General features: G+C 64.3%; 55 protein-coding genes and 1 tRNA gene (2 of these 56 only partly in view). 23 read left to right on the top strand and 33 right to left on the bottom strand.

Going from position 1 to position 56619, the window contains the following annotated elements:
- From A8V01_RS03160 to A8V01_RS03125, 8 genes are all read left to right on the top strand, one after another.
- Window positions 1–860 carry the 3' portion of a metal-dependent hydrolase family protein gene (locus tag A8V01_RS03160; protein ID WP_103094493.1) on the top strand. It extends 424 nt beyond the left edge of the window, so the window shows 860 of its 1284 coding nt (coding positions 425–1284); its start codon lies off the left edge, out of view; its stop codon occupies window positions 858–860.
- Window positions 861–870: 10 nt separating this feature from the next.
- Entirely contained in the window at window positions 871–2301 is a 1431-nt protein-coding gene (locus A8V01_RS03155) for an aromatic ring-hydroxylating oxygenase subunit alpha (protein ID WP_103094492.1), read from the top strand.
- On the top strand, window positions 2298–3068 hold the full coding sequence (locus tag A8V01_RS03150) for an SDR family NAD(P)-dependent oxidoreductase (RefSeq protein WP_103094491.1): 771 nt from the start codon (window positions 2298–2300) through the stop codon (window positions 3066–3068). Before A8V01_RS03155 ends, A8V01_RS03150 begins: the two co-directional genes overlap by 4 nt.
- Complete coding sequence (locus A8V01_RS03145) at window positions 3065–4225, top strand: CaiB/BaiF CoA transferase family protein (RefSeq protein ID WP_103094490.1); 1161 nt, start codon at window positions 3065–3067, stop codon at window positions 4223–4225. Before A8V01_RS03150 ends, A8V01_RS03145 begins: the two co-directional genes overlap by 4 nt.
- The gene (locus tag A8V01_RS03140; RefSeq protein WP_103094489.1) at window positions 4218–5420 is read left to right on the top strand and encodes a CaiB/BaiF CoA transferase family protein; all 1203 of its coding nucleotides are present in this window, start codon (window positions 4218–4220) and stop codon (window positions 5418–5420) included. The genes A8V01_RS03145 and A8V01_RS03140 overlap by 8 nt, the downstream gene beginning before the upstream one ends.
- A 22-nt stretch (window positions 5421–5442) precedes the next feature.
- Window positions 5443–6363, top strand: coding sequence for a TIGR03619 family F420-dependent LLM class oxidoreductase (locus A8V01_RS03135; protein ID WP_103094488.1), 921 nt, complete (start codon window positions 5443–5445; stop codon window positions 6361–6363).
- Window positions 6364–6474: 111 nt separating this feature from the next.
- Window positions 6475–6879, top strand: coding sequence for a Zn-ribbon domain-containing OB-fold protein (locus A8V01_RS03130; protein WP_103094487.1), 405 nt, complete (start codon window positions 6475–6477; stop codon window positions 6877–6879).
- Entirely contained in the window at window positions 6879–8042 is a 1164-nt protein-coding gene (locus A8V01_RS03125) for a thiolase family protein (RefSeq protein ID WP_103094486.1), read from the top strand. Before A8V01_RS03130 ends, A8V01_RS03125 begins: the two co-directional genes overlap by 1 nt.
- Before the next feature lie 92 nt (window positions 8043–8134).
- On the opposite strand, the gene A8V01_RS03120 is transcribed toward A8V01_RS03125, so the two are convergent.
- Complete coding sequence (locus tag A8V01_RS03120) at window positions 8135–9322, bottom strand: acyltransferase family protein (RefSeq protein ID WP_103094485.1); 1188 nt, start codon at window positions 9320–9322, stop codon at window positions 8135–8137.
- A gap of 209 nt (window positions 9323–9531) precedes the next feature.
- Here A8V01_RS03120 and A8V01_RS03115 point away from each other — a divergent pair, with 209 nt between their 5' ends.
- Window positions 9532–10470 (top strand): substrate-binding domain-containing protein, encoded by a 939-nt coding sequence (locus tag A8V01_RS03115; RefSeq protein WP_103094484.1) that lies wholly within the window; start codon window positions 9532–9534, stop codon window positions 10468–10470.
- On the opposite strand, the gene A8V01_RS03110 is transcribed toward A8V01_RS03115, so the two are convergent.
- Entirely contained in the window at window positions 10453–11712 is a 1260-nt protein-coding gene (locus A8V01_RS03110) for an MFS transporter (protein WP_146037165.1), read from the bottom strand. The two genes, A8V01_RS03115 and A8V01_RS03110, sit on opposite strands and share 18 nt — an antisense overlap.
- A 109-nt stretch (window positions 11713–11821) precedes the next feature.
- Complete coding sequence (locus A8V01_RS03105; RefSeq protein WP_103094482.1) at window positions 11822–12307, bottom strand: VOC family protein; 486 nt, start codon at window positions 12305–12307, stop codon at window positions 11822–11824.
- A gap of 183 nt (window positions 12308–12490) precedes the next feature.
- Between A8V01_RS03105 and A8V01_RS03100 the strand changes: the two genes are divergently transcribed.
- On the top strand, window positions 12491–13402 hold the full coding sequence (locus A8V01_RS03100; protein ID WP_103094556.1) for a GGDEF domain-containing protein: 912 nt from the start codon (window positions 12491–12493) through the stop codon (window positions 13400–13402).
- A 16-nt stretch (window positions 13403–13418) separates the two neighbouring features.
- Here A8V01_RS03100 and A8V01_RS03095 read toward each other — a convergent pair whose 3' ends face one another.
- Complete coding sequence (locus A8V01_RS03095) at window positions 13419–14195, bottom strand: SDR family NAD(P)-dependent oxidoreductase (protein WP_103094481.1); 777 nt, start codon at window positions 14193–14195, stop codon at window positions 13419–13421.
- 145 nt (window positions 14196–14340) lie between these two features.
- On the opposite strand from A8V01_RS03095, the gene A8V01_RS03090 reads away from it, so the two are divergent.
- Both A8V01_RS03090 and A8V01_RS03085 read left to right on the top strand, forming a co-directional pair.
- On the top strand, window positions 14341–15594 hold the full coding sequence (locus A8V01_RS03090) for a CaiB/BaiF CoA transferase family protein (RefSeq protein ID WP_103094480.1): 1254 nt from the start codon (window positions 14341–14343) through the stop codon (window positions 15592–15594).
- 312 nt (window positions 15595–15906) lie between these two features.
- Window positions 15907–18435 carry a TonB-dependent receptor gene (locus A8V01_RS03085; RefSeq protein ID WP_103094479.1) on the top strand — a complete coding sequence of 843 codons (2529 nt, stop codon included), beginning with the start codon at window positions 15907–15909 and terminating at the stop codon, window positions 18433–18435.
- 52 nt (window positions 18436–18487) lie between these two features.
- On the opposite strand, the gene A8V01_RS03080 is transcribed toward A8V01_RS03085, so the two are convergent.
- Together A8V01_RS03080 and A8V01_RS03075 are read right to left on the bottom strand one after the other, a co-directional pair.
- The gene (locus tag A8V01_RS03080) at window positions 18488–19270 is read right to left on the bottom strand and encodes an enoyl-CoA hydratase-related protein (RefSeq protein WP_103094478.1); all 783 of its coding nucleotides are present in this window, start codon (window positions 19268–19270) and stop codon (window positions 18488–18490) included.
- Window positions 19271–19293: 23 nt separating this feature from the next.
- Window positions 19294–20274: an NAD(P)H-dependent flavin oxidoreductase gene (locus A8V01_RS03075; RefSeq protein ID WP_103094477.1), complete on the bottom strand. Its 981-nt coding sequence runs from the start codon at window positions 20272–20274 to the stop codon at window positions 19294–19296.
- A gap of 181 nt (window positions 20275–20455) precedes the next feature.
- On the opposite strand from A8V01_RS03075, the gene A8V01_RS03070 reads away from it, so the two are divergent.
- A complete protein-coding gene (locus A8V01_RS03070; RefSeq protein ID WP_103094476.1) occupies window positions 20456–21631 on the top strand; it encodes an amidohydrolase family protein in 1176 nt (391 codons plus the stop codon).
- A 34-nt stretch (window positions 21632–21665) separates the two neighbouring features.
- Here the strand turns inward: A8V01_RS03070 and A8V01_RS03065 are convergent, their stop codons facing one another.
- On the bottom strand, window positions 21666–22253 hold the full coding sequence (locus A8V01_RS03065) for a TetR family transcriptional regulator (protein ID WP_245892287.1): 588 nt from the start codon (window positions 22251–22253) through the stop codon (window positions 21666–21668).
- Window positions 22254–22432: 179 nt separating this feature from the next.
- Here A8V01_RS03065 and A8V01_RS03060 point away from each other — a divergent pair, with 179 nt between their 5' ends.
- A complete protein-coding gene (locus A8V01_RS03060; RefSeq protein ID WP_245892285.1) occupies window positions 22433–23344 on the top strand; it encodes a M48 family metalloprotease in 912 nt (303 codons plus the stop codon).
- Between the two features lie 10 nt (window positions 23345–23354).
- Here the strand turns inward: A8V01_RS03060 and A8V01_RS03055 are convergent, their stop codons facing one another.
- A complete protein-coding gene (locus A8V01_RS03055; RefSeq protein WP_103094473.1) occupies window positions 23355–24602 on the bottom strand; it encodes an RsmB/NOP family class I SAM-dependent RNA methyltransferase in 1248 nt (415 codons plus the stop codon).
- A gap of 54 nt (window positions 24603–24656) precedes the next feature.
- Between A8V01_RS03055 and A8V01_RS03050 the strand changes: the two genes are divergently transcribed.
- On the top strand, window positions 24657–24824 hold the full coding sequence (locus A8V01_RS03050) for a DUF1674 domain-containing protein (protein WP_103094555.1): 168 nt from the start codon (window positions 24657–24659) through the stop codon (window positions 24822–24824).
- Between the two features lie 22 nt (window positions 24825–24846).
- Here A8V01_RS03050 and A8V01_RS03045 read toward each other — a convergent pair whose 3' ends face one another.
- The 7 genes from A8V01_RS03045 to A8V01_RS03015 all read right to left on the bottom strand — a co-directional run bounded on the left by A8V01_RS03045 (window position 24847) and on the right by A8V01_RS03015 (window position 31891).
- Window positions 24847–26250, bottom strand: a complete 1404-nt coding sequence (locus tag A8V01_RS03045; RefSeq protein ID WP_103094554.1) for an efflux transporter outer membrane subunit — start codon at window positions 26248–26250, stop codon at window positions 24847–24849.
- 2 nt (window positions 26251–26252) lie between these two features.
- Window positions 26253–27185 carry an efflux RND transporter periplasmic adaptor subunit gene (locus A8V01_RS03040; protein WP_103094472.1) on the bottom strand — a complete coding sequence of 311 codons (933 nt, stop codon included), beginning with the start codon at window positions 27183–27185 and terminating at the stop codon, window positions 26253–26255.
- Window positions 27182–27397 carry a DUF1656 domain-containing protein gene (locus A8V01_RS03035; protein ID WP_103094471.1) on the bottom strand — a complete coding sequence of 72 codons (216 nt, stop codon included), beginning with the start codon at window positions 27395–27397 and terminating at the stop codon, window positions 27182–27184. The genes A8V01_RS03040 and A8V01_RS03035 overlap by 4 nt, the downstream gene beginning before the upstream one ends.
- A complete protein-coding gene (locus tag A8V01_RS03030; RefSeq protein WP_103094470.1) occupies window positions 27394–29448 on the bottom strand; it encodes an FUSC family protein in 2055 nt (684 codons plus the stop codon). The genes A8V01_RS03035 and A8V01_RS03030 overlap by 4 nt, the downstream gene beginning before the upstream one ends.
- Window positions 29445–29897, bottom strand: coding sequence for a MarR family transcriptional regulator (locus A8V01_RS03025; RefSeq protein WP_103094469.1), 453 nt, complete (start codon window positions 29895–29897; stop codon window positions 29445–29447). Before A8V01_RS03025 ends, A8V01_RS03030 begins: the two co-directional genes overlap by 4 nt.
- A gap of 156 nt (window positions 29898–30053) precedes the next feature.
- Window positions 30054–30596: a L,D-transpeptidase family protein gene (locus tag A8V01_RS03020; RefSeq protein ID WP_103094553.1), complete on the bottom strand. Its 543-nt coding sequence runs from the start codon at window positions 30594–30596 to the stop codon at window positions 30054–30056.
- Between the two features lie 5 nt (window positions 30597–30601).
- Complete coding sequence (locus A8V01_RS03015) at window positions 30602–31891, bottom strand: adenylosuccinate synthase (protein ID WP_103094468.1); 1290 nt, start codon at window positions 31889–31891, stop codon at window positions 30602–30604.
- 248 nt (window positions 31892–32139) lie between these two features.
- Between A8V01_RS03015 and A8V01_RS03010 the strand changes: the two genes are divergently transcribed.
- Entirely contained in the window at window positions 32140–33012 is an 873-nt protein-coding gene (locus tag A8V01_RS03010; protein ID WP_103094467.1) for an alpha/beta hydrolase, read from the top strand.
- Here the strand turns inward: A8V01_RS03010 and A8V01_RS03005 are convergent.
- The gene (locus tag A8V01_RS03005; RefSeq protein ID WP_103094466.1) at window positions 33009–34148 is read right to left on the bottom strand and encodes an ATP phosphoribosyltransferase regulatory subunit; all 1140 of its coding nucleotides are present in this window, start codon (window positions 34146–34148) and stop codon (window positions 33009–33011) included. The genes A8V01_RS03010 and A8V01_RS03005 overlap by 4 nt on opposite strands.
- 157 nt (window positions 34149–34305) lie before the next feature.
- Between A8V01_RS03005 and A8V01_RS03000 the strand changes: the two genes are divergently transcribed.
- Complete coding sequence (locus A8V01_RS03000; protein ID WP_103094465.1) at window positions 34306–35067, top strand: EF-hand domain-containing protein; 762 nt, start codon at window positions 34306–34308, stop codon at window positions 35065–35067.
- Here the strand turns inward: A8V01_RS03000 and A8V01_RS02995 are convergent.
- On the bottom strand, window positions 35055–35234 hold the full coding sequence (locus A8V01_RS02995) for a hypothetical protein (RefSeq protein WP_103094464.1): 180 nt from the start codon (window positions 35232–35234) through the stop codon (window positions 35055–35057). The two genes, A8V01_RS03000 and A8V01_RS02995, sit on opposite strands and share 13 nt — an antisense overlap.
- 294 nt (window positions 35235–35528) lie before the next feature.
- Here A8V01_RS02995 and A8V01_RS02990 point away from each other — a divergent pair, with 294 nt between their 5' ends.
- The 4 genes from A8V01_RS02990 (at window position 35529) to A8V01_RS02975 (ending at window position 40160) form a co-directional block, all read left to right on the top strand.
- On the top strand, window positions 35529–36041 hold the full coding sequence (locus A8V01_RS02990) for a Csu type fimbrial protein (RefSeq protein WP_103094463.1): 513 nt from the start codon (window positions 35529–35531) through the stop codon (window positions 36039–36041).
- A gap of 15 nt (window positions 36042–36056) precedes the next feature.
- The gene (locus A8V01_RS02985) at window positions 36057–36788 is read left to right on the top strand and encodes a fimbrial biogenesis chaperone (protein ID WP_103094462.1); all 732 of its coding nucleotides are present in this window, start codon (window positions 36057–36059) and stop codon (window positions 36786–36788) included.
- 61 nt (window positions 36789–36849) lie between these two features.
- The gene (locus A8V01_RS02980) at window positions 36850–39186 is read left to right on the top strand and encodes a fimbria/pilus outer membrane usher protein (protein WP_170065817.1); all 2337 of its coding nucleotides are present in this window, start codon (window positions 36850–36852) and stop codon (window positions 39184–39186) included.
- Complete coding sequence (locus A8V01_RS02975) at window positions 39171–40160, top strand: spore coat protein U domain-containing protein (protein WP_170065816.1); 990 nt, start codon at window positions 39171–39173, stop codon at window positions 40158–40160. The genes A8V01_RS02980 and A8V01_RS02975 overlap by 16 nt, the downstream gene beginning before the upstream one ends.
- 182 nt (window positions 40161–40342) lie before the next feature.
- Here A8V01_RS02975 and serA read toward each other — a convergent pair whose 3' ends face one another.
- Both serA and A8V01_RS02965 read right to left on the bottom strand, forming a co-directional pair.
- On the bottom strand, window positions 40343–41926 hold the full coding sequence (serA, locus tag A8V01_RS02970) for a phosphoglycerate dehydrogenase (RefSeq protein WP_103094459.1): 1584 nt from the start codon (window positions 41924–41926) through the stop codon (window positions 40343–40345).
- 152 nt (window positions 41927–42078) lie between these two features.
- Window positions 42079–43221 carry a phosphoserine transaminase gene (locus tag A8V01_RS02965; RefSeq protein WP_103094458.1) on the bottom strand — a complete coding sequence of 381 codons (1143 nt, stop codon included), beginning with the start codon at window positions 43219–43221 and terminating at the stop codon, window positions 42079–42081.
- Between the two features lie 197 nt (window positions 43222–43418).
- Here A8V01_RS02965 and A8V01_RS02960 point away from each other — a divergent pair, with 197 nt between their 5' ends.
- A complete protein-coding gene (locus A8V01_RS02960; RefSeq protein ID WP_103094457.1) occupies window positions 43419–44084 on the top strand; it encodes an extensin-like domain-containing protein in 666 nt (221 codons plus the stop codon).
- Window positions 44085–44086: 2 nt separating this feature from the next.
- Here the strand turns inward: A8V01_RS02960 and A8V01_RS02955 are convergent, their stop codons facing one another.
- From A8V01_RS02955 to A8V01_RS02915, 9 genes are all read right to left on the bottom strand, one after another.
- Window positions 44087–45184 carry a TonB family protein gene (locus A8V01_RS02955; protein WP_103094456.1) on the bottom strand — a complete coding sequence of 366 codons (1098 nt, stop codon included), beginning with the start codon at window positions 45182–45184 and terminating at the stop codon, window positions 44087–44089.
- 105 nt (window positions 45185–45289) lie between these two features.
- Window positions 45290–47236, bottom strand: a complete 1947-nt coding sequence (locus tag A8V01_RS02950; protein ID WP_103094455.1) for a potassium transporter Kup — start codon at window positions 47234–47236, stop codon at window positions 45290–45292.
- Window positions 47237–47374: 138 nt separating this feature from the next.
- Window positions 47375–48040, bottom strand: a complete 666-nt coding sequence (locus A8V01_RS02945) for a tetratricopeptide repeat protein (RefSeq protein ID WP_103094454.1) — start codon at window positions 48038–48040, stop codon at window positions 47375–47377.
- Window positions 48037–48450, bottom strand: coding sequence for a cytochrome c-type biogenesis protein (locus A8V01_RS02940; protein ID WP_103094453.1), 414 nt, complete (start codon window positions 48448–48450; stop codon window positions 48037–48039). The genes A8V01_RS02945 and A8V01_RS02940 overlap by 4 nt, the downstream gene beginning before the upstream one ends.
- The gene (locus A8V01_RS02935) at window positions 48447–49010 is read right to left on the bottom strand and encodes a DsbE family thiol:disulfide interchange protein (protein WP_103094452.1); all 564 of its coding nucleotides are present in this window, start codon (window positions 49008–49010) and stop codon (window positions 48447–48449) included. Before A8V01_RS02935 ends, A8V01_RS02940 begins: the two co-directional genes overlap by 4 nt.
- Window positions 49007–50974: a heme lyase CcmF/NrfE family subunit gene (locus A8V01_RS02930; RefSeq protein ID WP_103094451.1), complete on the bottom strand. Its 1968-nt coding sequence runs from the start codon at window positions 50972–50974 to the stop codon at window positions 49007–49009. Before A8V01_RS02930 ends, A8V01_RS02935 begins: the two co-directional genes overlap by 4 nt.
- Window positions 50971–51441, bottom strand: coding sequence for a cytochrome c maturation protein CcmE (ccmE, locus tag A8V01_RS02925; RefSeq protein ID WP_103094450.1), 471 nt, complete (start codon window positions 51439–51441; stop codon window positions 50971–50973). The genes A8V01_RS02930 and ccmE overlap by 4 nt, the downstream gene beginning before the upstream one ends.
- 163 nt (window positions 51442–51604) lie before the next feature.
- Window positions 51605–52351: a heme ABC transporter permease CcmC gene (ccmC, locus tag A8V01_RS02920; RefSeq protein WP_103094449.1), complete on the bottom strand. Its 747-nt coding sequence runs from the start codon at window positions 52349–52351 to the stop codon at window positions 51605–51607.
- 134 nt (window positions 52352–52485) lie between these two features.
- Window positions 52486–52562 (bottom strand) — tRNA-His (locus tag A8V01_RS02915).
- A 178-nt stretch (window positions 52563–52740) separates the two neighbouring features.
- On the opposite strand from A8V01_RS02915, the gene A8V01_RS02910 reads away from it, so the two are divergent.
- A complete protein-coding gene (locus tag A8V01_RS02910) occupies window positions 52741–53373 on the top strand; it encodes a prolyl hydroxylase family protein (protein ID WP_103094448.1) in 633 nt (210 codons plus the stop codon).
- Window positions 53374–53394: 21 nt separating this feature from the next.
- Here the strand turns inward: A8V01_RS02910 and A8V01_RS02905 are convergent, their stop codons facing one another.
- The 5 genes from A8V01_RS02905 to bamA all read right to left on the bottom strand — a co-directional run.
- Window positions 53395–53964, bottom strand: coding sequence for a superoxide dismutase family protein (locus A8V01_RS02905; RefSeq protein ID WP_103094447.1), 570 nt, complete (start codon window positions 53962–53964; stop codon window positions 53395–53397).
- Between the two features lie 232 nt (window positions 53965–54196).
- A complete protein-coding gene (gene rpmE / locus A8V01_RS02900; RefSeq protein WP_103094446.1) occupies window positions 54197–54424 on the bottom strand; it encodes a 50S ribosomal protein L31 in 228 nt (75 codons plus the stop codon).
- A gap of 135 nt (window positions 54425–54559) precedes the next feature.
- Window positions 54560–55012, bottom strand: a complete 453-nt coding sequence (fabZ, locus tag A8V01_RS02895) for a 3-hydroxyacyl-ACP dehydratase FabZ (RefSeq protein WP_103094445.1) — start codon at window positions 55010–55012, stop codon at window positions 54560–54562.
- Window positions 55013–55028: 16 nt separating this feature from the next.
- The gene (locus A8V01_RS02890; RefSeq protein WP_103094444.1) at window positions 55029–55739 is read right to left on the bottom strand and encodes an OmpH family outer membrane protein; all 711 of its coding nucleotides are present in this window, start codon (window positions 55737–55739) and stop codon (window positions 55029–55031) included.
- A protein-coding gene (gene bamA / locus A8V01_RS02885; protein ID WP_245892283.1) for an outer membrane protein assembly factor BamA crosses the window boundary here: on the bottom strand, window positions 55739–56619 show its 3' end. It continues 1750 nt past the right edge of the window; the window shows 881 of its 2631 coding nt (coding positions 1751–2631); the start codon falls outside the window, past its right edge — the gene reads right to left on this strand; its stop codon occupies window positions 55739–55741. The genes A8V01_RS02890 and bamA overlap by 1 nt, the downstream gene beginning before the upstream one ends.

The raw sequence follows: 56619 nt of genomic DNA, 5'->3' as shown, positions 1-56619 counted from the left end.
GCGGCATGGGCGACGAAAGCAGGCTGCACAATCCGCGCATCGGCCCGTCCACCATCGTCGACGGCGTGGAGGAGATGCGCCGTGCCGTGCGGCTCCACTGCCGGGAGGGGGTGGACAACGTGAAGCTCGACGTCTCCGGCGACCCGTTCTACCCCAACACGCCAGGCCATACGACGCCGATGACCTTCGAGGAAATCCGCGTCGCCACCGAAACCGCACACGCTTTCGGCCGCAGGATCAACGCACATACCCGCTCTATCGAGGGATCGAAGCATTGCATTCGCGCAGGCGTCGACGCGCTGTTCCATACAGAATACGCGGACGACGAACTGTTCGACATGATGGAAGAAGCCCGCGATCGCATCTTCGTCGTGCCCACCGTGGGCCTCTTTGCGCAGATCATGGCGGGCGAAGCGTCTGCCCATGGCCTGACGCCTGAAGTCGGCGGGTACATGAACATTCCCGAACTGCTCGAAAACTCCATCCGCACCCACTCCGAACTGCGCAAGCGCGGTATCCGGCACCTGATCGGCGGGGATTATGGCTTTGGCTGGAGCCCTCAGGGCACGCAGGGGCGCGACCTGAGGTTCTTCGTCGAGCATTACGGCTACAGCCCAGCCGAGGCGCTGGTCTGCGCCACCCGCAACGGCGGACTGGCTATGGGACATGCCGATCTCGGCACGCTGGAGGTCGGCAAACTGGCCGACCTGATCCTTCTGGACGGCAATCCGCTTGATGACATTTCCGTACTGTCGGGCCCGGAGAAGGTCGTCTTCGTAATGAAGGGCGGCGCGGTCCAGAAATCCACTCTCGGTGCCGGCACGCGCGGTGTTTCGCCCGTCCTGCAGGCTGCGGAATAAGGAAAAGCCCATGAACGTCGAAACCGGCATGTTGCAGCCCGGCCAGGCACGCTGCCCGGCCGAAACCACGCAGGAAATCATCGCCCGCGACAAGGTCTGCGCGCCCCGATGGGCCGCCAGCGAAAGCTACGAATACCTTGGCAGCGAGGACATATCCAGGGACCGCTACATCGACCCTGCCTTCGCGACGGCGGAATTCGAACGCATGTGGACACGCACCTGGCAGATGGCCTGCCGCGAGGATCACATCCCGGAAAGCGGCGACTATTACGTCTACGACATCGGGCCTTACTCCTTCATCGTCGCCCGCGATGACGAAGGCAGCATCCACGCCCATTTCAACGCCTGCCTCCATCGCGGCACCAAGTTGAAACCGTCTGCAACCGCGGGCTATGCGATGGACCTCAAGTGCCCGTTCCACGGCTGGACCTGGAACCTCGACGGATCGCTTCGCCAGATCCCCGAGAAGTGGGATTTCGCGCACACCGCACATCGCAGGAACTGCCTGCCGCAAGCCCGTGTGGAACTGCTGGGCGGCTTCGTGTGGATCAACATGGACCCGGATGCTCCGGGTCTTGCGGACTACCTCGGGCCGGAGATCATGGCGCACATGGCTGCGTGGAAGCTGCAAGACCGCTACATCTACCTCCATGTCCAGAAGAGCTATCCGGCCAACTGGAAGCTGACGATGGAGGCTTTCATGGAAGCCTACCACGTCGGCGACACGCACCCGCAAGTCGCCCCCGCAAACGGCGACGTCAATTCGCAGTACGACGTTTACGGCGCTCACGTGAACCGCTTCATCTCGACCCTGGGCGTTGTCAGTCCCAAGCTGCGGGAAAAATATTCGGAACAGGACATCATCGCCAACTTCACGCTGGGCGACAGTTCCTCGCTGGGCAGTTCGCGTCCCGAACTGAAGGAAGGCGAACGCGCGCGGCAGGTCATGGCGGACATGTTCCGCGACATGTTCGAGGCTGCGACCAACACCGATCTTTCGGCGGTTTCCGACACCGAACTGCTCGACACCTACAGCTACACCTTCTTCCCCAACCTCTTCCTGTTTCCCGGCATCTCGCTGCCCATGATCTATCGCTTCCGTCCGGATGCGAAGGACCATCGGCGCACCATTTACGAAGTCATGTTCATGCGCCCCAAACCGCGCGACGGCAGCCCGGTGGAAACGGCCGAGGTCCAGGTACTGCAGGATCATCAGTCTTTCGCAGAAGCCGAAGGTATGGACCCCGGCTTCGGCGTGATACTCGATCAGGATACGGACAACCTTCATGCGCAGCAGGAAGGGCTGGAAGCCTCCGCCAAGCCGGGCCTGACGCTGGGCGACTATCAGGAAATCCGCATCCGGCACTTCGAACTGGCGATCGACAAATACCTCGCGATGCCACCCAAACTGCCGGACTGGACGGCGCTGCAACGCAAGTGAACTTTCCGCTGCACGGCCGCACCACGCTTATCGCGGGAGCATCGTCGGGGATCGGCGCAGGCTTTGCGCGGACCATCGCAGCTGCGGGCGGCCGTGTAGTGCTGGGTGCCCGCAGGCTCGAACGCTCGCTGGCGCTGGCGACAGAGATCGGAGAACGCGCCCTTGCTGTGCCGCTCGACGTCACCGATGAGGCCAGCGTCATCGCCGCCTTCGACATGGCCGAGGCGCACTTCGGCACGATCCATGGCATCGTCGCCAACGCCGGTGTGGGCACCGGAGGCCGGGCCACGGATGTGCCCACACCGGGCCTGTCGAGCGTGGTCGATACCAATCTGGTCGGCAGCTACCTCGTCGCGCGTGAAGGTGCGCGGCGCCTGATCGCCAGCGGCAGCGGCAGCGGTGAACACAATCAGCAACCCGGCGGCAGGATCGTGCTCATCGGCTCGATCACCGCGCAGCAGAACGGCAGCGGAGACGCGATGTATGCCGCCACGAAGGCGGCGCTCGCTCACCTTGGACGACAGTTCGCACGCGAATGGATACGGCAGGGGATCAATGTCAATACGATCCAGCCCGGCTGGATTCCTTCCGAAATCAACGCCGAATGGTTCGCCGGCGAGCGTGGCCAATCCGACATCGCGGGCCTGCATCGACGCCGCCTGCTGGCGTCCGACGCGCTCGATCCGATGCTGCTCTACCTGCTGTCCGATGCCTCCGCGCAAGTGACCGGCGCCACGTTCACCATCGATGATGGACAATCGCTATGACTACCGACACCCCCCGCGCCCTTGCGGGCATCACCGTCGTCGAAACCGCCGAGCGGGTCAGCGGCGAATATACCGGCAAGCTGCTGGCAGACCTGGGCGCGCAGGTCATCAAGGTAGAGCGCCCCGGCGGAGCCCCCACCCGCGCCATGGGCCCGTTCCACAAGGGTGAAAGCACACTGTTCGCATACCTGAATGCCAACAAGCAGTCGGTCATCCTCGATCTTGGCGATGCAGGAGAACGAGCCTTGCTGGATCGCCTGCTCCAGCGCGCGCACGCCCTTGTCGACGACCACGACGATGGCTGGTTGCAGGCCACCGGGCTAACGCCGGAGAACGTAGCGGAAGATCATCCGGCGCTCGTCCACGCCCTTGTCACCCCGTTCGGTCAGGGCGCCCCTGCGCGGCTGCAGTACATGCGGCCCATCAATGTCATCAACGCAGGCGGCTGGGCCTATCACAGCCCCAGTGAAACCGCACCTGACCGCCCTCCGCTCAAAGGCGCTGGCCGATTCCTTTCCGACTATGAAGCCGGCATCGATGCCGCTCTGTGCACGATGGCCTCGATCCTGCGGCTGCGCCGAACCGGCAACGGCCAGTTCATCGACATCTCGGAGGTCGAAGTGCAGATCAACCGCATCGACGCCGTACTCGGCCGCATGCTGGCCGGAGAAGCCGAACCCAGCGACGCGCGCACTGCCTACGATATGGGCGGCCCCGGCGCATCCTTCGCCTGCGTGGACGGGCATGTCTTCCTGTTCATGACCACGCGCCTGCACTGGAAGGCCCTCTGCACACTGATGGGCAATCCCCCCTGGACCGTCGATTTCCGGGAAGACTGGCTGGAATTCGACTGTACCCCGGACAACGTCGCCCGCTTTCGCAGACACTTTACCGCATGGATCGCGCAGCACCCCAAACTGCCGACAACCGAAGCCGCGCAGAAGGCCGGCGTGGCGATGGTCCCCGTCAACACCGCCGACGACCTTCCTCGCCATCCGCAGTTCGTCGAACGCGGCTTCTTTCAGCAGGCTGAGCATCCAGCGTTCGGCCCGGTAGAGTACCCAGGCGCCTGTTACCGGATGAGCGCCACGCCGGTACGCGTGCGCACGCCCGCACCTTCCCCCGGCGCGGATCAGCAGGAGGTCAGCCATGCGTGACAGGGGCGGTCCGCTCAACGGCATCCGCGTGGTCGAGCTTACCAAAGTCTGGGCCGGGCCTTATGCGGGCAAGCTCCTCGCCCATCTGGGAGCGGAGGTCATCAAGATCGAAAGCCGCTCGAACCTTGACGAGATGCGCGCCTATGGCGGCGTGGACATCGATGCTGCACCGTATTTCCTGTCGATCAATCAGGAAGTCCTCTCCGTTCAGGTCAACATGAAGACCGCAGAGGGGCTGGATCTGGTCAAGCGGATGATCGCTACCGCCGATATCCTGATCGACAATATCCGCCCCGGCGCGATGGAGCGCTCGGGCCTTGATTACGAAAGCCTGCGGGCCATCAAGCCGGATCTCATCCAGTGTTCGATCAAGATGTGGGGCAGTGACGGGCCGCTGGGCTACCAGACCGGCTATGCGCCCTGCTTCGCTGCGCTTTCCGGGCTGACGGCGCTCGTCGGATATGAGGACGAGCCTCCGGGGGGCATGAACATCCGCTACGGCGATTCGACCGCAGGCGCCTGCGCCGCGCTTGCCTGTGTTGCCGCGCTCCATCACCGCGAAAGCACCGGAGAAGGCCAGTTCATCGACCTTTCCGCCGTGGAGACGATGACAAGTCTTGTGGGCGACAGCCTCTTCGCCGCGAACGTTACGGGCGCGGTCCCCACGTCAGACGGCAACTTCCACCCGCAGATGTCTCCGCACGGCGCTTACCCCTGCGCCGGGGGGGGCTGGACAAGCATCGCCGTGGCGAACGAGGCGGAATGGCAGGCCCTTTGCAGCACGCTGGATGCCCCTGCACTGGCCGTCGATCCACGCTTCATCACTCTTGCCGCGCGGCTGACCAACCGCCATGCGCTGGACACTGAAATCGGCATGCTGACGGCTGGTCATGATGCGGCAGAACTGGCTGAAAAGCTTGGAAATGCGGGCGTCCCCGCGTTCAAATCGATGAGTTCCCTGGACCTTGCGACCGATGCCTTCCTCTGGGACCGCGAAGCCTATCGCATGGTCTCGGATCATCGCAACGGCACCCGCCCGATCATCGGTCCGTCATGGCGGATCAGCCCTGACCCGCCCCTCGTAGAGCGCGGCGCTCCGTTGCTGGGCGAGCACAATGCCTGCATCTATCGTGATCTTCTGGGATTGCGGGAAACCGAAATCGACGATCTGATCGCACGCAAGGTGATCGATTAGATAACTGATCGGGGGGAGCATCATGAAACTGGGCTTCGCGATGCCGCACATGCTGCGGCTCAAGGCGACTATGCAGCCGTGGGAAACACAGGTGACCGGCGCCGACCAGACCCGCCTTGCGAAATGGGCGGAAAAGCTGGGTTTCGAGATGATCGCCGTTCCCGAACATCACGTCATTCCCCGAAGCCATGTCGACCTTTCCGGCCCGTTCTACTTCAATGCCTATACCGCCATGGCCTATATCGCGGGCGCCACCGAGCGAGTCCGTGTCAATTCGTGCATCGCGATCCTGCCCGCGCAGCATCCGATCGTCACGGCCAAGGCGCTTTCGACGATGGACTGGCTTTCCAGCGGCCGGGTGACGATCACGTTCGCGGTGGGCTGGCTGGAGGAAGAATTCGCCCTGCTTGGCGTGCCGTTCCATGAACGCGGCGCGATGGCGGAAGAATACATTCAGGCCATCATTGCCCTGTGGACTGAGGAAGAACCTGAATTCGAAGGACAATATGTGTCCTTCCGCGATGTCGCGTTCGAACCCAAGCCGGTCCAGAAACCGCACATTCCGATCTGGTTCGGGGGCGACGCCAATCCCGTCCTCAGGCGCGTGTCCCGCTATGCGCAAGGCTGGTGGCCATTCCTGACCAAGCCCGAGGACATTCCCGCGCGGATCGACTTCATCCGCTCTCAACCCGACTACAACGGCCAGCTGGCAGACGTGTACTATGGCATGTCCACCAGCCGCGTCGGGGAGGGGCATACGGTTATCGACGATCCTACCGCCCGCCCCGGCCAGACGAAGCAGGAGATCATCGATCGCCTCGGCCATCTTAATTCTCTTGGAATTACATGGAGTTCCGTCCCTATCCCGGCGCTCCCCTCGATCGCTGCCTATTACGACTATACCCAGTGGATCGCCGAGGAGATCATGCCCGCCGTGCGCTGAGCAAGCGTCGCCGCGATGCCTTGGACTACTGCCTTGACCTGGCGGCCCTCGACGGCACTTAACGGCACCCAAAGGGTACACAAACATACCAGACCCTGCGGAGAGCGAGTCATGAGCCCACCCAGACCCAAGCCCAAGCTGGATCAGGAGAACACCGCGTTCTGGACCGGCGGCTCCGAAGGCAAGCTGAAGATCGTCCATTGCGCCGACTGCGGGCAATATACCCATCCGCCGCGCGTGCTGTGCCGCCACTGCCAGTCGGAAAACATCACCGCCAAGGCGGTCGCGGGAACGGGCGTGATCGATACCTTCACGATCAACCACCAGCCCTGGGCCAAGGATCTGGAGGTGCCCTTCGTGATCGCCCGCGTCGCGCTCGATGGCGTGCCGGGTGTCTACCTGACCACCAACATCGTCGGCTGTCCGGTGGAGGCGGTGGCGTTCGGCGATCCGGTGCGCGTCGTCTTCGAAGAGCAGGACGGCATTTTCTATCCCTTGTTCGAGAAGGTGGCCTGATGGCGCGCGAAGCCTACATCACCGGCGTCGGCCAGTCCGAAGTGGGCGTGCGCCTGCCGCGCCATCCGCTGCTGCTGACCCTGGACGCCGCGAAGGAGGCGATCGCGGAGGCGGGCCTGACCTTCGGGCAGATCGACGGGGTCTTCTCCTTCCCCGGCAAAAGCCCCGGCTACCTTGCCTTCTCCCCCGTCGGCACCGACGAAGTGATCGAAGCGCTGGGCATAAAGTCGAAATGGCAGATGGGCGGGCTTGAACAGCCTGCGCAGCTTTCCGCGATCGGCATGGCCGCATGGGCGGTGCAGCAGGGCATCTGCCGCCATGTGCTGTGCTTTCGCACCGTCTACGAGGCGGGCGGCATGGCAGACCCCGCCACCTACATGGGCGCGCGGCCCGATACCGTGTCCGGGGCATCGCAGTGGACCAGTCCGTTCTGGGCAACTTCGGCCGCCTGCTGGACCGCACAGTACGCCGCGCGCCACGTCCACAAATACGGCCTTACCCGCGAGCAACTGGGCCAGATCGCCATCAACGGGTCGAAGAACGCCATGCTCAATCCCCGCGCGAAGGCGATCACCAAAGACGAACTGACGCTGGACAAGTACATGTCGGCGCGGATGATCTCGACACCGCTGTGCCTCTATGATTGCGACCGGTTTTCCGATGCCTCTACCGTGGTGATCGTGTCGGCCGGGGACGCGCTTGACGAAGTGAAGTGCGAACCGATCCGCATCGCCGCGATGTCCGGGTCGGTCGATCGCTATTCGTGGGATCAGGTCGAATGGCCCGCCGCCTACGATGCGGGGCCAGACTTGTGGCGGCACACCGACTACACCGTGGACGATGTCGACACCGCGCAGTTCTATGATGGTTTTGCCTTCCTGCCGATCACCTGGCTGGAGGGCCTGGGCTTCTGCGAAAAGGGCGAAGGCGGGCGCTTCATCGAAGGCGGAACGCGGATCGCGCGCGACGGGCAATTGCCGCTCAATACCGCGGGGGGTCAGCTGGGCGCGGGGCGGCTCCACGGTTTCGGCTTCGCCCATGAGGCGGTGACGCAATTGCGCGGCAATGCGGGCGAGCGGCAAATTCCCGGCAACCCGAAAGTGGCCGTAGCGACTTCGGGCGGCGGCCCGCTGGCAGCGGCGCTGCTGCTGGCAAAGGATTAGAAGGCAAACTTATAGAAAGCTCCGGCCTCGCGGGCTCTCCTTCCTGCGGGGCCGGGGATGCGCAAAACGGCGCAGACCTTGCGCGCCGTGCCTTACGCCACCGTCGGCGGTGCCACGCTTGCCTTCACCCGCTTCACCGGTTTGGCGCGCTTCAGGCCGATCAGCGGGCGCAGCGGCCCCACCTCGCGCCCAACGAGGTAGAACAGCCAGGATCCAACCGCCACGGTGATGCACAGGGTCAGGAATTCCGGGAGAGCCGTCAGACCCTTGTCACGCAGCCAGTAGCTGACCAGCACCATGACCGTCTGGTGCGCGATGAACACCGGGAACACCGCTTCTACCAAAGTGCCGCGCCAGCGCCCGTCGCGGTTCCAGAACCGGTCGGCAATGCCGAACAGCGCGATCACCGTGCCCCAGCACTGCACGGCCTTGGCGAAGTCCAGCGGCTCCATCCACGCGCGCGGGGTGCGCACATTGCCGGGGAAGTACCACGCCTCGACCACCACGAAGGCATAGCCAGCCAGCCCGACCAGCAGCGCCCATTTCCACTGCCGCGCGATCGCGCCGCGCACCGCCTCAGAGCCGCGCAGCAGATAGCCGAACAGGAACATGCCGCCGTAATGGAGGTGCGCACAAAGGTCCGTCAGCAGGTTGTGCGTATCGGTCCAGCCGTCTCCGGGCGCGCGCACGGCGTAGATGGCAAAACAGCCGAACGGCAGCATCCACGGCCCTGCCAGCACCTTCTGCGCCGCCCCGGTCAGCCCCGTGCGCCAGCGCGAAGGCATCGCCATCAGCGCCAGACACAACGCAATCGTGTAGGCCAGCAGGTAGATCACGAACCACAAATGCATGATCGCGGGCAGGTTTTCGTACATCACGCGGCGGAAACTGAACGCGTCATGGAACAGGAAATAGCCGTAGCCGTGCGTGTAGCCGGTATTGAGCAGACCCATGTAGGGCTGGGGTGGCACAATCACCGTCAGGCCGAACAGCAGCGGGATGCCCAGCCGCAGCAATCGGCTCTTGAGGAAAGCCCCGGCATTGCGTTCCCGCGAAAACAGCGCCGCGCTGGCATAGCCGGAAATCGCGAAGAGCAGCGCCAGCCGCCATGCGCTCAGCCCCAGAAGCGGAATTTCCGCCCACCACACCACACCGCGCGTCGGGGTCTGATAGCCCCAGGGCGTGAACGAAAAACCGACATGGTAGAATATCAGCATCACGAAAGCGCCGATGCGCAGCCAATCCATTCCATAGTGGCGCTGGCTGGGGGCGGGGTTCATCGCAATCCGTCATGTCTTCGGCCCGCCACGCGGGTCAGGGGCGGCCCAAGCACGGGGGCCTTACAACTTTGAGCGCTCATTAGGCGGGTTGTAACCTCTCTGCAATCGCCCGGTTGTAATAGAGGGTAACCGCAAGCCCGCGCGGTTTTCCATCGATTTCGGAGCCAACTGCGGTTGGTCGCGCGCGCACCAGCACCGATGATCGCGCAATGACATCCCCCGAAGCACCCGTCTCCACGCGCGGGCCGCGCGCGCACAAGGCCACTGCGATCGAACGGGCGGGCTATCTGCCGGAACGGCGCGCCAGACCGCGGCCCGCCGAAACTGCGCCCGGCGCTACGCCTGCTGCAGCCAGCGCCGTCATCCTGCTGGTCCACGATGGCCACGAACAGGGCCTGCGCGAAACCGTGGAACGCGGCATTGCCGCCGCGCTGGCCGATGGAACCCACCTCCCGGCCGCGCTCTTCCTGCCACCCGACGATGCAGTGGCCACGCTGGCCGGGGTGATCGAACGGCATCGTCCCTCGGGCATCGTGCTGATGCCTCCCCTCTCTGCCCGGCAGGACCTTGCCGATTTGTGCCTGCGCATGCGGACCCGCTGTATCCGGCTGGGCACGGAACCCGCATTGTCCTGCGATGAACGCGGCGCGGCGGCGCTGGCAGTCGGCAGGCTTGTAGCGCTGGGCCATGCGCGGATCGGACTTGTCGCCGGGCCGGAAACCTCGGTCAACGCCCGGCAGCGCGAATTGGGCTACCTCGATGCCATGGCCGAACACGGGCTGGACCGTGGACCCGCGCTGATAGTGCCGGGGGACGACAGTTTCGATTCCGGCATCGCGGCCGGCCGCCTGCTGCTGGAAATCAGCCCTCGCCCCACCGCTATCCTTGCCGCGAACGACGCCATGGCCGCCGGCGTGCTTCAGGCCGCCGCGCAAGCCGGAGTGCCAGTGCCCGCGGCGCTGTCCGTGCTGGGCTTCGATGATACCCCGCTCGCCCGCTGTCTGCTGCCCCCGCTCGCTTCGGTACGATTGCCATGGGATCGTATGGCTTTCGAAGGGGCGCGGCGATTGCTGGGCGCAACCGGCCCCTCGCTCGGCCCGTTCGAAGTCGAAGTCGTCGAACGCGGATCGCTAGGCCCCGCCGCCTGAACTTTCGCCGCGCTTCCAGTCCGGATAAGGCGGCAGGCCCAGCAGCAGCCACGCGCTTGCCAGCGTCAGGATTACGCCGGCCCACAGGCCCGGCACGTAGCTGTGCCAGGTATCGAAGATCCAGCCGCCCAACACCGGCCCCAGCCCTGACCCCGCCGCGATCAGGCTGGCCATCAGGCCAAAGATGGTGCCGAACTGGCGCATCCCGGTATAGGCCGCCGTCAGATAACCGACGAGTTGCAGCTTGGTCCCGCTGGCGTAACCGTTGATCACCAGCCCGCCGACCACGACCCACGCCGGGGCTTGCGGCACCAGCAGCGCGATGAACGTCACCACCGACGCCCCGATCGTCAGCCCCCCGACCCAGCGCGCCGGATAGCGATCCAGCAGCGCGCCCGTGATCAGCTTTCCGGCGATTCCCGCCAGCCCCGCCGGTAGCGAGGCGAGCGCCGCCGTCTGCGCGCTGAACCCGGAACCAGTCAGGATACGGAACTGGTGGACTACAAGCCCGATGGTGACGGTCATGACCATGAATGTCGATGCCGCAACGCGCAGGACGGCAGGGTCGCGCAGCGCCTCACGCACGGTCAGCCCCGGTACGTCCAGCAGCGGCCCGCCGGACGATCCCCGCGCCGCACGGCTGATCTCGTAGCCGTCCTTCAGCCACAGCGCGCAGAGCATGATCGCCAGCGTCCCCCAGCCCGCCGCCAGCCACACGAAGGCCATACGCCAGCCGTAAAGGCGGATCAGGTACTCGGTTATGAGCGGCGTAAACGCCTGCGCCAGCGCCGCGCCCGACAGCACAAGCCCCAGCGCCATACCGCGCCCGGCATCGAAAGTGCTGTTGGCCGACGCGGTCCAGACCGTCGACTTGGTCATCAGAGCGGCCACCGAATAGACCGTCCAGACCGCAAACCACTGCCACACCGAGCCATTCAGCAAGCTGAGCGAGGCGATCACCAGCGCCAGCAGCACAAGCCCCGGCAAGGCCATACGGCGCACGCCCCACTTGTCGATGAATATCCCGAAAAGCGGTGAGAACAGGAACGTCAGCAGCGCCACGATCGATACCCCGGACGATGCGAGCGCGATGCTCCAGCCGAATTCGCGGCTGATCGGGCCGATGAACAGGCCGGTGGCAGCAGTGATCACCGAAGTGAACGAAAAGCCGATCCCCGCCGCCAGCACCATGCGCCAGTGGCGGGCGAATTCCTGCCGTGCCGTCAGTGTCTCGGCGCCCAAGGCCCTGTCTCCCCTCGTGCCGGCTTCGCGGCTTTGGCAGGCAGTCTGCCTGCGGTGGATCACGCAGGCAAACGCCTCCGCACCGACGTCGCCGCGGCGATGTTTCCGGTCATGTCACCGCCGACCTCTCATCCAGTTCTTCCAGCGTGAAGCCATTGCGCGCCACACATTGCTGCACCTCGATCACGTTGCCTTCCGGGTCATAGCCGTAAAGCGTCTTCACATGGCCGACGTCGACGAAATCGCGGCCATTAAACGTCATACCGCAGGCTTTTAGGTGCGCGATGTCCGCCTCGATATCGGTCACGTCTATGCACATGTGCGTGTAGCCCCGATCGTTAGGACGCAGCGGACGATCGAGATCGGACGGCGGCGCGGCATATTCGAACATCTCGACGTAACAGGTGCCCGCCCGCAACATGCAGCCTTTCGCCGCCGACCCCGGCAGATCGACGATGTGGTCCATCACCGGCTCCGCCGCCCAGCCGAACCCGTCTTCGTCCACCGGCTCGAAGCCCAGCGCTTCGCAGTAGAAGCGCTTCATCCGCGCAAGATCGCGGCAATTCATGCCGATGTGATGGATGCCGCGGATCATGACGCTCTCCCGTTCCCTGCCGGGCCCGGACTATCCGCAACGCGCACGGCCATGACAACGCCGGATGCTTGACCCTGAAGGAGCAGTGTCCGCAAATATCAGCTTCGTTAGCAAACGATTCACTATAGGTATTTAAACGGTTGTGGGTCCATTGGGCGGATGGATGGCGCAAAGGGGCCAGACTTGCATCTCCAGACCGACCGGCATCGTACTGCCATCCGACCGCTGACCGACGGCCACCTCGTATCGCAGGCGGCAGCGCTCGTGGGTCTTAGCGCGTGGAGCTGTGACCTTGCGAGCGAACAGCTGCAATGGACAGACGGCGTCTTCGACATCTTCGGCCTGGCCCGCGATACCCATTTCGAACGCCGCGACACCGTGGCGCTCTATTGCGAGGAATCGCGCGAGATCATGCTGCGCCTGCGCGCGCAGGCGATCGAGACTTGTTCAGGCTTTTCCATGGAGGCGCAGATCCGCCAGCCGGGCGGCGATATCCGCTGGCTGCGCCTTGCCGCCAATACGCGTATGGAAAACGGTCGCGCGGTGCAGCTTTACGGCATGAAGCAGGATATCACGCAGGAACGCCTGCGCTGGGAGCAGTTGCGTCATCTGGCCGAGAACGACCCGCTAACCGGCCTTGGCAACCGCGCCCGCTTCCAGTCCGAATTCCTTGACCTGCCCACCGGGTCGGACCGGCTTGCCCGGATCGGCGCGCTGGCGATGTTCGACCTCAACGACTTCAAGGGCATCAACGACCGCTGGGGCCATGCGGCCGGGGACGCATGCATCGCGCGTTTCGGCGAACGGCTGGCGGGCGCCTTTCCCGGCGCGCGCCTCATCGCCCGGATCGGCGGCGATGAATTCGCGGCGTTGCTGCCCGCCAGCGTTCCCGCGACGGCGCTGGAGGCCGTCGTGCGCCGCCGCATCAACCGTCTTGTGACACGGGTGGAATGGCAGGGCACGCTGATCCCGATCGGCGTCAGCGCCGGGCTGGCCTTCACCTGCGGATCGCCGGCGGCCACATTTGCTGCAGCCGATGCTGCACTTTATGCTGCAAAGCGCAGCGGCCGCAACGTGCTGCGCGTGGCCGCCTGAGCGCAAGCCGGAAAGGTTATTCCGGCTCGACCCAGGTGGTGCGGGTAACACGCGGAGACAGATACTTTGTCGCCGTCCAGCCGCCATCGACCACGATCGACTGGCCGTTGATCATCTCGCTTCCCGGCAGGCACAGGAAAGCGATGACCGAAGCCACATCCTGCGGCTGGGCAAGGCGCGGGTATGGCGTGGTTTCCACGTTGGCGCGCTTGAAACCTTCGTCCTCGAAGCGGTGGCGGACCATGTCGGTCATCGTTACGCCGGGGGCAACGCAGTTGGACCGGATGCCGCGCGGGCCATATTCGCAGGCCATGTGCTCCGTCAGCGACTTGAGACCGCCTTTGGCCGCTGAATAGGCGCCGCCGCGCCGCCCGCCGATATGAGCGAAAGTGCTGGTCACGTTGACCACGCTGGCACCTTCCTGCAGGTGCGGGATGACATCGCGACACAGGCGGAACGGCGCTACCAGCATGACGTCAAGGAATCCGTCGAGGGTTTCGTCGTCCGTCTCGTCCAGCGGCTTGGGACTGCCCACTCCTGCGTTGTTCACCAGCGCATCGATGCGCCCGAAGCGGGCCAGAGCCTGATCGACGATGGCGCGCGGCGCAGCCGGATCGGTCACGTCCGCGCTGATCGCCAGCACCTGTTCCGGGTTGCCGATCGCCGCTTCCAGCGCCGCCAGCTTTTCCTTCGAGCGCCCCACGCCGACGATCGCGAAACCTTCCGCGTGCAGGATCTTCGCGGTTTCAAGGCCGATGCCGCTGCCTGCACCCGTGATGATCGCTACCTTCACCTCTGACGTCCTCCACCGTTGGAACGCCCTGTTAGCCCTGCCCCCGCCGCCCGTCGAACCGCCGGGGCGGTATTGCCTGCCCCCGCCTTGCCCCGGTGCCGCACGAGGCTAGGCAGAACGCTCATCAAGCGAGCGAACGAATATCATGAGCACTCCCACAGCCGCCCCGAAAGCCGCTCTCGAAGGCATCCGCGTCATCGACATGAGCCGCGTCTTCGCAGCCCCCGTGGGCGCGCAGATCCTGGGCGATCTGGGAGCGGACGTAATCAAGGTGGAGCGGCCCGGCGTGGGTGACGACGGGCGCGGCTACGGCTTTTCGTGGGTGCCCGGCAAGGACGGGATCGAGACGCGCCATTCCAGCTTCTTCACCGTATCCAACCGCAACAAGCGCTCCATCACGCTGAACCATTCCAAGCCTGAAGGACAGGCGATCCTGCGCGATCTGGTGAAGAGCGCCGACGTGCTGATCGAGAATTACAAGGTCGGCGACCTGAAGCGCTTCGGCCTCGATTACGAAAGCCTGCGCGCGATCAATCCCGGCCTGATATACTGCTCTGTCACCGGCTTCGGGCAGACCGGGCCGATGGCGGCGCTGCCGGGCTATGATGGGCTGTTCCAGGCTACCGGCGGAATGATGGCAGTGACCGGCATTCCCGAAGGCCAGCCCGGCAGTGGGCCGCTAAAGACCGGGCCAAGCCTTGTCGACTTCGTCACCGGTCACAACACCGCGCTCGCCATTCTGGGCGCGCTGATGCACCGCAACCGTACCGGCGAAGGGCAGTATATCGACATCGCCCTGCTCGACAGTTCGGTCGCCATGGTCAGCCATATCATGCAGGATTACCTGATCAGCGGAAACGCCCCGCCGCGTCTCGGCAACGGCGGCAATGGCGGCGGCCCCGCAGATCTGATCCATTGCGCGGACGGCATCATCTACCTGACTGCCGGCACCGACGAACACTGGCGCCGCCTGACGGTGCTGATGGAGCAGCCGGAACTCAACGCCGACCCGCGCTTCGACTCCAACCTCAAGCGGGGCAAGACCAACCGGGCGGAACTGATGGACATCATCAACGGCTGGAGCCGCCGCTTCCCCGTGGCCGAAGTGCAGGCCATGCTCGACGGGGCAGGCATCCCGGCCGCGCGCTACAACGAACTGGCCGACGTCTGGGAAGACCCGCAGGTGCAGCATCGCGGGCTGCGCGAAACGACACCGCACGCATGGGCCGAAAGCGGCTCTGTCGATCTTATCGCCAGCCCTCTGGCGAAGATGTCCGCCAGCCCCGCGACGATCCGCATGGCCCCGCCGATGCTGGGCGAACATACCGACGAGATCCTTTCGGAACTCGGCTACGATGAAGCGCAGATGGCGGCGCTGCGCGCAGCAAAGGTCGTCTGACAGGAAGGGCGAGCCGCTTTTTCGGTCCGACCAGCCGGCAGCTGGCGGTCAAAAGACGTCACCATTTGGGGACACGTCCGGCAGAATTCCCCCCTGCGATATGATGACGCGATTCGCGAACGCGCCGTCAAACCGATAAAGTTACGGAAAAACAATCGGATGCCTGAACCGGCCGGACCAGTTCCCACTCCGGTCTAACCGATCAACTCCCCTTGCCGAGCAACGATCGCGCAATACGGTATCGCGAGAACGACGTTTCCAATTCGACTCAGGTCGCAGCGGATCGAAGGCGTCGTCAGGGAGAGAACAATCATGAACACAATGCACCTGCGTGCCGTGCTCTGCGCCTCGACCGCGCTAGGCTTCGCGGCTCCTGCGCTTGCCCAGAGCAATAGCCAGCCCGTGATCGGCGCGAACGACATCGTCGTCACTGCCCGCCGTGCCGAGGAACGTCTGCAGGACGTGCCGATCTCGATCACGGTGTTTAACCAGGAGCAACTCTCCCAGCGCAATGTGGTCAACGCCAATGATCTGGCGACGTATACGCCGTCGCTGTCTTCCAACACCAACTTCGGCACCGAGAACACGACTTTCGCGATCCGCGGCTTTGCGCAGGACATCGGCACATTGCCATCGGTGGGCACGTACTTTGCCGAGGTGGTGACCCCGCGCGGTGCGTCCAACGGCCTGCCCACCGGCGATGGCGTGCTGCCGGGCAGCTTCTTCGACCTGCAGAACGTGCAGGTACTCAAAGGCCCGCAGGGCACGCTTTTCGGGCGCAACACCACGGGCGGTGCGGTGCTGCTGGTGCCGCAGCGGCCAACGGACCTGCTGGAAGGCTATGTCGAAGGGTCTATCGGCAACTACGACATGCGCCGCGTCCAGGCCGCTATCAACCTGCCGCTGTCGGACACCTTCAAGGTGCGCCTTTCGGGCGACCGCATGGTGCGTGACGGCTACCTGAAGAACCAGAGCGGCATCGGCCCCAGGGATTTCAACGATGTGGACTACACGTCGCTGCGCCTCAGCGTCGTCGCCGATCTGACGCCGGATCTCGAAAACTACCTTGTGGCATCGTACATCCATTCGGATACGCACGGTCCGATCACCAAGCTGGTCGCGGTCGACCCGTCTGAAGGACTGGGCGGTCTGTTCGCAGGCCAGATGACGCAGCAGGGCACCGGCTTCTACAACGTCATCAACCCGCTGGCGACGTCGTACAGCAAGATTACCCAGTGGCAGGTGATCAACACCACGACCTGGCGCGCGTCGGACCAGCTTACTGTCAAGAACATCGCCAGCTACGCCGAATACAAGCAGGACATGAACGCACCCGAATTCGGCGTCATGGCGACGATCGATTTCAACGCCCTGACTGGCGGGCAGCTGCCGATCGGTACGTACAACTTGCCCTTCACCCAGATATCACCGCCGCCCGGCCTCAAGACCGCAGACCAGTACACCTTCACGGACGAAATCCAGCTTCAGGGAAAGTCCAGCGACGGCAAGCTGAACTGGCAGATCGGCGGCTATGCCGAGATCAGCCGGCCGCTGGGCACGGCGGGCAGCCAGTCGCCCTTCCTTGCATCCTGCACCGATCAGGGCGCGCAGTTCCAGTGTAACGACCCGATCGGTTTCCTGAGCTATCTGGGTGCGCTCAGCGCCGGCGCCGACCCGGCGACGCTGCCACCGATCCACGTCGGCTCGGTCAACTACACCGTGGGGCGCACCTACTTCCAGGACTTCGGCGTGTATGCGCAGGCGACTTATGCGCTGACCGAAAGGCTCAAACTGACCGGCGGCATCCGCTATACCTGGGACAAGCAGCGCAACACCAGCCTGCGCCAGACCTATACGCTTGCCTATCCCCCCGGCTACGGTCCCTTCCCCAGCCTGCCCGGATCGCCCAATCCACGCTGCACCGATCCGACATCGACCGACGCCGGCTGCGTGGTGACGCTGCGGCAAAGTTCGGACAAGCCGACCTGGCTGATCGATCTCGACTACAACTTCACGCCGGATGCGATGGCCTATGCCAAGTACGCGCGCGGCTACCGCGCCGCCACGATCGCGCCAAACGTGTCGGCACCACTCAACCTCGTCGATGCAGAGCGCGTGGACAGCTACGAAGTCGGCTTCAAGAGCAGCTTCCACGGCGCGATCCCTGCCACGTTCAATCTCGCCGCGTTCTACAACGATTTCCAGAACCAGCAGCTGCAGGTCGGCTTCAACGCCGTGCAGGGCAGCGGGCAGGCGTCCACCGCAGCGCCGGTCAATGCCGGCAAGTCGGAAATCTACGGGTTGGAAGCGGAGGCTTCGATCACCCCCTTCACCGGGCTGTCGCTTTCGGGCAGTTACACCTACCTTCACACCGAGATCAAATCGGTGCCGGAAAGCCTCCTGACTTATACCGACCCCAACTTCACGCTGGCCGCCCCGTTCGAGGTGGGCGACCCCGAAGTGCTGTCACCCAAGCATAAGTTCACGATCTCTGGTCGCTACACGCTGCCGCTGGACGACAGCATCGGGCGCATCTCGTTCGGAGCGGACTATACTTATCGCACCAAGATGCTGGTCAACTACATCGACCGCGAAAACCCCAATCCCGCTATCGCCGCATTCAGCACGCTGCCATCGCTGGGGCTGCTCAACCTCAACTTCGGATGGGAGCGGATCGCCGGATCGCCGGTGGACCTGACCTTGTTCGCAACCAACGTGACCAAGGAAAAGTATTACACCTATGCTGCCGGACTGGGTTCCGAGGAAGTCGGCTTCGAAACCGCATCGGTCGGCGAACCGCGCATGTACGGTATGCGGCTGAAGGTAAACTTCGGCGGATGAACAAGGTGAAGGCATCGCCCCGGACCCGATCCGGGACGATGCCATCGCACCCTCAACACCCCTTGAAGGCCGGCTTGCGCTTTTCGAGGAAGGAATTGACGCCTTCAAGGAAGTCTTCGGTGCGACCGGCTTCGCGCTGACCGCGTCGTTCGGCCTGCAGTGCGGTTTCAAGGCTGGAATCCAGCGCATCCCACGCCATGCGCTTGATCAGGCCGAGCGAGCGCGGGCCGGTGGCCAGCCGCTTTGCCAGCTTCATGGCTTCTGCATCAAGCTCTTCCTCGGGCACCACCTTGGTTGCAAGACCCCAGTCGAGCGCGGTTGCGGCATCGACCTTCTCGCCCAGCAGCATCATCTGCATGGCCCGCACCCGGCCCACCGCCTGCGCCAGCAGATAGGTAGCGCCGCCATCGGGCACGAGGCCAACGTGGCAGAAGGCGCAGAAGAAATACGAGCCTTCCGCCATCAGCACCACGTCACCCGCCGCCGCCAGCCCTGCGCCGAAGCCCGCTGCCGGGCCGCGAATGGCCGTGACGACGGGCTGCTCCATCGTCTTGATCTGCATGATCACGGGGTTGAACGCCCGGTCGAGCTGCCCGCCGATATCGCGCATGGGGTCTGTCAGCATGTCCTGCGCGGCCGAAAGGTTCGCACCGGAACAGAACGCCTTGCCCTCCCCCGTCAGCAGCACCGCGCGGGCATCGCGCGCGGCGATGTCCAGGGCATCGACCATCTCAAGCCCCATCGCCTCGGTCACGCCGTTCATCGTCTTGGGATCGTTAAGGGAAATGCGCGCGACGCCGTCCTCCAGCGTGTAGAGGATGTGCTCGTAACTCATGGAATCTCCCTCTCTCGGTACGATCAGGCGAGCATGCCGCCAAGGCGTTCCTTCACGATTGCCTCGGCATCGCCAACGATCCTTTCGATCAGTTCCTTGCAGGTGGGCACGTCATGGATCAAGCCCTGCACCATCCCGGCCCAGAATATCCCCTTGGTCAGATCGCCACTCTGCAACAGTTCGCGCCCCACCGCACCTGCCACCAGATGACGGATATCGTCGAACGTCGCGTCCGGTCGCTGCGAAATGGTCACCACTTCGTCCGACACGTCGTTCTTGCCGACACGGGCGGTATTCTTGAATTTGCGGAAGATCAGGTTCGTGCCGCGCTCGTCGTTCTCAACGTACTTGGCCTTCACATTGTCGTGGATCGGGGCTTCTTTCGTCGCGCAGAAGCGGGTGCCCATGTTGATACCCTCTGCCCCCAGCGCCAGCGCCGCGACCAACCCGCGTCCGTCACCGATGCCGCCCGACGCCAGCATGGGGATTTTCACCTTGTCCGCCGCCGAAGGGATCAGGATCAGGCCGGGAATATCGTCCTCCCCCGGATGCCCGGCGCATTCGAACCCGTCGATCGAGATGATATCGCAGCCGTGCTTCTCGGCGGAAAGCGCATGGCGCACGGCGGTGCATTTGTGGAGCACGGTGACGCCGTGGGGCTTCACCATTTCCCAGATTTCGCGGACTTGCTGCGTGCCTGCCGTCTCCACGATCTTCACGCCCCCGTCGATCACCGCCTGCGCATAGGCCTTGTAATCGGGCGGCAGGATCGTGGGCAGCACGGTGATGTTCACCGCGAACGGCTTGTCCGTCATCGACCGGCAGCGCTCGATCTCTTCGCGCAGGGCTTCGGGGCTGGGCTGGGTCAGCGCGGTCAGCGTGCCAAGGCCGCCCGCGTTCGACACCGCGCTTGCCAGTTCGGCATAGCCCACGCCCTGCATGCCGCCCTGGACGATCGGATGTTCGATGCCGAGCATCTCGGTAACGCGGGTCTTGAATGGCATGGCGGTCACGACTCCTCTTGCTGGATCGCACCGGGGCTATGGCATGGCGCGCGGCCCTTCAAGCAGGGCGGACTGCCCTGAACGCCAGAGCGCTTGTCCATCGCGGCAGCGAAATAGCAAGCGCTTGCTACATAAATTGAGAGGCGTATGATCGCGGGTAAGCAGACAAGGGAGAATCGCCATGGCCACCGCCGCTCTGGCACGACCGCAGGACCGTATCGAGGAACTGGGCATCAAGCTGATCAGCGCCGACAACCACATCAACGAACCGCGCAATCTCTTCCTCGACCGGTTCCCCGCGCATCTGAAGGACAAGGCCCCGCGCGTGATCGAGGGACGCGACGGCGGCGAAGGGTGGAGCATCGACGGCACCCCGCCCAAACGCACCTACGGCCTTGAATGCATGGCGGGCTTCGACAAAAGCGAATACCGCATGTCGGGCCTGCGCCATGCCGATCTGCGTCGCGGCAACTACGAAGGCGCAGCGCATCTGGCGGATATGGATATCGACGGCGTCTGGGCCTCTGTCACGTATCCGGGTTTCAGCCCCTCGTTCTACACGCACCCGGACAAGGAAGTCGCCGCAGCCGGTTTCGTAGCCTACAACGACTGGATCCTGGACGATTTCCAGTCTGCCGATCCCAGCCGCCTGTGCGGGCTTGCCATCAACCCCACGGAACTGGGCATCGATCACGCCGTCGCCGAGATGCGCCGCTGTGCCAGAAAGGGCGCGCGGGCGATGTACATTCCGGGCAATCCGACCATCCCCTACAACCACCCCACGCACTATCACCCTGTCTGGCAGGCGGCGGACGAACTGGGGCTGACGCTGTGCATGCACCGCAACCACGGCGGTCCGCCCGATGCAACCGACTGGGACCGGCTGCAGGAAGACAAGGTCTCAATCGGCGGGATCGTGACGCGCTATTTCTCTTGTCTGAAGCCCTTCTCGTACCTGATCTTCGCGGGGATCTTCGATCTTTACCCCAACCTCAAGATGGTCGGCGCCGAGGTGGACTGCGGCTGGGCGCCGTTCTGGGTCCAGACCATGGAGCATCACTGGGACATCCAGAAATCGTGGTTCCCCGTAAAGCTCAAGCACTCGCCTACAGAGTTCATCGGCCGCAACGTCTTCACCACCAACGTCGACGATTACTGCGGCTACCAGATGATCCAGACCGGGTTGTGGCCCTGGCTGGCAAACATGACGATGTTCTCGTCCGACTATCCGCACTCCGCCACGATCTGGCCCCACTCACGCGACGTGGCGCTGAAGATGACGGCCGATCTGACCGCGCAGGACACGCGCACGACGCTGTCGGAGAATGCGGCGCGGGTGTTCGGGTTCAGCATCTGATCCCGCCGCCTGAGCAACTTCGGAGAGGAAACGGCTATACCGGGCCGTTGGCCTCGATCCCCTGGATCACGAAGGCGGCGATGGCGTCCCTGATCTGTGTCTCGGACGCCATGCCGGGCGGGAACAGCCAGTCACGGAACATCAGGTTCGCCAGCACCGCCGCGAAAGACACGCGCACCATCAGCTCAGGGGCGATGCGCGAGGCATCGCCAACACGCGCATGGCTCATCGCCTCGCCCTTGCGGAAGTAGGCCTGCAGCCCGTCCAGCGCCTCGATCCCGCCGGTGGCCTCTGGCGAATAGGCATTCGCGACCGCGAGAGAGAGGAACATCTTCGAGTGGCTCGCCATGAAATCGAGAAGTTCGCCGATATAGGCCCGAGCCACGTCTCTTCCCTCGGACACATCCATCCCGGCTCCGGCAGTGCGGGCCTGAAAGTCCGCGAAATGGCGATTGAGCGGAGTGAAGATCGCCGCATGGAACAGCGCCTGCTTGCTTTCGTGAAACCGGAATATCTGCGCTTCCGTCACTTCGGCCCGGCGGGCGATCGCGGCCGTCGTCGCGCCAGCGTAGCCGCAGGCTTCGAACTCCTCGGCGGCGGCTTCAAGGATGCGGTCGGCCACCTCCTCGGAGGAACGGCGACGGCGCCTTTGCGGGACTGCGGGTTTCGGGTCGGAGCTGGCCAATCTTTCCTGCCGGTTTCGTTCGCGTAACGGGATATGTCGGGTACGGCGCACGCCATTGAAACCCTTGCGCCCGACCCTAGATTCGCGGGGAGAAACGCTCAAGGAGACAATTGAAAGTGAACGGAATGAAGACGGCCATGCTGCTGGCGGCGCTGACGGCGCTGTTCATGGGGCTGGGCTACATGTTCGGCGGCACCGGCGGCGCCGTGATCGCGCTGGTCGTGGCGGCGGGCATGAACCTGTTCACCTTCTGGAACGCCGACAGCATCGTGCTTAAAATGCACAACGCTCGCGAAGTCGGCCCGGATAGCGAATTTCACCGGCTCGTCGCCGAACTGGCGCAGCGTGCGCAACTGCCGATGCCGCGTGTCTACGTGATCGACACCGATGCACCCAACGCCTTCGCCACCGGCCGCGACCCCGAACATGCCGCCGTCGCCGCAACCACGGGCCTGCTCAACATGCTCAGCCGTGATGAAGTGGCCGGCGTGATGGCGCATGAACTGGGCCACGTAAAGAACCGCGACACGCTGGTCATGACGATGGTGGCCACGATTGCGGGCGCGATCTCGATGATCGCCAATTTCGGCATGTTCTTCGGCCACATGGGCAATTCGGAGGATCGCCCGAACCCGATGGCCGCCATTGCCGCGATGGTCATGGCCCCGTTCGCCGCGATGATCGTGCAGATGGCCATCAGCCGCACCCGCGAATACGGCGCGGACAAGGCGGGTGCAGAGATCAGCGGCAACCCGCGCGCGTTGGCATCGGCGCTGCAGAAGATCGCCGGGCCTGCCGCCCATCTGCGTAACCCGACGGTAGAGCGCAACCCGGCGGCGGCGCAGCTCTACATCGTGCCCTCTTCGGTGTCGGACCTGTTCTCCACCCATCCAGCCACCGAAAAACGCATCGCCGCGCTGATGGCGATGGACGGCGGCGCGATGCCGCCCCGCGCTCAGCCGCGCCCCGCCATGACGTCAGTGCCGCGCAGCGCCGGACGGTCCGCTCTCGATCCGAACCGGCGTTAAGACCGGAAACCTAGGGCTTCACCCAGCGGGCGATGAAGAAGCCGTCGAGGCCGCCCGCTTCGGCAAGCATCCCCGGATCGGTGCGCAGCCACCCTTCGCCGGTCGGCGCCAGTCCCTCGGGCAGTTCATCGGCAGTGATGGGGGCCAGCGTCAGCCCTTCGACCTCGGCGGCGCGATCTTCACCTTCTTCCTGCTCCAGCGAACAGACGGCGTAGACCAGCGTGCCACCCGGCTTGAGCCACTGCGCGGCACGGGCCAGCATGCGCTGCTGCACTTCGGCCAACTCTGCGATCTGGCGCGGTCCGATGCGGTGAAGCACGTCAGGATGGCGGCGCGACGTGCCGGTGGCCGTGCATGGCGCATCGAGCAGGATCGCATCGAACTCCTCTTCCGGCTCCCACGCAAAGGCATCAGCCAGAACGACTTCGGCCTCCAGCGAGGTACGCGCCAGATTCTCGCGCAGCCGCTCCAGCCGCCGCTTGGCATTGTCGAGCGCGGTCACCTTCCAGCCGGCGGCGGCCAGTTGCATGGTCTTGCCGCCGGGCGCGGCGCACAAATCCAGCACACGCCTGCCCTCACCGCCACTCTTGCCGGCATCCAGCATTCGCGCGGGCAGGCTGGCCGCCAGATCCTGCACCCACCACGCGCCGTCGCGGAACCCTTCAAGATGCTCCACCGCGATCCCGCGTGGCAGGCGCACATGTCCGGGCATGAGCGAGACGCCGCCAAGGCGCTCTGCCCATTCGGCGGTCGCTTCGGCATCTCTCAGCGCCAGATCGAGCGGCGGCGGCACCGCAAGACCGGCCGCGATCGCCTCGGCCCGCGCGCCCCAGCGTTCCATCACCGGTTCGGGAAGGGTCGGGACTTCGGGCAGCGTCACTTCACGCTTGGTCAGCGTAGAGAATACACCGTGCGCCAGACGGCGCGGGCCGCCCATCAGCAGCGGCAACCCGGTGGCGATGACGGCATGTGCAGGCGTTTCCAGCCGCAAAACCTGCGCCAGCATGATCTGCAGCACCGCGCGCGCCTTCGCATCGTCGGCCAGCGGCAGGCGGGTGGCGGAATCGATCAGCGCATCCAGGTCGGTGCGCCAGCGCAGCGCCTCTGCGGCGATGGCGCGGGCAAGCGCGCGGTCGGCGTCGCCCTTGATGCGGGCGAGCGCGGAGCCGCCGGCCTGGTCGAGCGTCTCGCCCCTGCGCAACACGGCATCGATAAGGTTTAGCGCGGCACGGCGCGCGGGCAATCCGGGAATGTCCATGGCCGGCCCCTATACCGGATTGCGTTTTTCCGCCACCCGCACCACATGCACCGCATGACCAAGCGCGCCACTCAACGTCCGGCGGCCTTCACCAAGCCCGCTCACTGGACCAACGACCCCGCTCCCCAGCCCGTCAAGGCCAAGGACGAAAGCGATCCCGACGGCCTTTCACCCACCCGCTACGGCGACTGGGTGCAAAAAGGAATCGCCATCGATTTCTGAGGCTTGCGCGTCAGCCGGGCCCCTATTGCTGCCAGCCGCCGCCCAGCGCCAGGAACACCGCGATCTGGTCGTCTACCAATGCGGTCTGCGCGGAAGCGTGGCTGACTTGCGCTGATGCAAGGCTGGCCTGCGCGCTCAGCAGATCAAGGAAATCGCTGCGGCCGAAACGGAACAGCTTGCCTGCCTGCTGCGCCGAAAGCCCGGCAGCATTCGCCGCACGGCCAAGCGCCGCCTCCCGCTCACGATCGCGCGCGTATGTTTCCATCGCCGTTTCTGCCTGCCGCAGCGCTTCCAGAACGGTGCCGTCGAAGCTGGCAAGATCGGCGCGCACTTGCGCATCTGCCTGATCGATCCGCGCGCGCACCGCAGGGCGATTGGGAAAAGTCCAGCTCAGCAGCGGCCCAAGGCTCATGTTGAAGCTGTCCCCGCTGCCGAATTCGTGCAGCGGCCCTGAAAAGCCCAGCGAACCGCCGATGCTGACCGAAGGATAAAGGTCGGCCGTGGCCACGCCGATGCGGGCCGTGTCGGCCGCAATGGTGCGCTCTGCAGCGCGAATGTCGGCACGGCGACGGATAAGCGCGGCGCCATCCTCCACCGGCATCGCCCCTGCAAGGCGCGGAAGCGTGGCGCATCCGGCCACTTCTGTGGGGAAATCCGCAGGCGGCCGCCCCAGCAGCGTCGCCAGCAGATAGAGCGAATTCTGCCGCGCGGCGGTGAAAGCCGGAAGCGCGGCAGCGCTGCTCTCCACCGCAGCGGCAGCGCGGCTGACATCGAACGCGGTGCCTCGCCCGCCCTTCTGCAGCCGCCGCGTAGCATCCAGGGTCTGGCGCTGCAGTTGGACCACGCGCTGGGTCACCGCCAGTTGGTAGTTGGCCGCGCAGACTTTTGCATAAGCGCTCGTCGTCGCGGCAGCCACGCTCACGCGCACGGCATCGCGGGCCGCCTCGGTCGCTTCGGCGTCCGCGCTGCTGGCCTCTATCGCGCGGCGCAGCTTGCCGCGAAGGTCCAGCGGGTAGCTGAGCGCCAGCCCAAGGTTATCGGTTACCACCCCCGGCAATGCGCGCCCGGTGGACGACTGACGCGACACGTCGACGCCGCCGCTTATCGAAGTCGACAAAGTTCGCGCCGCAGCGGCTTCATTCAGCACCGCGCGGGCACGATCAAGATTGGCCTCAGCCACGCGCAAGTCGGTGTTGGCCGCCAGCGCCTGCTCCACCAGGGCATCGAGCGCGGGGTCTTCGTAAAGCTTCCACCAGCGATCGGGCAGCGGCTCCTGCGAAAATGCCGCGCCCTTGGCCGAAGCGAAGGCGCCTTGCGCAGAGGGCGCGGTGGACACGGCATTTTCCGGCGGATGGTAATCCGGCCCGGCCGTGGCACAGGCCGAAAGAGCCAGCGCCAGCGCCGCCGAGGACAAGCAGCGCGCCAGTTTCACTGCGCTGCTCCCGTAGCCGCGGGCTTCGCTTCATTGCTTCCCTGCTTCTGGCCCTGAGCCTCGCCGTGCTGCTCCACCGTGACTGTCGCCGTGCGGCCAAGGATCAGGCGCACGTCCTTGGGCACATGCGTCAGCTTCACCCGCACCGGGATGCGCTGCGCCAGCCGGACCCACGAGAACGTCGCGTCGACATTGGGCAGCAGGTTGCCCGAATCGCTGCGGGTATCGTCATTGATGCCCGCGGCAATGCTTTCCACGCGGCCCTCGAGTATCTGCTGTTCGCCCATCAGCTTGACGCTGACCGGCGCGCCGATACGGATCAACGGCAGCTTGGTTTCCTCGAAGTAGCCTTCGATGCGGATCGAATCGCCATCGACCAGCGCCATCGCCTGACTGCCCGCCGCCACGTAATCGCCGGGGTGCAGGTCAAGGTTGGTTACGGTGCCGTTGACCGACGCGTGAACCTGCGTGCGCTGAAGGTCCAGCTTTGCACGATCGAGCGCACTCACCGCTTCCTGCACAGCCGCTCGGGCGGTGGCCACCTTGGCGACGTTCTGTTCATGCGATTCGGTGGCGACAAGGTCTCCCAGTGCCAGATCGCGCGATGCCTCGCGCTGGGCCTGTCCCAGCGTTGCCTTGGCGCTGGCCAGACTTGCCTGCGCTTCCTCCACCGCCAGCGAATAGCGCGGCTTGTCGATCACGAAGAGCAGATCACCGGCCTTCACCATCTGATTGTCCCGCACCGCCACCGACGTGACGAGACCGCCGATGTCGGGCGTCACACGCACAACATCGGCGCGGACACGCCCGTCGCGGGTCCACGGGCTGCGCTCGTAATGCATCCACATCCACCACGCGATGAACGCGGCAAGCAGGACGATGACGATGGTGGCGGCGCTGCGGCCGATGGTGGGTAGCAGGTTCTTCATGGGTGGAGACCAAAGTAGGTGGCGAGGAAGGAAAGCGCGCCGAACACCATGACATAAAGGCACAGGTCGACGAGCGCGCGATAGGCGACGATGCGATAGAACCCCACGAAGTCTGCCACGCGCATCAGCAGCATGGTCAGGACTGATGCGATCACCGCGATCAGCAGCAGGGTGGGCAGAAACACGCCCATGATGGAAACTTCGCCGTTCATGGCTGGCCTTTCAGCGCGGCGGCTTCTGGAAAGATGTTGCGACGAAGGGAAACAAGCGCCAGCGCGGCCTTGCGCCGCACCATGCGGTCCTCGTCACGGGTGAATATCCGCAGCGCGGAATCGATGTCCGCCAGCAGTTCGGGTGCGGCAGGCGGACGGTGATCGGGCTCCAGGCGGCGGTAATAGTTCGCCACGTCCGCAAGTACGCTATTCAGCGGAGCACTGCGGGCGGGGGGCAGACCAAGCCGAAGTTCGCGCAGTTCGCCGATCGCAACGCCGGTGCGCAAATCGCGCAGCACATCGTAGAGCGGCGCGCCCGGCTGCTTGCCGGACAGCGCCAGCCGAGGATTGAGCAGCGCAATGCGATCAAGCATCCGGTTGACCCAGCCGCGCACGTCGGGCGGTCCATAGACGTTCGCGCGCTCCGCAATATCGCGCCAGCCTGCCAGCAAGGTGCGGCGGATCGCGCTTTCCAGCCCCGCAGTCTGCAGCAGGCGGGCCATGGTGATCGCGAAAAGCACGCCCAGCAGCTGCGCGATCGAACTGTCGGCAAAGGTCACGAAGTTGTCGTTGTATTTCACCGCGATAATGAAAGGGCTGCCCATGCCGAGCAGAGCCGGAAGCGCCACCCCCGCATAACGCGGTGAATGCATCAGTGAGCCAAGCACCAGCAGCGGCGGTGCAAGGCTCATCGCCAGCATCGGGAACCCGTCGATCCGTGGCAGGATCGCGAAGGCATAGATCATGCCGATGATCGTCGCGATCAGGGTGCCGTTGAAGAACATCCACAAGGGCAGCAGCGGGTTGTCGGATGCCGAAAACAGCGCAAGGAACACGCCCGCCAGCATCACCGCCGTCGCCCCGTCATTCCAGCCGCTGCCGATCCAGAGCGTACAGCCCAGGATGATCGTCAGCGCCGCGCCCATCGCACCGCGCAGTGCGCCGCGATAATCGCGGTGAACTTCGCGGTTGCGGCGCCCTTCGAGCAGCGGTGGAATGCGCGCGGACACCGGCTTGCGATTGCGGGTCCCAAGCTGGGCCGCAAGATCACGGCAGTCCAGATGCGCGTCGATCAGGCTGGAAAGACGCGAGCCGAGGCTGAGCAGCAGCATGTCGTCCCAGTCCGAATCGGGTTCCACCTGTGGCTCCAGCGCGGCGCAGCGCGCTTTCAGCTCCACGGCAACCCGCTCACGCTCGTCACGGCTGCGTTCGATGTTGGCCAGCCATTCACGCGTGTCGGCCAGCAGCGACTGCGCCTCTTCGCTCAACCCGTTGCGCTCGCGCAGCGCTGCGATGCGATCGGCAACGGCGGCGCCCAGAGGCATCAACTGCGAAAGCTGATCCTGCAGCGCACGCACGGTGCGCACGCGCGGAGCAAGCCGGCTGGTTTCGAACGGCAGGTGGATCGACAGCTGGTGAAGTTCGGTGACATCCTGCGCAAGACGCCGCTTTTCCGCCTCGATCGAGGGGTCAGGTTCAAGCTCCAGCGAATCGCGGGTCCATCGTTCGGCATCGCGCAACATCATCGCCACGCGTCCGAGCAGGAACGTGGAGACGGAGCCGGGAAGCACGACCCCGTGGATCAGGCTGCCGCACAGGATGCCCAGCGTGATCTCCTGCACGCGCAGCGCGGCATCCTCGAAGATAAGGTCGGGCGTGCTGACGGTGGGCAGCACGATCAGGCAGGCGGTGTAGCCCGCAAGCACGAACATGTAGCCGCGCGGCGTGCGATCCAGCAGCGAAACGAAAACGCACAGCCCCAGCCACGCCGCCAGCGCCAGCGTCAGAAGTTCGGGCGAATGAGCCAGCGGCGGCACCATCAGCACCGAGGCCGCCGCGCCCACGAACGTACCGACCACGCGGAACAGCGCCTTCGACACTACCGCCCCCGCCAGCGGAGCAGCCACGATATAGGCGGTCAGAAATGCCCAGTAAGGCCGCTCCAGCCCGATCGAGAAGGAGATGTAGGCGGCAAGGATCGCAGCGGCGAAAGCCTTGAGCGAAAAGATTGCGGCCGGAATGCCCCAGCGCGCGGCTACACGGGCGTTCATGGCCGCCCTCGCATGTTTGCGATGCGGTCACCGACTTTCGCGATCAAATGAACCGCCGCTTCAAGGTCCGCATCGGGAATACCGTCCAGCAGTTCACCCCGCAGCGCCACCAGTCGCGCTTCAGCCTTGCGAGCGATGCGCGCGCCGTCATGCGTCAGGTGAAGGCGGTTCGCGCGGCGATCCTCTGCATCGGCAATACGCTCCACCAGCCCTGCGCCTTCCAGCTGGCGCACGGTGGTCGTCAACGATGCTTCGGTGATGCCGATGGCGCGAGCAAGTTCGGCTTGCCGCGCCCCTGCCCCCAGCCGCTCCAGATGGACGAGCGCCCAGCCTGCCGAATTGGAAATCTCCAGCGACGCCAGAATGCGATCGGCAAGCTGACGCCACGCCCGCGCAACGGGCGCGAGTTGAGTGGCCAGGTCATGGGCTAGGCTCGATCGGTCTGTCATGGGTTCCGGGGGGCTTGCTTCGAGCGGGTACTTAGGCTCCTAACTATTAAGCGGCAACCGGGTTGCCCTTGCGTTTTACAATCCAGCAATGCCGGAAATTGCAATTCATGCAAGCGTGACTTTCTGCACGCAAGGTTGCGTGGAAAGGTGTCCGCATCAAGGCTCTATTTCAATCGGTGTTCCGTCGGCAACGCCTTCCCACAGTGCCTCGATCTCATCGTCGGAGACAGCGATGCAGCCATCGGTCCAGTCACCCGGCACGCGGCTGGCGCCTGCCGTTGCGGCCCAGCCGTTGGGCTGGCCGTGGATCATGATCATCCCGCCTGCGGAGCGCCCGCGCGCCTCGGCGAAGGCCCTGTCGGCTGCATTGGGGTACGAGATATGGAGGGAGAGGTGGTACGCGCTGCCCGGGTTGCCCCAGTCGATGACATAGCGCCCTTCCGGCGTCCGCTCGTCGCCCTCGAACCGCTTGGGGCCGACGGGCTCATCGCCCAGTTGTATGTTCTCGATGCGATGAACAAGGCGCAACCCTGCGCCCTCGCTTGCGTAAAGCTCCATGATCCGCGCCGCCTTGCGCACGCGGATCATGGCGATATCGGGCAGTGTCAGCGGCTGGGCCGACCTCGGCGCCAGCATCGGGGCCGCATCGGTCGCGCCCAGCAGCAGGATCAGCGGGGCGAACCGAAGGACGCCCCGCATCGTCATCAGTCCACGAACGGATCGCGCACGAGGATGGTATCCTCACGTTCGGGGCTGGTGGAGACGAGCGCCACCGGCGTCTCGATCAGTTCCTGGACGCGCTGGATGTACTTGATCGCCTGCGCGGGCAGGTCCGCCCACGAACGAGCGCCTGCGGTGGTCCCCTGCCAGCCGTCCATTTCCTCGTAGATCGGCTCGACCGCGGCCTGATCCGCTGCGTGGCTGGGATAATAATCCAGCACCTTGCCGTTGAGACGGTAGCCGGTGCAGATCTTCACCTTCTCGAACCCGTCGAGAACATCGAGCTTGGTCAGCGCAATGCCGGTGACGCCGGAAATTGCGCAGGACTGGCGCGTCAGCACCGCGTCGAACCAGCCGCAGCGGCGCTTGCGGCCGGTGACGGTGCCGAATTCGTGGCCACGCTCACCAAGGCGCTGGCCGGTCTCGTCCTCAAGTTCGGTCGGGAACGGGCCGGAACCGACGCGGGTGGTGTAAGCCTTGACGATGCCCAGCACGAAGCCTGTGGCACAGGGGCCTAGGCCCGAACCGCTGGCGGCCGTGCCCGACACCGTGTTGGAGCTGGTGACGAAGGGATAGGTGCCGTGGTCGACGTCAAGCAGAACACCCTGCGCGCCTTCGAACAGGATGCGGGCGCCGGCCTTGCGGACCTTGTTGAGGCGCTTCCACACCGGCTGCGCGAACTGCAGCACGAAGGGCGCGATCTCGCGCAGTTCGTTCAGCAGCGCTTCGCGATCGATCGGGGGCTGGCCGAAACCGGCACGCAGCGCGTCGTGATGCGCGCACAGGCGGTCCAGCTGCGGCTCCAGCGCGTCCAGGTGCGCAAGGTCGCACACGCGGATCGCGCGGCGACCGACCTTGTCCTCGTAAGCCGGGCCGATGCCGCGACCGGTGGTGCCGATCTTGCCCGCACCCGCGGCCGCTTCGCGCAGGCCATCGAGTTCGCGGTGGACCGGCAGGATCAGCGGGCAGTTGTCGGCAATCGCGAAGTTCTCGGGATTGATCTCGACACCCTGGCCACGCAGCTTCTCGACTTCGGACTTGAGGTGCCACGGGTCAAGCACCACGCCGTTGCCAATAATCGACAGCGTGCCAGTGACAATGCCCGAAGGCAGCAGGCTCAGCTTGTAGACCTGTTCGCCCACGACCAGCGTGTGCCCTGCATTGTGGCCGCCCTGAAAGCGCACCACGGCATCCGCGCGGCTGGCGAGCCAGTCGACGATCTTGCCTTTACCCTCATCGCCCCACTGGGCGCCGATCACGGTTACGTTGGCCATGGATATACTCCTCCACCCTGCCACGGTGGATCCTATAACGCCCTTCGACAGGACTCGGCGATAAGGATTGTCTTTGGGGCAAGAGCGCCCCGGCTTTTCGGTCGGCGCCCTAAGGGCAAGGTGGGCGGCTAGTCAAGGCCCGAAGACGGCGTGGCATTTACCGACGGGTTACCCTTGATTACACTTCGCGACTTGCCCCTGCCCCCTCCGATTGCAACCTTGCAGGCACATCGAGAGAGCTTGCGACCATGAAGAAATCCCCCCTGATCACTACTACCTCCCTGATCGGCGCGCTGCTGATGGCGGCGGCTTCGCCCGCTTTCGCACAGCAGCCCGCTGCGGCACAGGCCCAGAGCCTTTCCTACGGCACAGATGCGCTGCAAAAGCTGGATTTCTGGCGCGCGCCGGGTCAGGTGCCCGCGCCGCTGGTAGTCTTCGTCCACGGCGGCGGCTGGAAGCGCGGCGACAAGGACGGCGCCACCGGCCCCTACAAGGTGGCGCACTACACCGGCAGGGGATACGCCTTCGCCAGCGTGAACTACCGCCTCGTCCCCGATGCAACGGTTGAACAACAGGCGCAGGACATCGCCGATGCGCTGGCCGCATTGCTCCGCCAGTCGGACAGGTTGGGCATCGCGCGCGGGAGGGTGGTGCTGATGGGCCACAGCGCGGGCGCCCATCTGGTGGCGCTGGTCGGCACCGACCCGCGATATCTGCGCAAGGCAGGCCTGTCCTATGCCGATATCCGGGGCGTCATCCCGATCGACGGCGCCGCCTACGACGTGCCCGGTCAGATGCAGGACGCAGGGCGAATGATGGGCGCCACCTACCGGCAGACATTCGGCACCGATGCGGCGCGGCAACGTGCGCTTTCGCCTACCTTCCAGACCGCTGCGCCCAATGCGCCCGAATTCCTGCTCCTCCACGTCCAGCGCGTTGACGGCGTGCGTCAGGCAGAGGAACTGGAGGCGGCACTGCGCAAGGCAGGCACGCATGTGGAGCGCGAAGGTTTCCCCGGCCGCGGATTGCCCGGCCACATGCAGATCAACCGCGAACTGGGCAACCCGACTTACGCGGCGACCGGCATAGTCGACCGCTGGCTGGCCCGCGTGCTCGGTTAGAGCGCCACCGCCTCGCCATTCTCAAGCCGATAGGTGCAGCCCAGCGCGCGCGCATCGTCCGCGTCCGACAGCGCGGCGACGGTCGACCAGCCGATCGCCCGCTGGCGCGCCGCTACATCGCGGTCGTGGCCAAGTGGAAGGAACAGGCGGCGCTCCTCGCCCGATGCGGCTGCCACCATCTCGATCAGCGGATCGGGGTAGAGCGAAAAACCGGTCGCGGGTTCGGGATTGCGGCCGGTCTGACCAAGGATCGCGTAAGTACCGCCACGCCCCATGCTGCCCGGAATACCGTCCGCATAGATCGTGAAGCCGAACCACGACTGGTACTCAAAACCATGCCGCTCCGAGGGATCAAGCGTCAGGCGGGCCTTGCCGCCCACGCGCGCGGCGATCGCCTTCAGCGCTGCGATACGACCGGAAAGCACCCCGCCTCCTTGCGCACCATTGGCATCGAAAGCAGCCAGACGCTCTATCGCGCTGTCGAACGGCCCCACGGCGTAAAGCAGCGGGAGATAGGCCCCGCCCCCTGCATCGACCAGTCCGCCCGCGTCCTTGGCGTCAAGCATCTGGCGCACGGCCTCGATGTTCTGCGCAGGCAGCGGCAGCGCCCCGGCGCTCAGCGTGTCGACGAGGTCGGGCAGCGTGAAGTCCACCGAAACGCCGGTGGCCCCTGCGGCACGCAGCGTCTCGATCGCCAGTTCGACGATCTCTGCCACCGCCTCGGTCGAATCGGCGCCTACAAGTTCAGCCCCAAGCTGCAGGCGTTCGCGCGCAGGGTCGAGGCCGTCGCCCTTGATGGTCACCACCTGCCCCGAATAGGACAGGCGCAACGGGCGCGCGGCTTCGGCAAGGCCGGTCGCCGCAATGCGCGCAACTTGTGCGGTTATATCCGAACGCAACGCCAGCATCCGCATCGACACGGGATCGACGAAGCGGAACATGCGGCGCACCTGTACACCCGCCATGCGGCTGGCCAGGGCCTTCTCAAATTCCAGGACCGGGGTTTCCACGCGCGCATATCCGTGGCTTGCCAGAACATCATGCGCGGCGCGGCGCACCGTCTGCGAGGCCCATGCCTGCTGCACCAGTCGGTCGCCCAGTCCTTCGGGCAGAAGATCGCGGTCGTTTTCCTGCATAATGGCCGCGCCCTTAACCCGAGATCGCGCCATTGTCGAATGTGCAAATCTGCGACGATTGGCGACGAATTTTTCATCGGCGCGGACGCTGCAACCCGCTAAGCGCAGATCGAAGCGTCTGGCGGGACGCTGCCCTTGAAACAACGAAGGCACGACGATGCGCCCTGCCCGCACGATTACCCCGCTTCTTGCCGCCCTGCTCATCACCCTTGCACCTCCCGCGCTTGCCCAGGGCATGCCCGGCGGGATGGATGGAGGCATGGGTGGTGGAGGAATGGGCGGCGGCGATATGGGGGGTGGCGGAGGCCCTCCCGGTGGCGGCGGCGGTGCCGGTCGTCCTCCCCAGCCGCCCAAGCCGATCAAGCGCGCCCGTTTCGACAAGATCGTCACCGACATGTTCCGCGACGCCGACACCAACCACGACGGCACCGTGACGCTGGATGAATTGCACGCACTGGTCGAAGCGCGCCGCGCGGCGATCATCAAGGAGCGCTTCATCACCATAGACACCGACCGCAACGGGTCGATCTCCATGGCCGAATTCACTGCATGGCAGGGCAAGATGGGCTCCGCCGCCTCCAGCGAGGACGCCGCGACCGGCGAGCGCAACGGTCCGATCGCAGAAGCGGTGATGCCCGATGCAGGCGACGACCGCCAGCTCGCCGCCCTGATCGAACCGCTCAGCGGAACGGTCATCGCTCGCGCCAACACCAATTACGATGCGGGCATCTCGCTTGAAGAACTGCTGGCCTACGAAGGAAAGCTGTTCGACGCTGCCGATACGGACCACGACGGCTATCTATCGATGGAAGAACTGCGCCCCAGAGACAAGGACGGACAGCGGATGCGCAGGCCGGGTGGTCCCATGGGGGCTCCTGCCGGCGGGCCTCCGCCCTGCCCACCCGGTCAATCCTGCTGATCCACGACCGTCGGAATGCTGCCTTTGCCCAAGCTTTCCACTGGACTGTAACGCCGTTCCTGCAAGGCTTCCCATAAAGGACGGCGCTGCACGATGATCGGGATCGAACGCCGCGCCCCAAGGCGAAGAAGGGCAATGACGCCCTCTCGCCCGGAGACGTCGATCACGGCCGCGCCATCTGATCGTCCGGCAGCCAGTCCAGTTAGCTCATGCCCAGTCTCCACACTAGGCCCGGACCCCATCGCCGCTTGCGAATCGATGGGCCTTGAGCGTAACGTGCATCAGCCTTAAATACGCGTTAGTATTAGACGCGACGCCAAATAAGGCGCAAAACAATTTCTCGGCATTTCAAACAATAGGGTTTAATACCGATATCCGCGGCGGTTAATCCCAAGATGACCCTATGCTGCGCTTGCGATAGTCTTGACGGGCACACTCCATCCAGCCTCTGGAGAGCCGTCATGCCCGTCTACCGCAAGATTTCCGCTTACATCGCGACAGCTTCCGCGCTTCTCGTTCCCGCAATCGCTAACGCGGCGGAAGTAACCGACACGTTCTCGGTCGAGATCACCATCGTCGACACTTGCACGGTTACCGCAGGTGGTCCCGCCAACATCGATTTCGGTGAGGTCGAGACGACCGAAACCGACCTGCTCGAACAGGGCGTGATCACGGTCAACTGTTCGCTCACGACACCTTACACGATCGGCCTGACGCCTTCCAACGCCGACACCACGGGCGCCGGCGAAATGGAAAGCACCGACGCGGCCATAACCGACGTCGTGCCCTACCAGCTCTACAGCGACGCCGGGACGACCGCGTGGGGCTCTGCCGCTCTTGGCGATCCGCAGAACGGTCTTGCCGGCACCGGAACGGGATTGGACGAGACCTATGACGTCTACGCAGGCGTCGCCAGCACCAACTATACGCCCGGATCGTACATCGACACGGTGACGGTCACTGTATTCTACTGACGGCGAGGCAAACCCTTGTCCCGAACTGCCTTTGCTGCGGCATGTTTCGCCGCAGGCTCGCTGGTCTGCGCTCCGGCGCTGGCCAGCGGCCTTCAGGTTTCTCCGGTCCTCGTCCGCATCATGGAACGGTCGAGCACGGTATGGCTTACCAATTCGGGTGGAACTGCGATGCGCGCGCAAGTGCGGGTGTTTCACTGGACGCAGGACAGCGGCAGAGATGCCTACGCCGCGACCGAGGAGGTGCTGCCGAGCCCGCCCTTCGTGGAGCTTTCCGGCGGAGCAAAACAGCTTGTCCGCCTGGTGCGTCGCTCGATGCCGGGCGGCGCGGGCGCCCCGTGCGAGGATGCCTATCGGATAGCGATAGACGAATTGCCCAATCCCGCCGCGCCGCCCGATGGCAACGGCCTGCGCTACCGGATGAGCTATTCGGTCCCGGTCTTCGTGACTTCGCGCGCCTGCCGCAAGGAGGAGCCGAAGCTATCCTTCGCACTTCCGGCAGCGGGTACGCTGGCGGTGGCGAACACGGGCCTGATCCACGCACAGCTTGCGGATGCCGCGATTGTCACGCCGGACGGTCGCCGGACACCGCTGGCGAAAGGGCTGGTCGGCTACGTGCTGCCGGGATCAACGATCAATTTCACGCTCGGCCCACGAGCGGGACTGCCGCCCCAGGGTTCGGCATTAGAGGTGACGGTGAATGGCAAGAAAGTCGCGCAGCCACTGGCGCGGACTTCTTCTGGTCAGTGAGACAGCTCTTATAGTTGCATTCGGACCATGCGGAAGATCCCTTGCCGACGAAGCGGCGCCGATGGACGCCTCCATGCTCGGCGCGGCGGCGGACGAGCAGGTCTTCTCGCCATCCATTCTCGGCACCACGGCGCCTTCGCAAAGCGCGGACGATGCCACCCCGCTGATCCTGCAGGTGCGCATCAACGGCATGGATGCCGGGCTCCACCAGTTCGCGCTCATCGCGGGCGAGGTCTGCACCCGCCCCGAGACGCTGCGCAGCCTTGGGCTTTCCATCCCGGCCGGGAGCACGGAAGATAGACAAACGCTGGTTTCGCTGAGCAGGATCGCAGGCGTTTCGGCCACGTACAATGCGGGCGAACAGTCGCTGGACCTCATGGTGCAGCCCCAGATGCTGACCTTCGCGCCCACCCGCCGCAGCCTTGGCACACGCGCTGCGGCCGTTGCCCAATCGGCGCAGGGGCTCCTTGTCAACTACGACGCATCGATCGTGTTCGGGCGGGGCAACTACACCATCTCGGGCTTCAATGAACTGCGATACTTCAACGGCAACATGGTCATCAACTCGACCGGGATGCTGCGCGAATCGAGTGGAGCGCGCCAGCGGACCGACGGCTTCACCCGCCTCGACAGCGCGCTCTCGTGGTCCTGGCCGGAAAGCCGCATCACCGCGCGCCTTGGCGATACGCTGACGGTGGCCTCGCGCTGGACGCGCACCACCCGCATGGGCGGCGTGCAGATCGGCACCAACAACCTGCTGCAGCCCTATCTCATCACCGCGCCGCTGCCCTCCTTCCTCGGCAGCGCAACGCTGCCTTCCAAGGTGGACCTCTTCATCAACGGCGCGCGCCGCTACACCGGAGACGTGCCCGCCGGCCCGTTCGTGCTGGAACCCGGCTACTCCCGCATTAACGGCGCGGGCGATGCGCAGGTCCTGCTGACCGACGTGACCGGGCGGACTACCTCGATCGACTTTCGCATCTATGAAACCCCGCTGCTGCTGCGTCAGGGGCTTGTCGAATGGTCGGCAGAGGCAGGCGTCGCGCGCCGCAGGTGGGGCATAAGCTCGTTCGATTACGGCAACGATCCCTTCGGCTCGGCAGACGTGCGCTACGGCCTCACGAACTGGCTGACTCTGGAAGGCCATGCCGAGGGCAGCGACGGCTTCGTCAATGGCGGCGCAGGGGCATCGGCAAGGCTTGGCCTGCTGGGCGTGATCACTGCGTCCGGATCGGCAAGCCGCGCCGATGGCCGCTCGGGCTCGAACTTCACGGTGGGCTACAGCTGGATGGGCCATGGCCTTCGCGTAGGCGGCGAGATCATGCGCGCCTCGCGCCACTACACCGACCTTGCCGGCCGCAACGGCGCCCCCTACCCACGCGAACGCGACCTTGCCTATGCATCGATCTATGGCCGCGTGATCGGCTCCATCGGCATCAATTACGTCAGCCAGCGATACCCTGATTACGAACGCTATCGCTATGTCGAACTGGCCTGGAACAAGCCGATCTCGCGCGAGTGGTGGATCGGCGCACGGGCGCAGAAGGGATTGTCGGGCGACCGTGGCGAGGCGGTGTTCCTCTCGCTCACATGGTCACCCAACCGCCGCGACGACGTGAGCCTGGGCTTCCAGAAGCAGGACGGCCAGACACGGGTGGACCTCAACGTGCGCCGTCCTGCCCCGCTCGAAGGCGGGCTCGGATGGAACCTAAACGTGTGGAATACCCAGGCCGACGGCGACAGTGACCTGCAGGGGACCGGCCGCCTCGAATACCGCACCCGCTATGGCGATGCATCGGCGGGGGCCAACATCTACAACGGCGATCCGACCGGATATGTCGGCTATCGCGGCTCGATCGTGCTGATGGACGGCGGCGTCTACCCGGCTCGCACGATCTACGATTCCTTCGCGGTCGTATCGACCAGCGGCGTTCCCGACGTGCCGGTCCAGCTCTTCAACCGTGAATTCGGGCGCACCAACAAATACGGCAAGCTTCTAGTCACCGGGCTCAATGCCTATCAGCGCAATGACCTTGCGATAGACCCCGACGAGCTGCCGCCCTCAATCGCTATCACGCAGATTCACCAGGAAGCCGTCCCCGCCGATCGCGCTGGCGTGCTGGTGCACTTCCCAGTCGACGAGGTCCGCTCGATGCTCCTCACGCTCGTCGATGCGTCGGGCGGCTTCATTCCAGAAGGTTCGCGCGTCCGCTATGCCGATGGCGCGGGCGGCCCGATGGCGGTCGGTTTCGATGGGCAGTTCTACATGGAAGAGGCGCGACCCGGCGCGCAAGTGATCGTCACGCGCGAAGGCGGCGAATGCCGGGCCACTGTGCCCCCAATGCCGCCGGTAGAACAGGCAGGGCGGGCAGGAGTAGTCATATGCAACGGTACCTGAACATTTCGACGCACAGGATCGCGCTGCTGCTGGCCCTGCTGGCATCGCTGACGCTCTCGATTGCTCTGCTCGTGCCGGAGAAGGCCCACGCCAACGTGACCTGCGGCGTCGTTTCCGGGACCAATCTTTTATTCGGCAGTTCGGAGACTGCGACCGGATCGGTACTCGTCGAGTGCGACAACTACAGCGATACGCCCGTCTCGTTCACGCTCTGCGCGGGGCTTGGCACACCAAGCTATCCGGGCACCGTGGACCAGCCCATGCTGCAGGACGACACCGGAACGCAGCAGATCCCTTTCAACGTCTACCACGACGCCGCGATGAGCGTGGTATGGACGCAGGACAACCCTGTAAGCACCCCGGTGACGATGCCAGCGGGCAATCCATCGCGCTACACTGTCGGCCTCAACTACTACGGACGCATCACGCCCGCCGTGCGCGGCACCTCCGGCGCTTTCACCGCCTATTTCTACGATTCGATCGTCGGCTTCATCCAGGAAGGCAATCCACGCTGTCAGAACGCGATTCTGCCGGATTTCAACGGTGCCGACATGACCCTCGTCGTCAATGCCGAGCGCCCCACCGCCTGCATCGTAGAAGCCGGAAATCCCGCAAATCTCGGCACCGTGCCGACTACTGCGGTGAACACAACGGGATCGACCACGATCAGCGTCACCTGTCCGGCGAACGTGCCTTACTACGTGGGCCTCATGCCCTCGAATGGCAATTCGGACGGGCTGGGCAGCCTCGCCGGCACCAGCGGCAACCCCGACACTCCAAATTACCAGTTACGATCGATTAGCGACACCGGCCCCATCTGGGGCGATACCGCCACCACCACGAGCGTCGGCAACGGCGTCGGTGGCACCGGAACCGGCGCCGCCGACGCGATCCCCGTCTACGTCTCGGTGCCGAGCGCCAATTACCGGCCCGACACCTATACCGATACTGTCACCGTGCACGTGCGGTACTGACGCAGCCCGCATGAACTCGGTATTCGACCCGCCTTAGAAGTTTGTCGTGCGCAGGAGGAAAAAGGGGCCGACGTTTTCACGCCGACCCCTCTTCCGTTGAGAGCCTGTTTAAGCTTTGGTTTGCCACATTTTCCGAGACATCAGGTGACGCCGCCGATCGGAAAATGCTCTAAAACGTCAGCTCAGAAAGCCAGCGCCTTTACGTTCTTCACGCCCGGCAGCGCACGAGCCTGTTCGAGCACGGCAGGCGACAGATCGCCATCGACCGAGAGCAGCAGCACCGCCTCGCCACCGGCTTCGCGGCGGCCCAGGTTGAAGGTGCCGATATTGATCGCGTTCTCGCCCAGCAGGGTGCCAATGCGGCCGATGAAGCCGGGGGCGTCCTCGTTGACGATGTACATCATCTTGCCGGCCAGTTCGGCTTCGACCTTGATGCCAAACATTTCGACCAAACGCGGCTCAACGTTGTTGAACAGCGTACCCGCGACCGAACGTTCGCCCGCTTCGGTCTTCACCGAAACGCGGATCAGGGTGTGGTAGTCACCCTCGCGCTCGGTCTTGACTTCGCGAACCTCAAGGCCACGCTCCTTGGCAAGGAACGGCGCATTGACCATGTTCACGGTGTCCGACTGGACGCGCAGGAAACCGGCGAGCACGGCAGCGGTGATCGGCTTCTGGTTGAGTTCGGCGGCAGCGCCCTCGACGTGGATCGAGATACGCGGAACCGAATCCACCGTCAGCTGGCCAACCATCGAACCCAGCACTTCGGCCAGCTTCATGTAGGGCTTGAGCTTCGGAGCTTCCTCTGCGCTCAGCGAAGGCATGTTGAGCGCGTTGGTGACGCCGCCGTTGACGAGGTAGTCGGCAAGCTGTTCCGCCACCTGCAGCGCCACATTGACCTGCGCTTCGGTGGTCGATGCGCCAAGGTGCGGGGTGCAGATGAAGTTCGGGGTGCCGAACAGCGGCGATTCCTTGGCCGGCTCGGTCTGGAACACGTCGAGGGCGGCGCCCGCGATGTGGCCCGAATCGAGGCCCGCCTTCAGCGCGGCTTCGTCCACCAGACCACCGCGTGCGCAGTTGATGATGCGCACGCCCTTCTTGGTCTTGGCGAGGTTTTCGGCCGAAAGGATGTTGCGGGTCTGGTCGGTCAGCGGCGTGTGCAGCGTGATGAAGTCTGCCTTGGCCAGCAGCGTTTCCAGATCGGCCTTCTCGACGCCCATTTCCACGGCGCGTTCAGGCGTCAGGAACGGGTCGAAAGCGACGACCTTCATGCGCAGGCCCAGGGCGCGGCTGGCGACGATGGAGCCGATGTTGCCCGCGCCGATAAGACCAAGCGTCTTGCCGGTGACTTCAACGCCCATGAAGCCGTTCTTCGGCCACAGGCCCTGCTGGGTCTGTGCGTTGGCTTCGGGCAGCTGGCGGGCCAGCGCGAACATGAGGGCGATGGCGTGTTCGGCAGTCGTGATCGAGTTGCCGAACGGCGTGTTCATCACCACGACGCCCTGCGCCGAGGCTGCCGGAATGTCGACATTGTCGACGCCGATACCGGCGCGGCCGATGACCTTCAGGTTCTTGGCGGCAGCCAGCACTTCCTTGGTCACCTTGGTCGACGAACGGATGGCAAGGCCATCATATTCACCGATGCGGGCAATCAGCTGTTCGGGCGTTTCACCCGTGATGACGTCGACGTCACAGCCCATTTCGGCGAAGATACGGGCGGCATTGGGGTCCATCTTGTCGGAAATGAGGACTTTGGGCTTGGTCATGTTCGGTATCCTTCGCGCGCCGTGCCGAAAGAGATCGTGCGGCGGTCATTAGGAGAGCATTGAGCGGTCGGTCGCCCCGCCATGGCATTCGAGCCGATGATCGGGCGAGGCCCAACCGACGGTCCCGGACACAGGCCCGGGACAACGATCGATCAGGCCGCGGCCAGTTCGGCCTTGACGGTGGCGTAGGCCCAGTCGAGCCAGGGGCCAAGCGCCTCAATATCCGCGGTGTCCACGGTGGCCCCGCACCAGATGCGCAGACCCGCAGGGGCATCGCGATATCCGGCGACGTCGTAGGCAGCATCCTGCTTTTCGAGCAGGCTAGCAAACTTCTTGATGAAGTCCGCGTCGGCGCCTTCGACCGTCAGACAGACCGAAGTCTTCGAACGGCTGGCTTCATCAGTGGCGAGATGGCCCAGCCAGTCACGCTCGGCAACGATCTTGCCCAGCGCTGCGGCGTTGGCGTCCGAACGGGCCTTCAGACCTTCCAGACCGCCCAGCCCCTTGGCCCATTCCAGCGCAAAGATCGCGTCTTCGACGGCAAGCATCGAAGGGGTATTGATCGTCTCGCCCTTGAACACGCCCTCTGCGAGCTTGCCCTTGGAAACGAAGCGGAATACCTTGGGAAGCGGCCATGCCGGGGTGTAGGTTTCCAGACGCTCGACCGCGCGGGGGCCAAGGATCAGGACGCCGTGACCACCCTCGCCGCCCAGAACCTTCTGCCAGGAGAAGGTGGCGACATCGATCTTCGACCAGTCGATATCGTAGGCGAACACCGCCGAGGTCGAGTCGGCAAAGGTCAGGCCTTCGCGATCGTCGGGGATGAAGTCTGCGTTCGGAACGCGCACACCCGAGGTGGTGCCGTTCCAGGTGAAGAGCACATCGGTGCTCCAATCCACCTGGGTCAGATCGGGAAGCTGGCCGTAATCGGCGCGAATCACGGTAGGATCGAGCTTGAGCTGCTTGGCAGCATCCGTCACCCAGCCTTCGCCGAAGCTTTCCCATGCAAGCGTGGTCACGCCGCGCGCGCCGAGCATGGTCCACATGGCCATTTCGAAAGCGCCGGTGTCGGAACCCGGAACGATGCCGATGCGGTGGGTGTCGGGCAACTGCAGCACTTCGCGCATCAAGTCGATGCAATAGGCCAGGCGCGTCTTGCCGATCTTCGCACGATGCGAACGACCAAGCGATTCTATGCTCAGCTTTTCAGGGGAATAGCCCGGCGGCTTGGCGCACGGACCCGAAGAGAAATGCGGACGCGCAGGCTTGCGCGCCGGAACCGTAATATCAGTCATTTCTGACTCTCCTTGCAGAGAGCACGCGCGGCGTTGGGACCGCGTGGCCCGATGCCGCTCCTAATGTCGTGCACCGGGATGTCAATCGTATTGCCCATCAGTTCACTGTGCAAAACGATCGCCCCCCTATGGCGCCCCGTCGCCCGGTAAGGCACGGATAAGCGCAGGTTAAGGCACTCCCCCCAAGAGCTTGAACCATGCGTAGAATTTTATTTACCCTCCCCCTCCTCGCCCTGATGAGCGGGTGTATCGATCGACCGGCGCCTTCTAACCGCCGTCCGAATCAGGCTGCGAGTCGGCCCCGGCCGACGGCGCCCCGGCCCGAACTGCGCCAGTGCCTTTCGACATTGAGCGCGCAGCACGCCGTTTTCACGCCGGTGCAGGATCGCTGGTATGGCAATGCCTGCTCCACCGTCGGCACCGTCAAACTTGCAGCGCTCAACACGGATAATGCCACCGTGACAGTGTCGGGCCTTGGCCCCGTGACGTGCGCAACGTCGACGGCATTCGCTGGCTGGGCGCGCTTCGGCGTGGACCGGGCCGCGCAGCAAATCCTTGGCAGCAGGCTGGTGAAGATCGAGACTTTCGGCAGTTATTCATGCCGTAATGTCGCAGGCACATCACGCAGATCCGGCCATGCGAGCGCCAACGCCATCGACGTTTCGGGTTTCGTGCTGGGCGACGGACGGCGCATCACCGTGCTGCAGGACTGGAACGGCGGCACCGCGGCCGAACGCCGGTTCCTGCGCGTGGTACACGACAGCGCCTGCAAACGCTTCGGCACAACTTTGGGCCCCGCCTATAATGCGGCACATGAAAACCACTTCCACCTGGAAGCGGACGGAGCGGATTTCTGCCGATAAGCTTATTGGAAGGTGATCGGCTCCGCATCTGCTTCACCCGCCGTATCCCGGGGCTCCATCGCGAAACGAATACGCTCCACGCAGCCGCTACGCCCTTCCTGTGATGGCGCAGCCCGGGCGGACTGGATCACCTGCAGCGCCTGTCTGCCAAAATCGTCGGACGGCTGCGCGGCAAGCACCTTTGCATTACCTACTGCCCCCCAGGGTGCGATATCATAGCTGACTACAGCCCAGCCTTCGATCCGACGGCGGCTGTAAGCCTGCGGGAAGCGCAGCACCGGGGCAGACGCCCATTCACCCGCGCTCGGACAGCCCTCGGCGGAACCGAATGCAGACTTTTCCGGCATCAGCGGGGCCGGCACTGTCTCGGGCGAACGCCAGTAAGGATACGTACAGCCCGTGCGCGCACCGCCGGTGAAGCGCGATTTGCGCATCGCGTCCACGCCTGCATTATCCAACGCCTTGTTGCCCGTGCCGGTCTGCACCCGCACGTTCACCGGCTTGCCTGATGCATTGGTATCGTAAGCGATCAACGTCCACTCCCGGACGCCGGGAGTAGCGGGAAGCGCAGCGAAATCCGGGAATACACGGTTCAAAGGCTGCTGGCGCGGCGCATCGGCGCAATTGCCCCCTTCGCGAATACGCTGCCAGCCCTGCTGCGGCAGTCGTCCGCTCAGCGGGCTCACGCTGTAGGATACAAGGTCTGCCACCGGAGCCGAGGCGAACGGTTCAATCCGCGCCGTGTATGTCACCGAACACGCAGACTGCGCCTTCGCAGGGAAGCGGCTGACGGCAAGGGAAGGCGCAATGTCGTCGTTCGAAGGAAAGCGGGTCCCTTCACGCGTGATGGAGATGGGCCGCCCGCTTGCATCTATTTCAAAGCGCAGCGTGATTTCCTGACGGGCGTTCGGCGCGCGCCAGGCAAGAGTGCCAAGCGGGCGCCGGACCTGAGCATCCGCGATCACCACCCCGCCATCGCACCGCACTTCGCCCGGCGTCCATGCGGCAAGAGCCCGCTCTGCTCCACCAGCCGCAACAGGCACAGGAGGTATGGGAGGCGCAGCCGCCAGAACCAGAAATGCCAAAGCGGCCGCCACCATGCCCAATCTCCTGCGTCAAGGTGATCAGGCTAACATCCCGCAAAGACACTACAAGGACGTTTCGGCGCCATATCCGAACCGATCGGGCGCCGAAACCGATCCAGTTCAGATTTCCAGCTGGCTACCCAGTTCGACGACGCGGTTGGTAGGCAGGCGGAAGAACTCCATTGCGCTGGCTGCGTTACGCATCATCCACGCGAACAACTTTTCGCGCCAGATCGCCATGCCGGGCTTCTCCGAAGGCACCAGCGTCTGGCGCGAGAGGAAGAAACTGGTCTTCATCATTTCGAACGGGCCGCCGCACATCGGTGCATGAGCCAGCGCAGCAGGAATATCGGTTTCCTCCATGAACCCGTAGCGCAGGGTCAGACGATAGAACCCCTGCCCCAGATCGACGACGGTGAAGCGGTCCTCCGGCTCAACATAGGGGCCGTCCTGCACTTCGACGGTCAGCACCACCACGCGTTCATGCAGCACCTTGTTATGCTTGATGTTGTGCAGCAGCGCGGAAGGCACGCCCATGTTGCTGGAAGCCATGAAGATCGCCGTGCCCGGCACGCGCGTGGCGCTGCCGTGCGCGCTCTTGGCGAAGACGTTGAGCGGCAATGCGGCCTCGGTCATGCGATCGCGCATGAGGCGGCGGCCTTTGTTCCACGTCGTCAGCAGCGTGAAGGCGATGCCGCCGATCATCAGCGGGAACCAGCCGCCGTCAGGAATCTTGGTGGCGTTGGCAGCAAAATAGGCGCCGTCCACCACAAAGAAGGTCACGATCACCGGCACCGCCAGCCATAGCTTCCACTTCCACAGCACGATCACGAGCACCGCCATCAGGCAAGTGTCGATCAGCATCGCGCCGGTTACCGCGATGCCATAAGCCGAAGCGAGGTTGGACGAGTTCTGGAACACCAGAACCAGCACGATCACACCGGTCATCAACGCCCAGTTGACGAAGGGAATGTAGATCTGCCCCGCTTCGTGCTCACTCGTGTGGCGGGTGGAAAGGCGCGGAATGAAGCCCAGTTGCATCGCCTGATGGGTGATCGAGAAGGCACCGGAAATCACGGCCTGACTGGCGATGAAAGTAGCGCACGTCGCAAGGATCACCAGCGGCAGGCGCAGCGATTCGGGGGCAAGATTGAAGAACGGGTTCTCCATCGCAACCGCGGCCTGTGCATCGTCCAGCCCCAGGATCATCGCGGCCTGCCCGAAATAATTGATCAGCAGGCATGGCATCACGAAGGCGAACCACGAAAGGCGCAGCGGGCCACGGCCGAAATGCCCCATGTCCGCATAGAGCGCCTCTGCCCCCGTCACCGCCAGCACGACAGAGCCGAGCGCAAGAAAGCCGAGGATCTTGTCGGTGAGGAAAAACTGGATCGCGTACCACGGGTTCAGCGCAACCAGCACTTCGGGCATCTGCACCAGATGATAGATGCCCAGCACGGCAAGCACCGTGAAATAGGTGACCATCACCGGCGCGAACAGCGCACCGATCCTTGCCGTGCCGCTTTTCTGGATCACAAACAGCGCAATCAGGAGCATCAGCGCGATCGGCAGCACGAAAGGCGCCAGATCGGACTGGACAACAGTAAGGCCCTCCACCGCCGAAAGCACGGAAACCGCCGGGGTAATCATCGAATCGCCGTAGAACAACGAGGTCGCAAAGACCCCCAGCAGCACCACCAGCGGCGCAAAACCGGACTTGCGGATAGCGCCCGAGATCAGCGCGACAAGCGCAAGGCTACCGCCCTGCCCCTTGTTGTCCGCCCGCATCAGCACGCCCACATACTGGACCGAAACGACAAGCGTCATCGACCAGAAGATCAGGCTGACGACGCCCAGCACATGCAGTTCGTCGATCGCCAGCGGGTGAGGACCGACGAAAGTTTCGCGAAAGGCGTAGAGGGGGCTGGTGCCGATGTCGCCAAAAACGACACCGACGGCACCAAGCGCCAGCTTGGTGATATTGCCCGAGCCGCCATGGCCGCCCGCGCTGTGAGACTCGACCGCCGTGGAAGGCACATAGGTCGTGTCCGCTGGAGAATCACTCATTCATGCGTCCTGTCATGGACTCGCAGAAGCACGAGGCGACTGCGGCAGGCTTGGCCCGTTAGCAGCATGAATAGGGGCTCGCAACGATACTTACAATCTGAGCGCCCGGTGGCCATGTCCCGTTCAGGGAACCAGTAGTCAGTCCTGAACGAGTGGCGATTCGCCTTGGGTTGCGCCCTTCTGCGCAGCGATCGCTGCATCGAGACGCATGAGCTGCTGCGCCAGCGGAAGCCGCCAGGGCGCATCCTCGGGTGCGTTCTTCACAACTTCGATCCACAGCGCACGCGCTTCGGCCAGCTTGCCTTCACGCGCGTAGGCAAGGCCCAGGAAGAATCTTGCGCCCGGCGCACCCGGCTCTGCGTCGATCGCACGATCAAAAGCGTAAAGCGCGGGCGGTGTCAGCATGTTGTCGGCATGGGCAACCAGCGAATTGGCCAGCGCCAGCCAGGCGTCTGCATTCTTCGGGTCATCCTCGATAGCACCGCGCAGGACTTCGGCCGCATCGGCATACTGACCGTTGCGGGCAAGGCCGTCCGCGATGATAACCCAGCGGTTATTAGTGGGAATTCCACTGTTGGTAACCTTGGCGCGCCCCTCCACCAGCGCGGCCGGGTCCGCCGAAACGGATTCCACCGCATCCTTCGGCGCTCCGACAAGGCCCGGCGAGCCCTGCGTGACATAGCCGGCAATGCCCAGCAGCAACGCCGAGGCGACAGCCTCGCGCGCGCCCCGCGGCACCTTCAGCACGAAGAGCAGCACTGCCAATACCGCAACCGCAAGGCCAATGACGAGAACCCAGGTCACTGCCCATTCCCCTTCGTTGTAAAGCGGCGGCGCAACAGGAAGAAGGCGATCAGCACAAACGCCAAAGGCACCGCGAACAGCGGCCATGTCAGGCCGGTCAACTGCGGCTTGTAGCTGACATAGTCGCCATAACGCTCGATCAGCCAGCCGCGAATTTGTTCAGGCGTTTCCCCCGCCCTGATCCGTTCTCGCACCAGCGATCGCATGGAGCCCGCGATCGGTGCATCCGAATCGGCGATCGACTGGCCCTGACACTGGAGACAGCGCAGCGTTTCCATGAGATCCTGCGCCCGGGCTTCCTGCGCGGCATCGTCGAGCTGGCGGTAGGCGTAAGGCGCGGAGGACTGCTCTTCCTGCGCGAATACCGGCGCAGCAAGAGCGAACGCGATCAAAGCGATGAGCCGCTTCACTGTCCTGCCTCCTTCAGCTTCTCAAGCAGCAGGCCAAGGTGTTCCGGGCGGATTTCGCCGATGTGCTGGTAAACGATCCTCCCCTTGCCATCGACCACATAAGTTTCCGGAACACCGGAAGAGCCCAGCGCCAGTTGCACCTTGCCGTCGTCGTCCGCGCCGATGCGCTGGAACGGATCGCCATTTTGCTGAAGGAAGCCTTGCAGGTTCTCGGTCGTATCACGCACCGAAATGCCTTCGATCGGTACGCCCGCCTTGGCCAGCGCCCCTAGTTGCGGAGCCTCGACCCGGCAGGGGATGCACCAGCTGGCGAAAATGTTGACAAGGTGCGGTTTGCCATTGGCAAGCACACGGCTGTCCAGCCCTGGACGCCCGGGCAAGGCGGCGGGCAGATCGAACTGCGGCATCGGCTTGCCGACCAGCGCGGAGGCGACATTGCGGTCCGCCGGGCGATAGAGCCCGACGATGACCAACGCCACGAAACCGAGGAACAGCGCCAGCGGCAGCCAGATCGCCCAGCGCCCGGCAAGCGGGGCGCTCTTGGGAGTATGCTCGCTCATCGTCCCTGCTTCTCGCGACGATAGGCGATCTTGTCCTTGGCAACGATCCGCCGCACATCTGCCGCCACCCGGCCAATCAGCGCAAGCAGGCCGCCCAGCGCGATCAACAGGCCCCCGATCCATATCAGCGGCGCGAAAGGCTTCCACCACAGGCGAAGCTGCCAGCGGGCCTGCTTCTCACCAGCGACCTTGGGCGCTTCCCCGCCGAGCACAGCGTAAAGCTGGCCGTTCCAGCGCGTCAGCAGCGCCGATTCACTGGTCTGCTGCGGCGGCGCCCAGAAGCTGCGCGATTGCGGAAGCATCCGCGTGACCTTTCTGTCAACACCGTAACGCACCAACAGGCGTGCTTCCATCGCCGTCCAGTTTGGCCCGGCCACCGGTTCAACCGTATCAAGCTTGACACCCCACGGCCCAACCTGGGTGACTTCTCCCGCGCGCACGGCAACCAGCTTTTCAATAGAGAACGCGCTTTCGCTGCTCATGCCGAATAGGGAAACGGCGATCCCGAAGTGCGCCACCACCATGCCCCAGATCGGCAGAGGCGTGCGGCGCAGATTGCGCGCCTTGAGCGGCAGGATGCTTGCCCAGCCCAGCCCAGCCGACAGCGCAAGGCCCAGCCATGGCAGCAACGCGATACCACCCGCCACCAGCAGGGCAATTCCAGCGGTAGCGACCAGCATCGCCGGAATCACCAAACTACGCCCAACCCGGGCAAACTTGTCCCGACGCCAGCGCAGCAGCGGGCCGACCATCAGCACCACCAGCATCGGCACAGCAAAGAGCGCGCTCATCGGGTTGAAGTACGGCGGCCCAACCGAGACTTTGGCTCCCATCGCCTCGGCGAACAGCGGATAAAGCGTACCGAATAGGACGATGCCAAGGATTGCCGAGAGCATCACATTGTTCACCACCAGCGCGCCTTCGCGGCTGACGAATGCAAAGCGCTCACCCTCAGTCACGGTCGCGGCACGCAGGCCGAACAACACCAGCGCGCCGCCGATGTAGATCGCCAGCAAGGCCAGAATGAACGTGCCCCGCTGCGGATCGACGGCAAAGGCATGCACGCTCGTCAGGATGCCGGATCGCACCAGGAACGTGCCGATCATCGACATGGAGAACGCAACCACGCCCAGCATGATCGTCCATGCACGCAGCGCGTTGCGCGCCGCCAGAACGCCGCATGAATGAAGCAGCGCGGTCGCCGCCAGCCAGGGCATGAGCGAGGCATTCTCCACCGGGTCCCAGAACCACCAGCCGCCCCAGCCCAGTTCGTAATAGGCCCAGTACGAGCCTGCGGTGATCCCCATAGTCAGGAAGATCCACGCGCCCAGCACCCAGGGGCGCATGGCCTTGGCAAAGGCCGGGCCGACCTCGCGCGTCACCAGCGCGCCGATCGCGAAACTGAACGCGATCGAGAGCCCGACATAACCGAGATAAAGCGTAGGCGGATGGAACGCGAGGCCAAGGTCCTGCAGCAGCGGGTTAAGCCCGTTGCCCTCCACCGGTACGGGAGAAAGCCGCTCGAACGGGTTCGAAGCGACAAGCAGGAATGCATAGAACCCAAGGCTTACGAACGCCTGACCAGCCAGCGTGGCCAGCATGGTGCGTTCCGGCAGCCGTTTCTCGACAAGAGCCACGAAGGCTCCGCCCAGCCCCATCACGGTGACCCACAGCAGCATCGAACCTTCGTGGTTGCCCCAGGCTCCGGCAATCTTGAAGACCAGCGGCTTCATCGAATGCGAATTGAGCGCGACCAGCTTCACCGAAAGGTCGGTAACCGCGAACACGTAAATAAGGCAGGCGAAGGCCAGCAGCGCCAGCCCCCCCTGCACAACCGCGACAGGCCGAACCGCCTCTCCCAGCACTGCTCCGCGGGTGGACAGACCAAGGCTTCCGGCAACAAGTTGCAGACCGGCCAGCGCCGCAGCCAGCCATAAGGCGGCAAGACCCAGTTCAGCGATCATTTGGTTTCTTTGATGACCTTTTCGGCCTGCTCTCTGGTCATGTTCTGCATTTCGCGTGGCACGTAGTTCTCGTCGTGCTTGGCCAGGAGGTTATCGGCGACGAAGGTGCCATCAGCCTGCATCCTGCCTTCTGCCACTACGCCCGAGCCCTCCACGAACAGCGACGGGACGATGCCCTTGAAAGTCACCGGCACTCTTGCCTTGCCATCGCCAACCACGAAATTGACGGTGACGCCGTCGGCCGCCGTCCTGAGCGAGCCGTTCTCCACCATGCCACCAAGGCGCACGGCGCGGGTCGGTTCGGGCGGGGTGGCGACGATCTCGCTCGGCACGTAGAAGTAGCTTGCTTGATTGCGCAGCGCCCAAGCCGCAAGCAACGCGGCGCCAATCAGCACGACAAGCGCTCCGATCAGCAGGACAAGGCGCTGGTGCTTGGCCTTCAGCGGAGTTCGGGCTGCGGTGGCCATCAGGAATTCGCTCCCGCACCACGCCCTGCGCTTCTGGCCGAATCACGACGCTTTTCCGCCCGGCGCATGGCTAGCAAAGACCATGCGACCATCGCAAGCGTCGCCCCAATGCCGATCACGTAGGATGCGATCACGAAAATCCACGGGTCCATTGCCTCACGCATCAGAACGCCTCCACTTCGGCGCGCGCCTTGCGGCGCAACCGCGCTTCGGCCTGCTGTCCTGCCAGGATCGCGCGCATGCGGGCCAGCACCACGCCTGCAAAGATAAGCGTGAAGCCCAGCATCGCAGCCAGCAGCGGCATGAGAAAATCGCCCGACATCGCCGACTTGCCCATGGTGATGCTTGGCGGCTGGTGCTGGCTGTTCCACCAGATCACCGAATAATGGATGATTGGCACATTTACCGCCCCAACAAGTCCGAAGATGGCAGGCGCGCCGACTCGGCCTGCGCTCTGCCCACCGTCCGAAGCCTCGCTCGCCTGCGAAAGCGCCATCCAGCCAAAGTAGAGGAACAAGAGCACCAGCATCGACGTGAGCCGGCCGTCCCAAACCCACCAGGTTCCCCAGGCGGGGCGCCCCCAGAGCGAACCGGTCAGCAGACACACGCCGGTAAACACCGCGCCCGGCACAGCACAGGCCTTGGCCGCGATCCCCGCAAGCGGGTGGCGCCATACTATTTCAGTGAAGCTTGCGCCGGCGATCCCCATCCAGCCGGCCATGCCCAGCCAGGCCGCAGGCACATGGAGATAGACAATGCGAACGGTTTCACCTTGCAACCGCTCTGCCGGGGCCACGAACAGGCCCCATCCCAGCGCAAGAAGGGCCACGACAAGTCCCGTGCCCATGCACAGGGGCATCAGCCAGCGGGCGATGCGCAGAAAACGGGCGGGGTTGGCAAAGCCGTGCATGACAGGCGCGCTTCTATAGTGCGTGTTGAAAGGAGCAAGTGACTCAGATCAAAGCACAGCGCTTTTCATGCGCCAATCGCGCATTGCCTTCATAATGCCATGAAAGGCATCATGCTGTGATATAAGAGAGGAAATGGGGCGATCGATGGGGTTCGAACCCACGACCTCCGGTACCACAAACCGGCGCTCTAACCAACTGAGCTACGATCGCCACAAGCAGGCCTTGCGGCCGCTGCATCCTGCATCGAACGCTGTTGCGTCCTGTGCGGAGCGCGCCTTTTGCACAGCCGGCAGATTCTTGCAAAGCAAAAATGACGCTTGATGAAATTTAGCTGCAGGATGCCCTGCGCTCGATTTTCCTGCGCACCGCGCGTGGCTAAGGTCTGCCCATGGACGGCCCCGACGAATCATCGACTGCACGACTGCTATCGCACCCCGGCGTACAACGCTTTCCGTCATCGAGGCTCGACCTGTTCATTCTACGCGATTTTCTAAGCGCGGATCGCTGCGCGCAGCTGATCGACCTGATCGAGACGAACAACCGCCCCTCCACGATTGCAGATTATAACGGCGATGATGCCTTCCGCACGAGTTCTACCTGTGACCTGTCACGCGATTACCCAATCGTCGCGGAACTGGCCCAGGGCTTGTCCACCCTGTCCGGCATCGACCTTGCCCACGCCGAACCGCTTCAGGGACAACGTTACGAAGTAGGCCAGGAGTTCAAGGCCCACACCGACTATTTTGAGCCGAACGCTGCGGATTACGACAAATACTGCAAGGTGCCCGGCCAGCGGACCTGGACCTTCATGATTTACCTGAACAACGTGGAGGCTGGCGGTGCCACCCGCTTCAAGGTCATAGACAAGGTGATCCAGCCCGAAACCGGCAAGCTGATCGGCTGGAACAACCGCCGCTCAGACGGCCGGCCCAACCCGGCAACGCTCCATCACGCCATGAAGGTGCGCAAGGGTCGCAAGTACGTGATCACGCAATGGTATCGTGAACGGCCCTGGGGCTGATCCCAGGGCCGCTCCGACCGTTTACTTTGCCGCGGCAATCACCGCGCAGGCGATACGCCCGCCCGCATTGCCCGAAGGCTGGCTGGTGTAATCGTCAACGCCTGCGTGAATCACCAGCGCCGAACCGTCGGCATCCAGCAAGGATTTTGGCCCCGGCGAAAGGGTCACGCCCGAATTGAGCACCTGCGTCTTGAGAAGGCCATCGGCGCCGACGTTCTGATTCGGCATGTCACCCCCGTGCGGGCCGGTGGCGACCATGTAGCCATGCTGGTGATCGCCGCCGGTGAAGTGGCCGCCGGAACTGTCGAACTTGGTCGCGGTGTCACACACTCCCTTCTGGTGGAAGTGGAAACCGTGCTCACCCGCCGGGATACCCTTTGCCTCAGCGCTGACGAGGACGCCTGCCGGAGTTTCCTGCAACATGACCATGCCAACGGACTTGCCGTCCAGTCCGATCAGATCGGCGTGGATCATCGGCGCGGCCGCTGCGGTGGTGGCGGAATGTCCGGTATGCTCGTCGGCGGCGCTGGCCGAGCCGGCAAGCGAAAGCAGGACTGCCGAGCCGGCAAGGATGCGGGAGGATAGCTTCATATCGTATCTCCGGTGTTTCAGGCTGGATGGCTGCGAAACGCAGCCGCACGCATTGACGTTCCCCCGTCCCACGTGGTCCGGCACGACCCTAAAGCGCTGCACATGAAAGGCAATCGCAAGCAGCTGCGAAATTTCGGCCGGAAGTGTTCCTGCAAGGCAGGCAACAAAAAAGGCGGCCCGAAAGACCGCCTTCTTCGTGAAGCAGGTGCCGGGGCCGATCGGCCCCGCGCAATCACTTCTTCTTGAGCGAGAGACCGCCAAAGCGCTTGTTGAACTGAGCGACGCGGCCGCCCTCGTTCAACTGCTTGGTGCCGCCGGTCCAAGCCGGGTGCGAGGTCGGGTCGATGTCCAGAACCAGCGTGTCGCCTTCCTTGCCCCAGGTCGAGCGGGTCTGGAAGGTGGTGCCGTCGGTCATCTGCACCGTGATGGTGTGGTAGTCGGGATGGGTATCGGCCTTCATGGGTCAATCTCTTTCGCATGTGGCCGGTTCCGACCGGCCTGGCTTGGAAAGCGGCGCGCTTACAGCGAAGCGCGCCGAAATGCAACACGTATCCGAGCTGCCGCCTGCGCCGCGCCACGCGCGAGCGCAGAGCGATCAGCTATCCGCGATCATCGCCGTGAAGTTGACCTCGCAGGTCACCTTGTCGTCGATCGAGGCCTTGCCCCAGAACTTGCACACGCGCGAACGCTTCTGGACGAAGCCGGTACGCAGCGTCAGCAGGTGACCCGGCGTAACGGGCGCGCGAAACTTCGCGTCCTCGATCGCCATGAAATACACCAGCTTGCCGGTCCCGGCGAGGCCAAGGCTTTCGATCGCGAGGATGCCTGCGGCCTGTGCCAGCGCTTCGATCTGGAGAACGCCGGGCATGATCGGACGGCCGGGGAAGTGCCCCTGGAAGAAGTCCTCGTTGAAGCTCACCGCCTTGACGGCCTCGATCTCCTCGTCGGAGATCGAGACTACCCGGTCCACGAGCAGCATCGGGTAGCGGTGCGGAAGCGCCGCCAGGATCTTCGCGGTATCGTACACCACTTCGGTCTTGTCGCTCATGCCCGTGCTTTCCGGATCAGCGGCCCGAGGGCTGCGCTGCGCCAGCGGCGGGAGCGGCCTGCTGACCCTGTGCCGCTGCCTGCTGCGCACGCTGTTCACGAACCTGACGCGGTTCCCAGCCAGCAGGCGGAACCAGCTGCGCCGAAGGGATAGCCGTGTTCAGCTCGTTCAGGATGTCCTGATTGAGGTTGTACGCACCACCATTGACCGCAAGGATCGCGTCGGGCGAGATCAGGATCGAGACGCCCTTCTTGGTCATCGCGGCCTTCACTGCGTCATTCAGCTTGTCTTCGATCTGCTCGTTGACATAGGCCTGTGACAGACCAACCGGCTGCAGGATGCGCTGGAGTTCGGCCTTGCCGCTTTCCTGGATCTGCTGGATGTTGCCGGCCTGCTGTTCAAGCTGGGCCTGCGTGGCCTTGCCACCCTGACGGTCGGCATTAAACTTGTCGATCAGCGGCTTGATCTGAGCGTTGAGCGCGGTCTGGCGGGTCTGCGCCTGATCGAACTGTGCCTTGAAGGTAGTCTGGCGCTGGGTCTCAGCGGTCTTGAACGCGTTCGAGTTGGCGATCACTGCATCGAAGCTCGCGATGCCCAGGCCCTGCACGATGGTGCCGCCCGAAGCGGGGGCCGCGGGAGCGGGCTTGGCCGCCAGTGCGGGCTGCGCGGAAACGGCAGCGAGAGCGAGGCCGGAAGCCAGCGCGGCGGACTTGAGAAGAGTAGTCATCAGAACTGGGTTCCCACGTTGAAGTTGAATGCCTTGGGATCGTCGCCGTCCTGCTTGAGCAGCACGCGCGAGAAGTCGATACGGAACGGGCCGAACGGCGAGTTCCAGTTCACGCCGATGCCGACAGCGACACGCGGCTTCCAGGTATCGCCGGCGAATTCCTCGACGAACCGCGATTGATACTGCGCCACGCCATCAACCAGATAAGGCGTGGACGTGACAGTCGTCGTCTGGTTGCCGTCCGCATCAAGGTAGATCTGGTTACAGCCCGGGTCGCACTGCGTCAGAACCGGCTCCTTGACGCTCCACACCGCACCAACGTCAGCGAAGATCGAAGGACGCAGGCCCATTTCGCGCGCGCCGGAACCCAGCGGAATTTCAAGCTCCGCGCGGCCCATGTAGTAGTAATTGCCGCCCAGCGCGTCATCCTGCCAGTTGCTGCGGCTGGTCGAAGGCTCACCATCGCTGTCGAGATACTTGCGCAGCACGCGCGGGCCCACGCCGCGGATCGCGAAGCCACGGAACTGCGGCTGCCCCAGATAGAAGCGGTCGGTCAGGCGGATATCCTGACCGGACAGGCCCTTGATCGCGCCGCCCTCTGCTGAGAGCGAGAAGATGAAGCCGTGCCCCAGGTTCATGAACTTCGACGCGTTGCCGCGGATGCGCGCATATTTCACGTCGCCGCCCAGCCCGGCGAAATCAACGTTGATCGAAGCGGTGATACCGCGCGTCGGACGCACACGGTTATCGAGCGTGTCGTAGATCAGCGACGTGCCGATGATCGAGCTGAGCCGCTTGCCGATCGCGTCGCACAGATAACGGCCTGCGTAGAGCGGGTCACACTGATAAACGTCCGGATCCTGACGGTACGAATAGTACG

This window comes from Novosphingobium guangzhouense (genome assembly GCF_002896965.1).
GTDB classification, from domain to species: Bacteria; Pseudomonadota; Alphaproteobacteria; order Sphingomonadales; family Sphingomonadaceae; genus Novosphingobium; species Novosphingobium guangzhouense.
Note: the sequence above shows the minus strand (reverse complement) of the source record. Positions and strands in the feature narration are given on the sequence as shown.

Excerpts from the sequence above, each read along its gene's own strand:
- A8V01_RS03050 (WP_103094555.1), top strand. The coding sequence starts at position 24,657 with ATGACCAAGCGCGCCACTCAACGTCCGGCGGCCTTCACCAAGCCCGCT.
- A8V01_RS03145 (WP_103094490.1), top strand. The coding sequence starts at position 3,065 with ATGACTACCGACACCCCCCGCGCCCTTGCGGGCATCACCGTCGTCGAA.
- A8V01_RS03115 (WP_103094484.1), top strand. The coding sequence starts at position 9,532 with ATGACATCCCCCGAAGCACCCGTCTCCACGCGCGGGCCGCGCGCGCAC.
- serA (WP_103094459.1), bottom strand. The coding sequence starts at position 41,926 with ATGACCAAGCCCAAAGTCCTCATTTCCGACAAGATGGACCCCAATGCC.
- A8V01_RS03125 (WP_103094486.1), top strand. The coding sequence starts at position 6,879 with ATGGCGCGCGAAGCCTACATCACCGGCGTCGGCCAGTCCGAAGTGGGC.
- A8V01_RS03085 (WP_103094479.1), top strand. The coding sequence starts at position 15,907 with ATGAACACAATGCACCTGCGTGCCGTGCTCTGCGCCTCGACCGCGCTA.
- A8V01_RS02890 (WP_103094444.1), bottom strand. The coding sequence starts at position 55,739 with ATGACTACTCTTCTCAAGTCCGCCGCGCTGGCTTCCGGCCTCGCTCTC.
- A8V01_RS03015 (WP_103094468.1), bottom strand. The coding sequence starts at position 31,891 with ATGGCCAACGTAACCGTGATCGGCGCCCAGTGGGGCGATGAGGGTAAA.
- A8V01_RS03005 (WP_103094466.1), bottom strand. The coding sequence starts at position 34,148 with ATGCAGGAAAACGACCGCGATCTTCTGCCCGAAGGACTGGGCGACCGA.
- ccmC (WP_103094449.1), bottom strand. The coding sequence starts at position 52,351 with ATGCACGGCTTTGCCAACCCCGCCCGTTTTCTGCGCATCGCCCGCTGG.
- A8V01_RS03025 (WP_103094469.1), bottom strand. The coding sequence starts at position 29,897 with ATGACAGACCGATCGAGCCTAGCCCATGACCTGGCCACTCAACTCGCG.
- A8V01_RS03000 (WP_103094465.1), top strand. The coding sequence starts at position 34,306 with ATGCGCCCTGCCCGCACGATTACCCCGCTTCTTGCCGCCCTGCTCATC.
- A8V01_RS03055 (WP_103094473.1), bottom strand. The coding sequence starts at position 24,602 with ATGGACATTCCCGGATTGCCCGCGCGCCGTGCCGCGCTAAACCTTATC.
- A8V01_RS02950 (WP_103094455.1), bottom strand. The coding sequence starts at position 47,236 with ATGAGTGATTCTCCAGCGGACACGACCTATGTGCCTTCCACGGCGGTC.
- fabZ (WP_103094445.1), bottom strand. The coding sequence starts at position 55,012 with ATGAGCGACAAGACCGAAGTGGTGTACGATACCGCGAAGATCCTGGCG.
- A8V01_RS03105 (WP_103094482.1), bottom strand. The coding sequence starts at position 12,307 with ATGATCCGCGGCATCCATCACATCGGCATGAATTGCCGCGATCTTGCG.
- A8V01_RS02930 (WP_103094451.1), bottom strand. The coding sequence starts at position 50,974 with ATGATCGCTGAACTGGGTCTTGCCGCCTTATGGCTGGCTGCGGCGCTG.
- A8V01_RS03010 (WP_103094467.1), top strand. The coding sequence starts at position 32,140 with ATGAAGAAATCCCCCCTGATCACTACTACCTCCCTGATCGGCGCGCTG.
- A8V01_RS03155 (WP_103094492.1), top strand. The coding sequence starts at position 871 with ATGAACGTCGAAACCGGCATGTTGCAGCCCGGCCAGGCACGCTGCCCG.
- A8V01_RS03035 (WP_103094471.1), bottom strand. The coding sequence starts at position 27,397 with ATGAACGGCGAAGTTTCCATCATGGGCGTGTTTCTGCCCACCCTGCTG.
- A8V01_RS03080 (WP_103094478.1), bottom strand. The coding sequence starts at position 19,270 with ATGAGTTACGAGCACATCCTCTACACGCTGGAGGACGGCGTCGCGCGC.
- ccmE (WP_103094450.1), bottom strand. The coding sequence starts at position 51,441 with ATGGCCACCGCAGCCCGAACTCCGCTGAAGGCCAAGCACCAGCGCCTT.
- A8V01_RS03030 (WP_103094470.1), bottom strand. The coding sequence starts at position 29,448 with ATGAACGCCCGTGTAGCCGCGCGCTGGGGCATTCCGGCCGCAATCTTT.
- A8V01_RS02960 (WP_103094457.1), top strand. The coding sequence starts at position 43,419 with ATGCGTAGAATTTTATTTACCCTCCCCCTCCTCGCCCTGATGAGCGGG.
- A8V01_RS03075 (WP_103094477.1), bottom strand. The coding sequence starts at position 20,274 with ATGCCATTCAAGACCCGCGTTACCGAGATGCTCGGCATCGAACATCCG.
- A8V01_RS02990 (WP_103094463.1), top strand. The coding sequence starts at position 35,529 with ATGCCCGTCTACCGCAAGATTTCCGCTTACATCGCGACAGCTTCCGCG.
- A8V01_RS03130 (WP_103094487.1), top strand. The coding sequence starts at position 6,475 with ATGAGCCCACCCAGACCCAAGCCCAAGCTGGATCAGGAGAACACCGCG.
- A8V01_RS03120 (WP_103094485.1), bottom strand. The coding sequence starts at position 9,322 with ATGAACCCCGCCCCCAGCCAGCGCCACTATGGAATGGATTGGCTGCGC.
- A8V01_RS03140 (WP_103094489.1), top strand. The coding sequence starts at position 4,218 with ATGCGTGACAGGGGCGGTCCGCTCAACGGCATCCGCGTGGTCGAGCTT.
- A8V01_RS03070 (WP_103094476.1), top strand. The coding sequence starts at position 20,456 with ATGGCCACCGCCGCTCTGGCACGACCGCAGGACCGTATCGAGGAACTG.
- A8V01_RS02910 (WP_103094448.1), top strand. The coding sequence starts at position 52,741 with ATGGACGGCCCCGACGAATCATCGACTGCACGACTGCTATCGCACCCC.
- A8V01_RS03020 (WP_103094553.1), bottom strand. The coding sequence starts at position 30,596 with ATGCGGGGCGTCCTTCGGTTCGCCCCGCTGATCCTGCTGCTGGGCGCG.
- A8V01_RS02955 (WP_103094456.1), bottom strand. The coding sequence starts at position 45,184 with ATGGTGGCGGCCGCTTTGGCATTTCTGGTTCTGGCGGCTGCGCCTCCC.
- A8V01_RS03040 (WP_103094472.1), bottom strand. The coding sequence starts at position 27,185 with ATGAAGAACCTGCTACCCACCATCGGCCGCAGCGCCGCCACCATCGTC.
- A8V01_RS02975 (WP_170065816.1), top strand. The coding sequence starts at position 39,171 with ATGCAACGGTACCTGAACATTTCGACGCACAGGATCGCGCTGCTGCTG.
- A8V01_RS03135 (WP_103094488.1), top strand. The coding sequence starts at position 5,443 with ATGAAACTGGGCTTCGCGATGCCGCACATGCTGCGGCTCAAGGCGACT.
- A8V01_RS02935 (WP_103094452.1), bottom strand. The coding sequence starts at position 49,010 with ATGAGCGAGCATACTCCCAAGAGCGCCCCGCTTGCCGGGCGCTGGGCG.
- A8V01_RS02905 (WP_103094447.1), bottom strand. The coding sequence starts at position 53,964 with ATGAAGCTATCCTCCCGCATCCTTGCCGGCTCGGCAGTCCTGCTTTCG.
- A8V01_RS02980 (WP_170065817.1), top strand. The coding sequence starts at position 36,850 with ATGGACGCCTCCATGCTCGGCGCGGCGGCGGACGAGCAGGTCTTCTCG.
- rpmE (WP_103094446.1), bottom strand. The coding sequence starts at position 54,424 with ATGAAGGCCGATACCCATCCCGACTACCACACCATCACGGTGCAGATG.
- A8V01_RS02965 (WP_103094458.1), bottom strand. The coding sequence starts at position 43,221 with ATGACTGATATTACGGTTCCGGCGCGCAAGCCTGCGCGTCCGCATTTC.
- A8V01_RS03090 (WP_103094480.1), top strand. The coding sequence starts at position 14,341 with ATGAGCACTCCCACAGCCGCCCCGAAAGCCGCTCTCGAAGGCATCCGC.